At 58.1% G+C, this 57,671-nt stretch carries 41 protein-coding genes, 1 other RNA gene and 4 pseudogenes (1 of these 46 cut by a window edge); 25 read left to right on the top strand and 21 right to left on the bottom strand.

Annotated elements, in window-relative coordinates; genetic code table 11:
- Positions 1–905 carry the 3' portion of a hypothetical protein gene (locus XCSCFBP4642_RS29280; RefSeq protein WP_160170392.1) on the top strand. The gene continues 133 nt to the left of window position 1, outside the view, so the window shows 905 of its 1,038 coding nt (coding positions 134–1,038); its start codon lies off the left edge, out of view; the stop codon is at positions 903–905.
- A gap of 96 nt (positions 906–1,001) precedes the next feature.
- Here the strand turns inward: XCSCFBP4642_RS29280 and XCSCFBP4642_RS0118205 are convergent, their stop codons facing one another.
- The 6 genes and pseudogenes from XCSCFBP4642_RS0118205 to XCSCFBP4642_RS0118185 form a co-directional block, all read right to left on the bottom strand.
- Positions 1,002–1,502, bottom strand: coding sequence for a COG1361 family protein (locus tag XCSCFBP4642_RS0118205; RefSeq protein WP_029221032.1), 501 nt, complete (start codon positions 1,500–1,502; stop codon positions 1,002–1,004).
- Positions 1,503–1,547: 45 nt separating this feature from the next.
- Positions 1,548–1,796, bottom strand: a pseudogene (locus tag XCSCFBP4642_RS0118200) (integrase); the annotation flags it as partial.
- Between the two features lie 348 nt (positions 1,797–2,144).
- Complete coding sequence (locus XCSCFBP4642_RS27580; protein ID WP_084624585.1) at positions 2,145–2,879, bottom strand: NYN domain-containing protein; 735 nt, start codon at positions 2,877–2,879, stop codon at positions 2,145–2,147.
- Between the two features lie 12 nt (positions 2,880–2,891).
- On the bottom strand, positions 2,892–3,263 hold the full coding sequence (locus XCSCFBP4642_RS28855; RefSeq protein ID WP_152527298.1) for a hypothetical protein: 372 nt from the start codon (positions 3,261–3,263) through the stop codon (positions 2,892–2,894).
- Positions 3,260–3,835 (bottom strand): phospholipase D family protein, encoded by a 576-nt coding sequence (locus XCSCFBP4642_RS25970; RefSeq protein ID WP_053329594.1) that lies wholly within the window; start codon positions 3,833–3,835, stop codon positions 3,260–3,262. Before XCSCFBP4642_RS25970 ends, XCSCFBP4642_RS28855 begins: the two co-directional genes overlap by 4 nt.
- A gap of 174 nt (positions 3,836–4,009) precedes the next feature.
- A complete protein-coding gene (locus XCSCFBP4642_RS0118185; protein ID WP_033898522.1) occupies positions 4,010–7,453 on the bottom strand; it encodes a DEAD/DEAH box helicase in 3,444 nt (1,147 codons plus the stop codon).
- Positions 7,454–7,634: 181 nt separating this feature from the next.
- On the opposite strand from XCSCFBP4642_RS0118185, the gene XCSCFBP4642_RS29510 reads away from it, so the two are divergent.
- Positions 7,635–8,324 carry a hypothetical protein gene (locus XCSCFBP4642_RS29510; protein ID WP_167331395.1) on the top strand — a complete coding sequence of 230 codons (690 nt, stop codon included), beginning with the start codon at positions 7,635–7,637 and terminating at the stop codon, positions 8,322–8,324.
- Positions 8,325–8,333: 9 nt separating this feature from the next.
- Here the strand turns inward: XCSCFBP4642_RS29510 and XCSCFBP4642_RS0118175 are convergent, their stop codons facing one another.
- A complete protein-coding gene (locus tag XCSCFBP4642_RS0118175; protein ID WP_150114917.1) occupies positions 8,334–8,771 on the bottom strand; it encodes a hypothetical protein in 438 nt (145 codons plus the stop codon).
- A gap of 166 nt (positions 8,772–8,937) precedes the next feature.
- On the bottom strand, positions 8,938–10,107 hold the full coding sequence (locus XCSCFBP4642_RS0118170) for a tyrosine-type recombinase/integrase (RefSeq protein ID WP_029221027.1): 1,170 nt from the start codon (positions 10,105–10,107) through the stop codon (positions 8,938–8,940).
- Between the two features lie 732 nt (positions 10,108–10,839).
- On the opposite strand from XCSCFBP4642_RS0118170, the gene XCSCFBP4642_RS0118160 reads away from it, so the two are divergent.
- From XCSCFBP4642_RS0118160 to XCSCFBP4642_RS0118125, 4 genes are all read left to right on the top strand, one after another.
- A complete protein-coding gene (locus XCSCFBP4642_RS0118160; protein ID WP_017165084.1) occupies positions 10,840–12,021 on the top strand; it encodes a hypothetical protein in 1,182 nt (393 codons plus the stop codon).
- Positions 12,022–12,092: 71 nt separating this feature from the next.
- Positions 12,093–14,390, top strand: coding sequence for a UvrD-helicase domain-containing protein (locus XCSCFBP4642_RS28845; RefSeq protein WP_228325820.1), 2,298 nt, complete (start codon positions 12,093–12,095; stop codon positions 14,388–14,390).
- Between the two features lie 878 nt (positions 14,391–15,268).
- Positions 15,269–16,138, top strand: coding sequence for a MobA/MobL family protein (locus XCSCFBP4642_RS27570; RefSeq protein WP_084624584.1), 870 nt, complete (start codon positions 15,269–15,271; stop codon positions 16,136–16,138).
- Between the two features lie 454 nt (positions 16,139–16,592).
- A complete protein-coding gene (locus tag XCSCFBP4642_RS0118125; RefSeq protein ID WP_006448937.1) occupies positions 16,593–17,555 on the top strand; it encodes an IS1595 family transposase in 963 nt (320 codons plus the stop codon).
- Here XCSCFBP4642_RS0118125 and XCSCFBP4642_RS0118120 read toward each other — a convergent pair.
- Together XCSCFBP4642_RS0118120 and XCSCFBP4642_RS0118115 are read right to left on the bottom strand one after the other, a co-directional pair.
- On the bottom strand, positions 17,546–17,836 hold the full coding sequence (locus XCSCFBP4642_RS0118120; protein WP_029221026.1) for a hypothetical protein: 291 nt from the start codon (positions 17,834–17,836) through the stop codon (positions 17,546–17,548). The two genes, XCSCFBP4642_RS0118125 and XCSCFBP4642_RS0118120, sit on opposite strands and share 10 nt — an antisense overlap.
- Before the next feature lie 48 nt (positions 17,837–17,884).
- Positions 17,885–18,202 carry a hypothetical protein gene (locus XCSCFBP4642_RS0118115; RefSeq protein WP_006449057.1) on the bottom strand — a complete coding sequence of 106 codons (318 nt, stop codon included), beginning with the start codon at positions 18,200–18,202 and terminating at the stop codon, positions 17,885–17,887.
- A 235-nt stretch (positions 18,203–18,437) separates the two neighbouring features.
- On the opposite strand from XCSCFBP4642_RS0118115, the gene XCSCFBP4642_RS0118110 reads away from it, so the two are divergent.
- The 8 genes and pseudogenes from XCSCFBP4642_RS0118110 (at position 18,438) to XCSCFBP4642_RS27560 (ending at position 30,503) form a co-directional block, all read left to right on the top strand.
- Positions 18,438–18,779 (top strand): helix-turn-helix domain-containing protein, encoded by a 342-nt coding sequence (locus XCSCFBP4642_RS0118110; protein ID WP_029221025.1) that lies wholly within the window; start codon positions 18,438–18,440, stop codon positions 18,777–18,779.
- A gap of 165 nt (positions 18,780–18,944) precedes the next feature.
- A complete protein-coding gene (locus XCSCFBP4642_RS0118105) occupies positions 18,945–20,642 on the top strand; it encodes a type IV secretory system conjugative DNA transfer family protein (protein WP_029221024.1) in 1,698 nt (565 codons plus the stop codon).
- A gap of 266 nt (positions 20,643–20,908) precedes the next feature.
- Positions 20,909–21,226 (top strand): hypothetical protein, encoded by a 318-nt coding sequence (locus tag XCSCFBP4642_RS30555; RefSeq protein WP_029221023.1) that lies wholly within the window; start codon positions 20,909–20,911, stop codon positions 21,224–21,226.
- Entirely contained in the window at positions 21,219–25,022 is a 3,804-nt protein-coding gene (locus XCSCFBP4642_RS27565; protein WP_084624583.1) for a zeta toxin family protein, read from the top strand. Before XCSCFBP4642_RS30555 ends, XCSCFBP4642_RS27565 begins: the two co-directional genes overlap by 8 nt.
- Before the next feature lie 302 nt (positions 25,023–25,324).
- Positions 25,325–26,623: an HlyD family secretion protein gene (locus tag XCSCFBP4642_RS0118055; protein WP_029221017.1), complete on the top strand. Its 1,299-nt coding sequence runs from the start codon at positions 25,325–25,327 to the stop codon at positions 26,621–26,623.
- Positions 26,620–28,695, top strand: a pseudogene (locus XCSCFBP4642_RS25230) (peptidase domain-containing ABC transporter); the annotation flags it as partial. The gene XCSCFBP4642_RS0118055 and the pseudogene XCSCFBP4642_RS25230, both read left to right, overlap by 4 nt.
- Before the next feature lie 447 nt (positions 28,696–29,142).
- Positions 29,143–29,937: a hypothetical protein gene (locus XCSCFBP4642_RS28835; protein ID WP_150114915.1), complete on the top strand. Its 795-nt coding sequence runs from the start codon at positions 29,143–29,145 to the stop codon at positions 29,935–29,937.
- Positions 29,938–29,978: 41 nt separating this feature from the next.
- Positions 29,979–30,503: a hypothetical protein gene (locus tag XCSCFBP4642_RS27560; protein ID WP_074053159.1), complete on the top strand. Its 525-nt coding sequence runs from the start codon at positions 29,979–29,981 to the stop codon at positions 30,501–30,503.
- Between the two features lie 149 nt (positions 30,504–30,652).
- Here XCSCFBP4642_RS27560 and XCSCFBP4642_RS0118045 read toward each other — a convergent pair whose 3' ends face one another.
- From XCSCFBP4642_RS0118045 to XCSCFBP4642_RS0118035, 3 genes are all read right to left on the bottom strand, one after another.
- Complete coding sequence (locus XCSCFBP4642_RS0118045; protein ID WP_029221016.1) at positions 30,653–31,930, bottom strand: MFS transporter; 1,278 nt, start codon at positions 31,928–31,930, stop codon at positions 30,653–30,655.
- 62 nt (positions 31,931–31,992) lie between these two features.
- On the bottom strand, positions 31,993–32,424 hold the full coding sequence (locus tag XCSCFBP4642_RS0118040) for a toxin-activating lysine-acyltransferase (protein WP_029221015.1): 432 nt from the start codon (positions 32,422–32,424) through the stop codon (positions 31,993–31,995).
- Entirely contained in the window at positions 32,414–34,228 is a 1,815-nt protein-coding gene (locus XCSCFBP4642_RS0118035) for a protein adenylyltransferase SelO family protein (protein WP_029221014.1), read from the bottom strand. The genes XCSCFBP4642_RS0118040 and XCSCFBP4642_RS0118035 overlap by 11 nt, the downstream gene beginning before the upstream one ends.
- Before the next feature lie 697 nt (positions 34,229–34,925).
- On the opposite strand from XCSCFBP4642_RS0118035, the gene XCSCFBP4642_RS27555 reads away from it, so the two are divergent.
- The 3 genes from XCSCFBP4642_RS27555 (at position 34,926) to XCSCFBP4642_RS0118010 (ending at position 39,891) form a co-directional block, all read left to right on the top strand.
- Positions 34,926–36,569 (top strand): MobA/MobL family protein, encoded by a 1,644-nt coding sequence (locus XCSCFBP4642_RS27555; RefSeq protein ID WP_033898511.1) that lies wholly within the window; start codon positions 34,926–34,928, stop codon positions 36,567–36,569.
- A gap of 383 nt (positions 36,570–36,952) precedes the next feature.
- Complete coding sequence (locus XCSCFBP4642_RS0118015) at positions 36,953–38,821, top strand: ATP-dependent nuclease (protein WP_029221010.1); 1,869 nt, start codon at positions 36,953–36,955, stop codon at positions 38,819–38,821.
- 107 nt (positions 38,822–38,928) lie between these two features.
- On the top strand, positions 38,929–39,891 hold the full coding sequence (locus tag XCSCFBP4642_RS0118010) for an IS1595 family transposase (protein ID WP_006448937.1): 963 nt from the start codon (positions 38,929–38,931) through the stop codon (positions 39,889–39,891).
- Positions 39,892–39,910: 19 nt separating this feature from the next.
- On the opposite strand, the pseudogene XCSCFBP4642_RS0118005 reads toward XCSCFBP4642_RS0118010, so the two are convergent.
- Together XCSCFBP4642_RS0118005 and ssrA are read right to left on the bottom strand one after the other, a co-directional pair.
- A pseudogene (locus tag XCSCFBP4642_RS0118005) lies at positions 39,911–41,146 on the bottom strand (site-specific integrase); the annotation flags it as partial.
- A gap of 308 nt (positions 41,147–41,454) precedes the next feature.
- Positions 41,455–41,851, bottom strand: a transfer-messenger RNA (tmRNA) gene (ssrA, locus tag XCSCFBP4642_RS27550).
- 133 nt (positions 41,852–41,984) lie between these two features.
- Here ssrA and XCSCFBP4642_RS0118000 point away from each other — a divergent pair.
- Positions 41,985–44,420, top strand: a complete 2,436-nt coding sequence (locus tag XCSCFBP4642_RS0118000) for a S8 family peptidase (RefSeq protein WP_029221008.1) — start codon at positions 41,985–41,987, stop codon at positions 44,418–44,420.
- Positions 44,421–44,571: 151 nt separating this feature from the next.
- Here XCSCFBP4642_RS0118000 and smpB read toward each other — a convergent pair whose 3' ends face one another.
- On the bottom strand, positions 44,572–45,075 hold the full coding sequence (gene smpB / locus XCSCFBP4642_RS0117995) for an SsrA-binding protein SmpB (RefSeq protein WP_029221007.1): 504 nt from the start codon (positions 45,073–45,075) through the stop codon (positions 44,572–44,574).
- 60 nt (positions 45,076–45,135) lie between these two features.
- On the opposite strand from smpB, the gene XCSCFBP4642_RS0117990 reads away from it, so the two are divergent.
- Together XCSCFBP4642_RS0117990 and XCSCFBP4642_RS0117985 are read left to right on the top strand one after the other, a co-directional pair.
- Positions 45,136–45,567 carry a type II toxin-antitoxin system RatA family toxin gene (locus XCSCFBP4642_RS0117990; protein WP_029221006.1) on the top strand — a complete coding sequence of 144 codons (432 nt, stop codon included), beginning with the start codon at positions 45,136–45,138 and terminating at the stop codon, positions 45,565–45,567.
- 1 nt (position 45,568) lies between these two features.
- A complete protein-coding gene (locus tag XCSCFBP4642_RS0117985; RefSeq protein ID WP_029221005.1) occupies positions 45,569–45,850 on the top strand; it encodes an RnfH family protein in 282 nt (93 codons plus the stop codon).
- Between the two features lie 147 nt (positions 45,851–45,997).
- On the opposite strand, the gene XCSCFBP4642_RS0117980 is transcribed toward XCSCFBP4642_RS0117985, so the two are convergent.
- Entirely contained in the window at positions 45,998–46,393 is a 396-nt protein-coding gene (locus tag XCSCFBP4642_RS0117980) for an outer membrane protein assembly factor BamE (protein WP_029221004.1), read from the bottom strand.
- Between the two features lie 104 nt (positions 46,394–46,497).
- Here XCSCFBP4642_RS0117980 and fur point away from each other — a divergent pair, with 104 nt between their 5' ends.
- On the top strand, positions 46,498–46,908 hold the full coding sequence (fur, locus tag XCSCFBP4642_RS0117975; RefSeq protein ID WP_029221003.1) for a ferric iron uptake transcriptional regulator: 411 nt from the start codon (positions 46,498–46,500) through the stop codon (positions 46,906–46,908).
- Positions 46,909–47,524: 616 nt separating this feature from the next.
- Here the strand turns inward: fur and recN are convergent.
- Positions 47,525–49,189: a DNA repair protein RecN gene (gene recN, locus XCSCFBP4642_RS0117970; RefSeq protein ID WP_029221002.1), complete on the bottom strand. Its 1,665-nt coding sequence runs from the start codon at positions 49,187–49,189 to the stop codon at positions 47,525–47,527.
- 139 nt (positions 49,190–49,328) lie between these two features.
- On the opposite strand from recN, the gene hrcA reads away from it, so the two are divergent.
- The 4 genes from hrcA to dnaJ all read left to right on the top strand — a co-directional run bounded on the left by hrcA (position 49,329) and on the right by dnaJ (position 54,335).
- Positions 49,329–50,360, top strand: coding sequence for a heat-inducible transcriptional repressor HrcA (gene hrcA / locus XCSCFBP4642_RS0117965; RefSeq protein ID WP_029221001.1), 1,032 nt, complete (start codon positions 49,329–49,331; stop codon positions 50,358–50,360).
- Positions 50,361–50,461: 101 nt separating this feature from the next.
- Positions 50,462–50,980: a nucleotide exchange factor GrpE gene (gene grpE / locus XCSCFBP4642_RS0117960; protein ID WP_029221000.1), complete on the top strand. Its 519-nt coding sequence runs from the start codon at positions 50,462–50,464 to the stop codon at positions 50,978–50,980.
- Positions 50,981–51,121: 141 nt separating this feature from the next.
- On the top strand, positions 51,122–53,047 hold the full coding sequence (gene dnaK, locus XCSCFBP4642_RS0117955) for a molecular chaperone DnaK (RefSeq protein ID WP_029220999.1): 1,926 nt from the start codon (positions 51,122–51,124) through the stop codon (positions 53,045–53,047).
- A 160-nt stretch (positions 53,048–53,207) separates the two neighbouring features.
- Positions 53,208–54,335, top strand: a complete 1,128-nt coding sequence (gene dnaJ, locus XCSCFBP4642_RS0117950) for a molecular chaperone DnaJ (protein ID WP_029220998.1) — start codon at positions 53,208–53,210, stop codon at positions 54,333–54,335.
- 116 nt (positions 54,336–54,451) lie between these two features.
- On the opposite strand, the pseudogene XCSCFBP4642_RS25220 reads toward dnaJ, so the two are convergent.
- The 3 genes and pseudogenes from XCSCFBP4642_RS25220 to XCSCFBP4642_RS29275 all read right to left on the bottom strand — a co-directional run.
- Positions 54,452–55,355 (bottom strand): annotated as a pseudogene (locus tag XCSCFBP4642_RS25220) (baseplate assembly protein); the annotation flags it as partial.
- A 778-nt stretch (positions 55,356–56,133) separates the two neighbouring features.
- Positions 56,134–57,096 (bottom strand): IS1595 family transposase, encoded by a 963-nt coding sequence (locus XCSCFBP4642_RS0117940; RefSeq protein ID WP_006448937.1) that lies wholly within the window; start codon positions 57,094–57,096, stop codon positions 56,134–56,136.
- Between the two features lie 18 nt (positions 57,097–57,114).
- Positions 57,115–57,555 carry a hypothetical protein gene (locus XCSCFBP4642_RS29275; RefSeq protein ID WP_160170389.1) on the bottom strand — a complete coding sequence of 147 codons (441 nt, stop codon included), beginning with the start codon at positions 57,553–57,555 and terminating at the stop codon, positions 57,115–57,117.
- Positions 57,556–57,671: the final 116 nt, after the last annotated feature.

The raw sequence follows: 57,671 nt of genomic DNA, 5'->3' as shown, positions 1-57,671 counted from the left end.
CTGCATGGCTTGCTCACATCGATCAAAAGCCCGACTGGATAGGGATTAATTTCGATATGCTTACCTTCGTCATGGAACTAGCGCAGATGACCAAGTCTTGGCCGACAGCTGAGGCTGTGGGTGCGTTGGCCTCCGGCGTTCGACTGACCTTAAACATTGCGTTTGATCCCAGTCGTCAGCATCCCCGTTACACAAACACGACCTATGAGCTTCATGCTGCCTTTAGCGGGCTGGATGGACATGTTTGGGCACGCCCGCCGGTCGTGGTGCTGCCTGAATTTTTCAGCGGGAAGCCCGGCGATGTTTTCCGTAGAGAGAAGTTTCGGGTCGATTCTTCTTGGCAGCATCGGAGCTTCCCAGATAACGAGCTACACCAGGAGAAAGGGCAAGCATTTGGGCGCAACATCCTCACTGCGCGTTTGATAGACAATGAGTGGCAGGGAGGCCTGTTCGTCTACGACCCAGAAGATCAGAAGGACGATCGCAACGTTCGTAAGAACGCTCACGCGGCACTGTCTCGTGCAGTGCTTGCATCGGTGTTACCGGGCTTTCGTTGTCGCGTCTACCGACCCAATCAGTATGATCAACGCGCGAGACGTGTTGAGATGTTTTTGGATCCATCAATCCTCGCTCAGCTCCATGGGGTGGACCTAATTTTTAAGGTTCCACAGATCGGTGGCTGGCGGGCCCATGTCATCCATCCACATCGGTATGCCGGTTTGAACGAAGTGCCCGATGAACCAAGTGGACGCCTCCATGATGGCTTTTGGGCTTGTGATCTCTACTTCCATCCCGGGCACTCGGGCGTCGAACAAGCGTCGGATTTCGATCTCAAAATGGCCTTCTATGGCGTCATGAGAGAACGCTTGCGCGAGATGCTCGGAAATGCCGCGCATCGCTTATAGGTGACGCAGAGATCCTAGCCGCTGTGAGCTAGCTGCCACGTGCCTGCGTGTGTATCGCCTCTAAAATTCGCTCCCGCTCTGACGCTCCGCCTGCGTTCAGAGCGTTATATAGGTTGTGTTCTCGGCCTTCTTACCGTATGGGTCTTCCCATGTGAGGAGTGCGTTGTAGGCTGATGGGCTGTCAAGGTAGATAGCGGCATAGAACGAAATCGAAGAGCCAGGCTCCAAGACGGGTGCAGGAAACTTAGAGTCGTAATCTGTCCCCGCAATAGGATCGTGCTCTTCCTTCCCAGCAATGATCTTAACTTGAACATTGCGAGCCTGTGCTGAGCCTACATTAGTCACGCGGAAGCGGTAGGTCTTATTGTCACGGTAAAGATCAAGCTTCACGTGCGCAGATGCGCGACCAGCATCGCTGGATAGCAGCAGTTCTAGCTGCTTCTCATGCAAGGCGGCGGTGGCCCGATTTTGGCGAAGCTGCGCGTCCTCTAACTGATCCATTCGCTTACGCTGCGCGCTTTGCCGAATAAGTGCGAGCACGGCTGGCACGACTGCCAGCAATGCGATGAGAAGCGTGAGGACTTCAAACTTGGTCATGGAATACGCCTTTCGCGGAGCACTAGCCAGCTTGGATTGCCTCGCTCAAGGATACATCCTCGCCCCCTTCCTCAACCGCTCCTTGAACTGCCCACGCACGTAGCTCGGCAGCGTCACAGCCGGCTGATATTGGCCCAACGCCTCCACTTGGATCTTCCGGGTGTTCCCAGCCGATTTGTGCACATAGTTGTCTTGGAGCACGGGCGCCTTCTTGTTGAGGGCATGGCCGGTGATCAAGGCAATGTGCTCAACCCGCACGCCCTTGGCGTCGAGCTCTGTGGCAAGCATATGGCGCTCGCAACTGAGGCTTCTGTGAGCCCAACCTATTGCTGCCACATTTGGCTCAAAAAGGCGGCTTGGAGCTGAAAGCCGGCCCTCGGCTTTGCTCTATCTATTCGGCATCAGGCGCAGCCGCCAGACTCACAGTCCAATGGCCACCTTCCTCTCGATGGGGCTTGAGTAGGTCATAGGTCCGACGTCCCCCCAAGTTTGAGTAGCGCCTTAGTTTGGAGTCCAATTCCCTACCCCGAGGAGATTGGACGTGAAGAAGCGTTTTTCCGAAGAACAGATCATTGNCGGCGGAATGACGCCGACGGCCTATGCCCAGCACCTGGCCAACAGCGATATCATCAACCCCGGACTCTAAACCCGACTGCTACTCAGGATGGGGGGACGTCGGGTCTTCAACATGTCAACGAGTCCAGAGTGCCCGTAGGCACTTGGAGAGAAGGCTGAGTCTGCACGTTTCAAATACTGACTCAGCGCGCTCACGCTGACCCTGCCATCCGGTGTTCCCGCTGCAAGCAGAGAGACAGCTTCCACGACAAATCGCGGCCGACGTTTGATCTTTGCCGATTGGGTAGACACAGCGACAGACTTGAGTTGAGTAGGAGCCGCAGGTTTTGCTTCTGGTGTCTCCGCATCAGGCGCTTCCGCAGCTGCCTGCTCCGGACTCCATTCAAAGAATCGATCACAAGCATTACGCAGGGCATCAGGCGTTTTTGCCTCGCCCACTATGAAAACCGTTGCGCCTCGCTCTCTCAGTCTGCGACTAAGGTATGCAAAATCCGAATCACTGGTGACAAGGCAAAAGACCTCTGCACGCTTGTCGAACAGCGCTTCTTGAGCATCAAGAGCCAGAGCGATGTCAGCAGTATTCTTTTTAGACGCGTATTGGTATTGGAGGCATGGGGTGAACGCCTGCCGGACTAATGCTTGCTCCCAAGAGTTGCTGAGCGTTGCTTTGTTTCCATAACCCCGCCGAAGGATCACACGACCTGCCTGCGCTGCCATAAGGAGCGCGAAATCGATAATCGCTGGTGCTACATTGTCGCAGTCGATCATAACCGCGACCGTTCCATCCTGTTGGTGTGCCATGATCTTCCTTATCTAATTATCAATATATTCTTTGAAATCACGGAGCCGCATATAGAGGCCATGATCCCGCTGCCACTTGGCCAAATTGCCATCACGGAAATTGATCACCGCGTTTTCCCATTCTTTGAGGTTGCCAAGTTCGAACCAAGGAAGATTTCCTGGCTGGATGTATTGCATCTCACCAGGCTGGCGCCCATCGGGAGTTTGATAGATGAGTGGTTTATCGGCTTTGAATTTATGTCCTCGATACCAAGTAAAACTGATGATGGTTGCGTTTTGAGGCATCTTCGGCCATCGTGCGTAGGCATAGATTTCAATGCCCGGACTTTCATCCTGCTGTTTCTTGCGCTTCGCCTCTTGTGCCTCACTAAGCTTGCTGGTCACACAACAGTGATCCAGATTTCCTGGTCAGCGAAGAACTCAGGATGATTTTTCAAAGCATCGAGCGTCGACCCATTGGAGACCATTGGAACGGCTTGCGTCTTTCTAATCTCGTGGAGCTTTTCTAGACGATCAAGTTCGCTCGGTTCAATCATTCTGGCTTCGGTCCATAACACTTCGAACCAGGCCTTTGCCTCAGCCAATGACACTTGATCACTGGTGCGGAAGCCAAGCTCTTTCCAGTGGAGGTGTTCAAATCCAGCGACACCAAGTCCACCAGATGATGCATTCGCACTCCCGATCACCATCTCATCTGCGGCGATGTAAGCCTTGGCGTGGAGGCGATCCAGTGTCTTGACCTGGACGCCTTTGAGCGTCATCAGGGTCCTGACCTCTGTGATGTTCGTTGCTCCCTGGCTTAGCTCCAAGATGACACGAACGCTTCGACTAGGCTTGCTTAGTTGCAAAATCGTTGAAGCGTTAGTTCCCCAGAACGCTACTGCAAGATCAAGGTCAGTATCCTGCCCTTTGACCCAATCGACCAGATCTTTCTGATCTTTGATGAGAACTGCCATGTTGCAAATCCTCCATTTCTGTGTAGGCCACTTGGTGCGAACTATCCAAGTTCAGTCAGTTGTGTAAGCTGGGAATGCATAGCTCGCTTGCCTAACCGCTTTCCTTTGAAGTGCAGGTGGCGTTTCTTTTAAAAAAGGCTTAGTTCAAAACTTCGCTTAGGCAGATCGTTCTTATCAAAGCATCTGGTCAAGCATCGCGAAGTGCCCGGCTCCTGACCAAAGCGATCGATTGCCAACTACATACACTGCCTCCTTGGCACGCGTGACTGCAACATTGAGGAGGTTCGGCGTCGATCCAGCCCAGCCGCGCGCACCATGCTGGGCAGCTTGCGGAGCGCCCAGCACGAAGATCACGGCTTGGGCTTCGCGACCTTGAACAGTGTGCACAGTGCCAATGCGCTCTTTAGTCCACTCGTAAGGGCTATTCACCCAACCGGTAAGCAAGCCTGAGCGACGAACGAGCTCCCGAAGCTCGTCTTGCACGACGACAAACGGTGTGACGACATAGAGGTCAGGAGCGATGCTAGCCCTCTGCAACAACCGTAAGAGCGCGATCACCTGCTCGCCTTCCTCGGGCGAATACTTATCCCGTCCACTGCCACAAACCTCGATCCAGCGTGAAGGACCCAAGGCATCCCGGATGATCGAAACACCAGGCACTTTGGCTTGGACCATGAGGTTGTTGTAGGCCACACGGTTGGAAATCTCAAACATTGGCGAGGCGCAGCGCCTGTGCACCAACAGCGGCGCACCAACCGCGCGAGAACCTGATGTGGTTTCAAAGCGCGCGCAATGCAGGCTTCCGTCGTCAGCAAGCGTTTGGGCAGAAGCGTTAGGAGCAGCAAAGCGATCCGAATCAACCTTAAACTCGCGCATCACCGCTTGCGTAAGCACGGGCGGCAGCGGGACCACGGGCTCTACCTGCAATGGATCGCCCACAATGAGCGCGTGCTTGGTTCGAAGGAGTGCACCAACGGTCGACTGAGGCGTTGCTTGGCCAGCTTCATCGACGAGTAACCAACCTAGGCTCTCATCAGGAAGCTGGTTGAGCATACGTTCGACTGATGCAAAAGCAGTGGAAATGACTGGCACCACAAGGAACAAGCTTGCCCATAGATCTGCTGCCAATTGCTTGCGATCGGCGCCAAGCTTGAAGTTGCTGCCGACAAGCCCATTCAAGTTGCGAAGTAGTGGTAAGGCTGCCGCATCGATAAAGGCGCGGTGGACATCCATTGCCGCTTCAAACAGTTCAGAACGCTGGGTTTGAAGATCGCGATCCAGCCAAGGCAACGCCAAATTCTTGGCGCCGTGTGCAAGATCGTGGAAACTCGCATCAAGCACGCAAGCGCCGTCGCCCACTTGAACGCTTGCGCATCGAGCAAGGGCCTTGTCCAGCGCATCCTTTGCTGTGACGTGAGATGCGGCGATATCATGGGCGGCTTTTCGCGCCTGCTCAGACGCTTGGAGGGCGGCATCTTCTTTGGACTTTAATTTCCGATAGGCAACTTGTGCTTGATCATGCTCGCGAGCGAGGTGTGTATTTGCGGCCTCCCACTGCTTGACGCTGGTCGAACCAAACAGGCGTTTCAGGGCGAACAAACCAGGACGATCCCGCTCATGTTGGCTCAGCGCTTCCCGGCTGCCTCCAAGCTGGCTCCCGGCGTTGGTTGATATCGATTGTGCTGTCTGCCAAGTCTCTATAGCAATGGCAGCATTTCGCTCAGCATCGGCCCTTTGCTGTGAGGCATATTGCTCGCGTTTCCGTAGAGTAGGCAGGGCACCGAGTGCCTGTCGAAGCGACTCCAATTCCGCCAAGCGCTTGCGCACTTGCGCTGAGCAAGCTTGGAAGTGCTGTTTCGCTTGCTGCCAACGCGCCATGGCCTCAACTGGACTTGCAGGGGCTTGGCAAAGCTCAGCTAAGCCCTCGCGATCAGATTCTTGGCGCGGCGTGATGCCACTAACGCGTTCCAGGTAGGTCTTGAACGAGAGATGCGATTCTGTCCAAAACGCCTTTCGAAAGCGGGAGCGGTTGGTGCCGTTCCCCAGGACAGCTGCCGAAAGACCCCAGGCATCTTTGCCAAGCAGCTGGGTTGCCAAAGGCTCGAAGTAACGAAGCGTGCTTTCCTTGGCAATGGAGCCGAGTGCCGGGATCTCTTCGCTGATGTTCTCGACTGCTTTGTTGTTCGAGCTTGCCACGACCATTTCGAAACCACGAAGCGACAGATCAAGAGAAAATAGCTCCTGATTTTCACCTCGGATGCGTTTACTCCATGCAGATTTGAAGGCCTTTTTGGGATCATCGAAGGCGCACATGGCCTCGGCCCGACGCGTCAGCTGATCGGCCATGACATCGCGTAGTAGCGTGCTCTTGCCCGTGCCAGGAGGGCCATTGACGCCCAGCAAGGGGCTCGTCTTAGGCAACTGCGAGGCGAGGTTTACCGCCACCTGCTGTAAGAGCGCCGGACGCTGGTTAGGTGGAGTGACCCAGCGCCCAAGGGGCGCAATGGCAGGCGACAATGCCTGGTCAAGCGCTTGGCGGTCATGCAAAAGGTCATGCCGCTCCGAGGGCTTGGTCTGCCCCAAGAAGCGCGCCAGTGCTGACGGAAGCTTTTGACGCATTGCGCGATCCTTGGCTCGGGCCAGGTCGCGCAAGAAGAAGCTGTTGAGCAGGAGCGGATCCGGAACGAGGCTGCTTCGAAAGCCCATGTAGGCAGCGACGGCAAATTGCGGGCCCTGCACCAGCTCGGCAGGGAGTCTGAGGGTTTGCACCAGCCAGGAGAACGCCTTTTGAAGCGTGGCGTAAGCGATCGGCGTATCCGTCCCACTTGGATCGGGGCGGAGCTGTTTGGTGAGGCCTTCAATCAGGCGACCTTCTTCCCTCGTCCAGGAAGCCAAATCGAGCAATGAGCCTTCGAGCGCAACAGGTAGGCCCCAGCCAAAAGCCGAGAGGGTTACCGGCATGTCGCCAGCCAGAAGTCCGTCTTTGTCGACCAAGATCGATGCCAGAACGACCTCGCCCTTGATGTTGGGCGGGTTGGGGCGTGCGTCTTGAAAACGCGTGAGAAGCTTGCCGAAAGCGGGCTCAGCGGCAAGCGTTCCGAGGATGATATGAAAGTAGACCTTGAAGTTCGGCTTAGAGCGGGCGGAGCCGCCATCCCAAGGCAGCCCTGGTCCAATCGAGACGATGTTTTGCGCTATGTTGCTCGCAAGCTCTGCGCGTCGCTTGAAGGTGGTGGGCGATAGCACTTCCAGAGCTGACCAAGCATCCAGGATATCGGGAGCGCGATTGGTGTAGTTCACCGGTTCGAATTCAGGCGGGGGGATGGTGGGCCCAGCCTGCTGCTCCGCCATATCGCTCGGCTCAGGACGAGGGCGCGTTGGCTCGGTTGAGGCGTCGCGTGGCGCAAGCGGCGCCTGGTTGTGCGCGCTGTCAGCCCGGCCCTGTGCCCGGTAGCGACCCAAGGCATTGACCACCTCCGTAGCAAGCTCCTTGGCACGCGGAGTTCGGCGAAAGCCAAGTTCCTCCGCGAGTTCTGCAAGCGTGGCCTCGTCAGAAAGGGATTCAGCGTAAAGCTCTTCGAGCTGGTCAATGGATTTAGATAAGTGCGGGCGGCTCATCCGTGGGCTCAGGTCTGCGGGCTACCCATGCAGTGTAGGACAAGCTTTGGCGCTAGCAAGGCTTTGTGATCAAGAAGAAGGCCAACTGATTGATCTGGCCAGCAGAAATGCTCTCGAATCGTGCCGATGATGCGAATTGACAAGATGCTTAGAGATCTTAGTCTCGTGCTTGGAGCTATTCATGAGCCAAGCCACGCGGCGTTGTCCGACGAAATTCGAAATCCTAGAAGCTTGGAGCGAAGCTTGCGCTCATCAATCGAGGTGGATGGCGACAGGCGTCCATGATGCTGCGCCCTGGCTGGACGAGCTGCTGGGAGCGACCAGTGCTAAAGACCTCGCGTGGCTCCTTGACGAGCCCGACATGATGGATGTCGTGTTGCCCGCACTATCCATGGCATGCATGCGTTGCCACTGGATGATGGGTCGTTTGCAAGGCAATTTTCATGTCGATGATCAGCTGACCGTTGTGCTCACGCTGCTGTTCGCCCGCTCATCTTTTCGAGCAGAAATGATCCGGTTGATCATGGAGCAGTATCCTGACGGTCAGGGTTTGAGCGACTTGCAATTGGTGAAGCTTGCCGAGTGCGTCGCCTTCATTGGGGATGCATTGTGCTTAGAGCGAATGATGGCACGCGTTGAGGTAAGCGAGACTTTGTGTGATGCTTTTGATCTCGCCCAACGCGCCTCGCACGAAGCATGCATGGCCCTGCTTTGGTCCCGCTGTGGCCATGTAGCTTGCATTTATATGGATGCCAAGGAGTGTGCGAATATGGAGCTGCTTTGCATGCGCGAGGATGCCAAACGTGTTCGAAATTCCCTCTCGGTTGGCAGCCCAAATCTTAAGGTCACCTCTGCTCCCGCCCGTCTCTGACGAAAAGCTCTAGCCGTAGCTCATTGACGCCTGCACCGCCTTAATCATCTTCCGCAAGTTGGCTCGGGTCAGTTCGCCGCGCAAATAAGCGGCAAAAAGGTAAGCCAGAACAGTTGGGCGTGGATCTATGCCAAGTGCCTCCTTCCTAAGCTCGTCCCACGTGATCCAGTCAAACTGAGTGGGAAGCAGGCTGTGCAACTGCTGTGCTTCTGCTGAGGCTTTTCCGGCTGTCATAGCATCGACTAGCTGATCTTCAAGTGGCCTAAGAAGCGCCGCGTCCTGCTCGCTGAGGCTTGTTTTGCCATCACGTTGATGCGCGATCATCCAAGCGATCAATACCGCAGCTTGAAATGGCTTAAAGCCCCAAATTTCAAGTCTCAACGCAATTCTTTCCCAGTAATCGTCAAGCGCCCCCAGAATATTCCTTACAGCATCTACAAACGCCATGACTCTCATCCGTTGAGTAAGTTCGCGAAGTATAACGCGGCCACGAGCGCAGCGTTACCCACTATCCTTGATTGCCGCCTTTCGATCAATGATCTGTGATGTCCGACATCCTCTGCCTCATCCCTGACACCAATGTGCTATTGCAGTATAAGGCGGCCGTCAAGATTCATGGATAGGTCTTAGCTCCCCTTTTCAGCTTCTCTCTAAACTGCCCACGCACATAGCTCGGCAGCGTCACAGCCGGCTGATAGTGGCCGAGCGCTTCTACTTGGATCTTCCGGGTGTTCCCGGCCGATTTGTGGACATAGTTGTCCTGCAGCACGGGCGCCTTCTTGTTGAGCGCGTGACCTGTGATCAAGGCAATGTGCTCAACCCGCACTCCCTTTGCATCGAGTTCTGTTGCCAGGGTATGGCGGAAGGCGTGCGATCCGATCCCTTTGCCGAAGCCTAGGCCTTTCAAGTAGGCAGCAAACTGGTTGACGAAGCCCTGGCTGTAGCGTCCGTTTGGCTCCCCGGTCTTGCGGCAGGTGCCAGCCGACAGGTTCGGGAAGAGGCGCGGGTGACCAGACGCCTTGATGTCCGCCAGGAAGTCGAGGAAGCCTGCTTGGAGAAGACTGTCGTGGATCGGCACCTTACGGATGGCGCTCTTGCCTTTCAGGCTTTGACGGCTGCGCTTACCCGCGCTTTGCGCCAGATCCTCATCCACGGTTTTTTGTATCGAGAAGCACCACACGCCTTGATCTTGGACGATGTCAGCCACTTTGAGCTGCGCGATCTCATTGATCCGGGCGCCTGTGTAAAGCGCAATGAGCGGGCACCACCAACGGTGCGGATACTTCTTGGCCCAAGGCAGGAAGGTTTCGGGGTTGAAGATCTTCTGGATTTCTTCTGGTGAGAGAAGCCGCTCGGGCTCGTCCTGATCAGCCAGTAGCTCTTCTCTGGCCGGCTTGAACGCATCCATGGGCGAGTGCGGGATGGCACGAGCTTTGACCAGGGTGTTGAAGAAGGACGCGAGGAAGCGCCGATGCAGTTCCAGGGTGGCGTTGGCCGGTTGAGCCCGCCCTTGGCGTTGACCTTTGGCGATCAAGGCATCGACGCTCAACCCTTGGTGCTTGGGGTTGGTCATGAAGTCTTCGGGTGCCCATCGCAGCAGATCCCACATTTGGTAGATATGCGTGTGCTCGATCCGAGCAACAGAGGTGTTGCCGCTCACCCGGTGCAAGATGGCAAGAGTGCGGCGATAAGCATCAATCGTAGTGGTGCGAAGGTTCTGCCGCTCCTTGTCTTTGAGGAAGTCGTCCACCTCTTCAGAGAGGAGTCGCGCCGGAGTGGCCAAGGGCAAAGGCTCGGGATAGCGAGTTCCGGATCGGCGAAGCCGTCGCAGCTTTTCATGATGGTCATAGGTCGCTTGGACCAAATCCTGAAGGTGAAGCGCGCCGGCTCGGTCTTGAACGACCATGTCAGTGAATTCGACTTTGCCGATGCGAATGCTTCGGATAAATAACTGACCTTTGGGGTGCTGCAAATACTTGTGAAGTTGAGAGTGTTTAAAGTGCATCTACTATCCAATTTTGAGGAGGTAGACGTTTGATAAGGGGAGGGGATTTTCTGTCAATGATAAAATAGGACAGAATTTCGTGCCGATGATTGCCTAAGGTGATCTCGCTAATTGCCATTAAAACAGCCGCGTTTTCAGTTTGAATTTCATAAAAAATTTTCTCGGCAAGCTATATGGGGCAATGATTGACGCTATATAAATGGGTTTGAAACCATCAATGCGCATGTAGTGTTTAAAAGTAACAAACGGGCAAAAGTGGGAGAAATCTCACGCAAATAAAATGAACTTAAGATAAATGCGGTGGGGTTTGCCTAATCTAATTACTCTTAAGAAGACAGTTAGGCAATTCGAGTTTTGTCCTTCCAGGCCGATAGCGGTCAGTCTGGGAGTCGCAGAATTTGAGACATAATTCGGCTCATATTGTGCTGTAGTTTGCCCTGTGATGAGATCGCCCTTTCGGCACCTGCGATCTACTATGCTGCAAATCGACTACTTATGGAGCAATGAGCCGTGACCAACGACGCGGGTGATGACGGAAATTCGTTAAACGACACGTCCAAGAGGTTTGGGGTGATTGGTTCCACGTCGAAGACGCAAGTCTTGGGCAGCACTCTGCAAAACGATGCGATCAAGAGGGCACTGAGCTTCTCTGACTCCCTGTCACCCCTTGGTAAGGCAATCAAGCGCTCTCAGGGGACTGAGCTTGCCTTTTATCAGGAGCAGCTAGCCCGGACGGTTAACACAGGACCTATGCTCGGGCAGCTCCAAGAGGCCATGTTTCAGCAAGATCAAATCCTGCGGCAATTCACCGGTTTAGGTCGGCGCGAGCGGCTGCCTTGGGATTCCGATATCAATGCTTTACGCACATTTCAAAGTAGCATCGGCCCTTTGATCAAGCAGATGGATCAAACCCGCGAACTTGCGAAAAGTTGGGATAGGGATTTCAACTTTGGGCTATCGAAGATTGGCGAGAGTATCCGCGCCTTTAACGCACACCGCGAGTCAATTAACCGCTTTATTGGGCAGCTTGGCGAGCCTTTCGAATTGGCTACTCGTCTTTCACAAAGCGACCAATTCAAAGCATGGCAAGCTGCTGCTGTCGGTCATGGCATGCAAGCGCTCGTGGATCGAGCACTCGCGGACCTAGAGTCCAATGAGCTCGCATCTGTTCGATACGCGGATTTTGAGAGCGAGGAGGATCTCGGCGCTCCCGAACGGGCAGTTCTGCTTGTCGCATGGGTCACGTGGCTCACCACCGCAGTCCGCCATACGCTCTCAGATCCGAAAGAGCGCAAAGAGTTGCTTCAATTTATGTTCGGTATCTTGATGTTTGTTTACAGTGACATCAGCGGTCGTCGCGACCAAGACGAGCTGCGCTCAGAAATACATCAACTCAAAGCAACTATCACCACTGAGCAAGAAGAGCATAAAGCTGATGTAGCCCGTTTAGAAGCGCTCCTGACTGCTCAGATTGCGTTACAAGTTGTTTCTCAAAGCTTTGAAGTCTTACCCCTGCGAGCTCCGCTGCGCTCATCTCCTGCCGGGCCATTAGCGGGTGAGCTTCGGCGAGGCGACGAAGTCCAGGTATGGCAGGCTGCTGGCAAGTGGCGCTTCATCCGCACCGTCAATGATGAAGGCACAGTGGTTGAGGGATGGGTTATGAAGAAGCACTTGCGTCACGTAAATGACTAGCCAAGTTGTTGACGTGTGTCGAGTGATATCAAGATATCGCACTGTTCAAATTTACAGGACCTATGTCGGCAATGCTTTCAAAAATTTGGGACAAAGTTCGTTGGGGCTTCACAGAGATTTTAGCGTGGTGCATCGCGACGCATATCGAACGGATTCAGAAAGATGCTCATCGAAAGGGGGGGAAAGAAGGATTCGATCAGGGTAAGGCGGTGGGCCAGAGTGAGGGGTTCGCAGAGGGGCGCCTTATTTACGAAGTGGTTGAAGCAGCGCCGTTGCAAGTCAAGGCCATAGATGAGGGCTTATATGGGCCATCACGATTGGGGGATGTGTCGACCGCCAGTTTGATGAAAAGCGATGTAGAGCAAAAGGTGGCGGGGGGTCTCATTAAGGCACCAACAGATGAACAATGGGAAATGATTCTGACGGATCATCCCGCCACTTGTGTTTCTGCCGGTGCCGGATCGGGTAAATCAACGACACTGGTTCTTCGTATTGTTTATATGCTGGAATATCTGAACATTCCTGATCACGAAATCACAGTCATTTCCTTTACCAAAGATTCGTGTGTCGAGCTACGCAGAAAGCTCATCGAGGTCCTTAGTCTTTGGCGCCATGGCATTGCTCCACCGGCCTGGGAGAGCTGGGCAAAAGAAAAAGTTAGAACTTTTCATTCCGTTCTGTATCGGCAAGCGAGTTGCGCGCTACCTGGGCGGAAGTTTTTTGAGAACTTGAAAAATTCTACTGCTGACCGCTTTGTTGAAGATAGCGATAACGGAGACGTCGATAACCCAGCAAGCGTCAGCAAACTCAATGAAGCCCAGGTAGAACTTATTGCCGAAGCTTATAGAAAACTCTTTTTCACGGATGTCGTATTTCGTCAGGCAGTCACTGAAATTTTTAAAGCTGAAATTTTTTCTGGGCCCAACTCCCAATCCGATAAAGAAATCAAGAAGACGTCGATTTTTCACTCGGGTCGTCGGGATAAGCAGGTTGTAGAGCTGTGCAACAAATCGTGGGAGGCGCATGGTTGGCCATTTGATGGGGTTGTCGATGTCGACTCAGTAGAGCTGGCAATTGTGGAAGGTCAGCATAAGTTCTACGCTAATGGCGTTCATGAGCATACGCGGACGCCTATCGTCTTGGGCTTCTCGCCTAATCTCAGTGAGGCAGAAAAAGATGCCAAATTAGGCGGCAATGATGGACTTAAATTTTCAGTATGTTTAGGGCTTCGAATTCAAATTTTGACGCGATATGCAGGGCGCGATTACATCTACATAAAGAATGAAAGCGACTTGGCGAATTATAAGCGTTGGAATGACTGGATTGCTAGTTCGGCAAATGGGCAGTCAACTTCAATAGCTCCAATTTTTGATGTAAAGCTTGATGGAGAGATGAAATCGACTTTGATCTACGAGGCGCTTTTTGTCCAGGGTTCATTCATCGAAACGCTGGGTTGGGAGGTCGGTGCTTTGCTGGAAAAAATTCCCGCTCCCCAATGTGTAGATAAGACGGTCTACTTTTGCCGCGCCCTTGGCCGCTTTTGGCCGCACCTGAATAAATTCCTCGGAGAGAAGGGCGTTCATACTTACAATCGCGCATTCCTTGCACTCACCCACGCTGCTGGAAGTACAAGTTTGCTTAACCAAAGTTCTCAGTCTATGCGACATCTTTTGGTGGATGAGTTTCAAGACATTTCACCCCTTATTGTTAATTGGTTAAAAGTGGCGCAAAAGGGGCTGCTCACAGGCGATCAAACACGCGGAGTGAGTATTATGGCCATTGGTGATGACTGGCAATCGATCTATGGCTGGCGAGGCAGCGCGCCGCAATTATTCATTGATTTCGGCAGATACTTTCCTGTCCACGCGGATCTCGGTAGTGTGCGGCAGCTTTTATTCAAGAACAATTTTCGCTCGGTGGAACCGATCGTGCAAGACGCTGAACGCTTACTTTCGCGAGTGAAAAAAAAGGTGTCAAAGACTAGTGTTGCAGTTATTAAGACTCATCATGACGACCACGGGGTCAAGCTTATTACTTATGGTGATCAAAAAAAGAAGATAGACGACAATGAGTCAGTGAAGATTTTGGTTCCTTTCATTGAGAATCAATACAAATCCGCGAAGTCCAGGATAAACGCGAGCAATGAACTCGTGATTGTAATGACTAGGCGGCGGGGCATTCGAAATATTTTATCGGCAGAATTTCCAGAGAAGAATTATGCGGGACTGAGAGTTTGCACATATCATCAGGCGAAAGGGCTTGAAGCGGACGTGGCGATTCTCATCGAAGACTGTGTTCCCGGGGACTCTCATCCGCTTCGGAACATGATCTATGCGGCCAGCGGGTCGACGTCCCCCCATCCTGAGTAGCAGTCGGGTTTAGAGTCCGGGGTTGATGATATCGCTGTTGGCCAGGTGCTGGGCATAGGCCGTCGGCGTCNGAAGCCAATGATCTGTTCTTCGGAAAAACGCTTCTTCACGTCCAATCTCCTCGGGGTAGGGAATTGGACTCCAAACTAAGGCGCTACTCAAACTTGGGGGGACGTCGTCTCCTTTTAGGTCCAGCACGTGTTCTAGCCATGAACATGTGCTGGCTAAGTCGATTGACGTGTCGATCGGGACGCCTTGATACCAGTTGCGTTCAAGCTTTTCGGTTGCCACCTTGATCGAGTAGCGAACAAAGTGCCGATAGATCTTTTTGTATGCTTTTAGTGTTGGAGGTTGTAAGGTAATTTGATGGGGATAAATGGCGTGAATCAAAGTAATTAAATGATGTTGCCTTTTATAGCACCGCCAGAAAGCCTCGGCCTGTTCCAGGGTGCTTTCAGGGTGTCGCGCCAAGAAGACTCCGATTGCTAAGGAGACGTACTGTTTGTCTATCGACAAATTTCGGCAATATTTAAAATTCTTGCCGAGCTGCTTGTCTCTGAATGCGATAAATGAATTTAAATCAAACATTGGATTTTAAGAATTTATCTTGCAGTCTATATCGGTATTTTTCCATGTCAATTAAATCCGGCTAAGATGTTTTTAGTATTTCTGGTGAAATGGTAAATCGATTTCTCAGGTGGAACGCTAGGCATTGTCATTCGTGACGTTTATTCGTGAGTTTGGATCTTTGAGGTCGATAGAAATCCGCCGTGATTCCATAACAGGCAAAGTAGAACCCTCGAAAATAGCTGTCTTACGCTCTTGAGCCTTGCTAAATCTTGAGTCAGAACTGATGAACTCTGACTCAGGAAACACACATGGCCATCTATCACACCCGCATCAAAACTTACAGCCGAGCCAAAGGGCATTCGGCGCTTGCCGCAGCGGCATATCGCGGTGGTTATCTGCTCACCGATCCCACCTCAGGTGCGCGCCACGACTACCGGGGTAGGACGGGCATCATCCAGTCGCGTTGCATGGCACCACCTGGTTCGCCGGCATGGGCGGATGACCCGCAAGCACTTTGGGCCGCTGCAGAAGCGGCAGAGCGACGCTGCAACAGCACCGTCTGCCGCGACTTCGCCATCGCGCTACCACACGAACTCGATGAGCCCAAGCGCTGGACGTTGGTGCTCGATATCGCTCATCGCCTGATTGAGAGATATGGCTTTGCCCTGCAAGCGAGTTACCATCGCCCGACCAAAGATGATCCTCGCTACTTCTACGCCCATCTGCTTGCGACAACCAGGTGCATGGAAGCCGCTGGTTTGACCCAGAAGACGCGTGTGCTAGACGGGCGCATGAATGGCAAGGAGGAAGTCGAGTGGATCCGCGCCATGATCGCTGACCGGATCAATGCACACCTTGCCCAAGCTGGCATCGGCAAATCGGTTGAGCATCGGCCCTTGACGGAACGCTTGGAAGCGATGCGAGGCAACGGAATCTTTGTCCAAGGACAAGCAAGCTTCGAGCAGCTTCTGTCCCGCTACCGCCAAGAGGGACGACTGTTGAGCGTGCCGGATGGCCACACGGCGGAGCAGGCCCAGCGTGAGCACCAAGGGCCAGGCATGGAGCCTGACGACGCTCCGGAAAATTGGCAGTCCGTTGGCCGGTTCAGTTCAAGTAAGGACGGCGAAGCTCTGTCAGCAATCCAAGCAGATCGAAGCGGCCATCAAGATACGCATTGAGGGCGTCGGCCATGTGCTGGTCAACGCCAAAGCCAGCCGCATGCTGTTGGGCGATCCAGCCTTCAACATGGGCTTGGCGGAGTTGATGTTCTTGGTGGTCCAGAGGTAAGGCTTGCTGGCTGACGGAAGGAGGCATGGCGAAGAATCCAAGTGGCTGATGCACTTGATTCGTAGCACAAAGCGGCTCTTCGTCAAGCCGCCCCTAGCCGCTTGCAAAACGAGCGGTCAGAGCTTCTCGCCCTCATTGATCGCCTGATTCAAGATCTCATACCACTGGTTCATCTCGCGCTCGCTGCCGAACTTGATCGTCCAGACTGGATGGTCCACATCTCGAACGCTGACCGTGATCGTTCCTTCCCGCCTCCTGATTAGCCCTGACCATCAGCCGCCTGTCGCAGGATCTGCGCCGCGCTGGGTGGATGCTGCTGTCACCTGAAGCCAACGAGGTGGCGTGATGAGTATCAATGCCGTGCAGTTCCAAGCGGGATTGTCGATGCCTGAGTTCTTCGCGTCCTACGGCACCGAAGCCAAGTGCTATCGCGCGCTTTACAAGTGGCGCTGGCCGCAAGGCTTTCGTTGCCCTGTTTGTGCCGGACGCGTGCGCTCGCGTTTCAAGCGGGGTGCTGCGATCTACTACCAATGCAGCGCGTGCCGGCATCAGACCAGCCTGATTGCAGGCACGATGTTCGAAGGCACCAAGCTGCCGCTGCGCACCTGGATGCTGGCGTTGCACCTGCTGACCTCGACCAAAACCAACATGGCCGCGCTGGAGTTGATGCGGCATCTGGGCGTCAACTACAAGACGGCCTGGCGGATGAAACACAAGATCATGCAGGTTATGGCCGAGCGCGAATCCATGCGGAAACTGGCGGGTTTCGTGCAGATCGACGATGCCTATCTCGGCGGCGAGCGTAACGGTGGCAAGGCCGGACGCGGATCGGAGAACAAACAAGCGTTCCTGATTGCGGTGCAGACCGATGCCACCTTCACCGCGCCGCGCTTTGTGGTGATCGAGCCGGTGCGCAGCTTCGACAACACCTCGCTGCAGGACTGGATTGCCCGTCGCTTGGCGCCCGAATGCGAGGTCTACACCGATGGGCTGGCCTGCTTCCGCCGGCTAGAAGACGCCGGCCACGCGCACACCACGCTGGACACTGGCGGTGGTCGTGCCGCGACCGAAACGGCCGGTGCACGTTGGCTCAACGTGGTGCTGGGCAATCTCAAACGCGCCATCAGTGGCGTGTATCACGCCATCGCGCAAGGCAAATACGCAAGGCGTTACCTGGGAGAAGCGGCCTATCGTTTTAATCGTCGATTCCGCTTGCGCGAGATGCTGCCACGACTTGCCACGGCCATGATGCAATCCACACCATGCCCAGAGCCGGTTTTACGTGCAGCGAGCAATTTTCATGGCTGAGAGTCGGGGCTAATCAGGTCCCGCCTTGAGTTGTGCCAGTGCTTCTCCCAAGAGCGAATATCCATCAACGGGTAGATCTTCACTGTCCTGCCGACACGAATCTTCAACCGCGACCGCTCAATCGAGACCGCCAAAGCTCCTTGTCGCCCAAAATAGGAGCGATCAAACTCCCGACCAAAGACCTCCCGCTGGCTGCGCAATCGGTCAGCCCGATTGACGGCAACGGCGACCAGCACCGCTGTGCCCAGGGCAAGCAAGATGAGAAACGTGCTAACGGTCATGTGAACTCCTGAGAACAGAATGGGACCATCGTTGATTGCCAACGGTGGCTATTGGACGCGGCCGGTGATCTTCCAAGTGCCGCCCACCTTGGTGAAGGTGTAGACCCCATCCATTTGATGACCAAAGTCCCGCTCCATGGCTTCAACCTTGGCGCTTACGTCACAGGTGTAGCTGGGCGCACCTTCTGCCTTCGTGCACTGGTTACTCTCGAAGTCTTCGATGCGCGCCTCTTCGTTGCTGTTCGCTTTGACGAACTGCAAAAAAGCGTGCTCCCGCTCAGTCTCAGCAGGGCCACCGCCAGAGCAGCTGGCCAAACAGACCGACATCAGGCCAACCAGGGCCAAACAAAGCTTTGACATGTGCATCTCCAAAAGAGGAAGGGAAGAGCGCTGGGGATCCACCAGACCGACAGGTTCGGATGCCCTGATTGCCGGCACGCTCAATGACTGCAAGCCTCCGCACACCGGCAGGAATGACCGGTGTTGGTGCTTGGCAGTCGGAGTTGATTGGCTGACGGAACCATGTTACTGATAAAGTAACAGACAAGGCAAGTCGGAGACCTCATGCTCAAACACGTCATTGCATGCTTGTGGTCACATTTTGGATCTGGACGACGCTCGTCTCATCTTCGCCAACCGCCTACGTCACGCGCGCCAGAAGGCCGAGCTGACCCAGGAAGCCTTGGGTGTTGCCGCTGGACTGGCTCCTGAGGTGGCCAGGACGCGCATCAATCGCTACGAGAAGGGCGTGAACGAGTGCGATCTACGCACCGCCAAGCGCTTGGCCGACGCTCTCGGCATGCCACTGGCTGCCTTCTTCGCCGAGACCGATGAGGTCGCAGACGCCATCCAAGCGCTCGCCAAGCTTTCCGTCGAAGAGCAGCGAAAGATCGTCGCCGAATTGCAGCTCAAAGCCCAGCGCAGCGATCCGCCTAGCCCATAGTGCATCGGGCCTCGCTGCTGGTGTCCTGGTCTGCGTGCAGATCAGACAATTCCTACACAGATGCCAATGCCCATCCGATCTGAGCGGGCGGTGTGATCCTGTAATCTTGCGAGCGGACGGTCGTTTTCAAACAAGCCAGGGATCACAGATGGAAGGCAGCGCGTCATGACCGGCAAGATCAAGCTCAGTGTCGCCATCGCGCTGTTGCTCTTCGCCCTCACCGCAGGGGTCTACCTCTCCGGTCAGTTGATCCTGATGCTGTTGAAAGTGGCTGGGCCGCTCAGCTTCGACACCTACTGGTCTTACGTCAAAGCGCTCGACCTCCCGCAGTTCGCTCCCTATGCCAGCAAGATCAAGCTGGCTGGCGCCATTGGCTTCGGCGTGCCGCTCCTGGCCTGGATCGCGCTGCTGATTCCGCTGTTCAAGCCGAAGGCCGCCGCCTTGCATGGCGATGCGCGCTTTGCGTCCGGCAGTGATCTGGCCAAGAAGGATATGCTCAAACCGTCGCCAACCGGCATTGTGGTTGGCAAGCACGGTGGCAAGTTGGTGCGCCTACCTGGGCAACAGTTTGTGATCCTGGCCGCGCCCACGCGTTCCGGTAAGGGTGTGGGCATCGTCATTCCCAATCTGCTCGACTACCAAGGCTCGGTGGTGGTCCTAGACATCAAGCAGGAAAACTTCGATCTGACCTCCGGCTGGCGCAAGAGCCAAGGCCAAGAGGTCTTTTTGTTCAACCCCTTTGCCGAAGACGGGCGCACGCACCGCTGGAATCCACTGAGCTACATTTCGCCCGATCCCGCCTTTCGCGTGTCGGATCTGATGAGTATCGCGGCGATGCTCTATCCAGACGGCTCTGACGCCCAGAAGTTCTGGGTGAGCCAGGCCCGCAACGCGTTCATGGCGTTTACGCTCTATCTGTTCGATAGCTTGGACGATCAGATCAAGCGCAAGCACCCGAAAGACACCTGGATGTTCCCAACCCTTGGCTTGCTCTATCGCGTGTCGTCTGGGGATGGGAGCGACTTGAAGGGCTACCTTAAAAATCTTTCTCAGCGCGACTTCCTGGGCCGCGACGCCAAGATGGCGTTCGACAATTTGCTCTCGCAAGCCGAAGAGACGTTCGCCTCGATCATGGGCACGTTCAAGGAGCCGCTCAACCAGTTCATCAACCCAATCCTGGATGCGGCCACCAGCGGCAACGATTTCTTGCTCACCGATGTGCGCAAGAAGAAGATGAGCATCTACATTGGCATCCAGCCGAACAAGCTGGCCGAAAGCCGCTTGTTGATCAACCTGCTGTTTAGTCAGCTCATCAACCTCAACACCAAAGAGCTGCCGCAGAACAACCCGGCGCTCAAACATCAATGCTTGCTGCTGATGGACGAATTCACGTCCATCGGCCGGGTCGACATCATTGCAAGCGCGGTGAGCTACATGGCTGGCTACAACATTCGCTTGCTGCCGATCATCCAGAGCATGGCGCAGCTGGACGCGACCTATGGCAAGGATGTCTCGCGCACCATCATCACCAACCATGCCTTGCAAATTGTCTATGCCCCGCGTGAGCAGCAAGACGCCAACGACTACTCGGACATGCTCGGCTACACCACGGTGCGCAAGAAGAACAAGTCGCACACCAGTGGCAAGCAAAGCAGTGTGTCCTATTCCGAAACCGAGCAACGCCGTGCCTTGATGCTGCCGCAGGAGTTGAAGGCGATGGGCTTTGATAAGGAGGTCTTCCTCTATGAAGGCATCCCAAGCCCAGTGCTTTGCGAGAAGATCAAGTATTACGAAGATGCCTACTTCACCAAGCGCTTGTTGCCGAAGGTGAAGATTGAAGCCTTACAGATGGTCCCCGCATGAGTGATAGCACACCTTCCAATGTGCCTCAGAATCGATTGAAGGCTGGTGGCAGTCACAGTCAACAGCTTCTGCGTGACCTGGCATTAATCAATGCGCGCACTGTGCAGCAGTTAGGGCCATTGCAACCGGGGGCGTCCGTAGCAACGCCTAAGCGCAAGCCCAATCTTCCACGTCCAATGCAACGCCTCAATCAGGATGCTTTTATGACTCAGACCAACGATTCTTCCCCTGATTCGGTCGGCAAACGACCGCCAGTGCCACAAGGCTTGCGCGAAAGCTTCAAGGATTACCCCGATCACATTGCGCGGTTAGAAAACGCGCTTCAGGATGCGGTCGATAAGCCATCGCCGATCACACCACCCTTGGAGTTTGCGATCTGGGCGATCGAGGGCTGTCTCGATACTTTCGTTGACGAATCACGCGAAAAGCTACGAATCGCGGAGCAAACGGGCGACCAAGAAGCAATCGCACTGGCGAAGTCAACGCATCTTCTTATGCTTCATAGCGCCTCTAAAGGCGCATGGAAGGAGCAGAACTTGATGGACTATTTTGGGTTCCCAAGTTCGAGTCATCGTCATGGCTAATGAAAGCGATGTGCTGCCGAAAGGGATCCACGAGCAGATCCTACGCGAGCAAATACTAACCGCCCCAGATTTCATCAATTCAACAGCCGAGCAGCAGCCGAAAGCAATCATTTTGGGCGGTCAGCCTGGTGCTGGTAAAGGCGGCCTGGTAGCCCAGGCGAAGGCCGAGCTTGATCAAAATGCCGTCACAATCGATCCAGATGAGTTGCGCCGCCACCATCCGCGCGTTGCTGACTTTCGACGCGAAAATCCTTATGAATGGTCTGGTCGAACCCACAAGGACGCGAGCTCTTGGGCCGATGAGCTACGCGTAGCAGCGACTGCGGAGAAAAAGAACCTTATTTTCGACACCACATTGAGTGATGGAAAATGGGCGTCGGAGACGTTGATCAAGGGCTTGCAAGAGCAGGGCTATGAGGTCGAGGTGCGTGCTGTTGCTTCTCCCAAGTTGGAGAGTGAGCATGGTGTCGATGAGCGTTTTACGGCCAACACCGACAGGCAAGGCTATGGTCGCCATGTGCCTGAGGGCGCGCGTGATGCAATCTACGGAAAGCTCCCTGTCAGTTTGGATACCATCCATGCGAACAGCGACGTGCCGATCCGCATCTTCAATCGTGAGGGCATCGAGCTTTACGACAGTCGCATCGACACACGCATGCCTGGTCAAGCGATGGAAGAAGCGCGCAACGCGCGGCTTAAAGATCCCGCTTTCACTGAGCATCTTCGGGAAGCCTGGCAAAAACAAGTCGATTGGCACCGTGACTTGCCGGACCATGTTCAAGAGATCCCGAAATCTGATCCTGCTTTCCAAGCAAAACTGCTTGAGGAGCATGCCAAGCTCCGGGTGAGCGATGTGGTTGCTAGTCGTATGGAAGGCATTGCCACCATTGATGAACTCGTGCGGCCAGGTGCTCCGCCTGCACGCGTGCCTGTGCCTGAGCCGGAGATCCCGGGCTTGCGTCGCGCCGGGATGACAGCAGGGCTTGCGGGTTTGGGTGTTGCCGCGACTGCCTACGACGCGTCGCAAACCGGCGAGCGTGTTGGCACGCTGTTGGCACAAGACAACCTCACCGCTGCGCGCTCGGAAGCGCTGCACTTTGGTGCCCGAGGTGTGGGCGGCTGGGCGGGAGGTGCCGCCACCGCTGCCGTTGTTGGCACGACCGGTGCAGGCCCCGTCGCGCTGGTGGTGGCTGATGGTTATCTATTCAGTGCCGCTGCCGACAAGGCCGTGACGCTTTGGGACAACCGTCAGATCTATACACAAACCGACAAGCAGGGCGTGAGTTGGCAGTTCAACGGCAGCCAGTGGCTTCGCCAAGAAAAAGCCGACCTGCAAAACGATGGCACGGATACCCCACAGAAGCAGGGCATGTTCGCGCTGCCTGAAAAAGCGCGCGAGCTGAACTATCACGCCAGTAGCGAAGCGACCGAGCAGGCGTTGGGCAAGGTGCAACCCAGTAATCCCTATGTGCAGCCATCCAGTGAGGCAGATGCGGCGCATCTCTACGCACGGGATTGGCGGCATGATCCGGCAAGTGGCCAGTGGTCACGGATGATCGCCGACGAAGTTGATCGGAACGATCGACCTGTCTGGACGGTTGATCCGGCAAGCCCCGAGCGTAGTGCCGCGTTGGATCAGCAGGCAGCTCAGGTGGTGGACGCCAACATTGCCCGTGGCCCAGCTGCAATTGCGGCAACCTATCAAGCTGCCTATCAGCGCAATGGCTGGGACGACTTCGGGCCTGTGCCAGCTGCCGTGCAAACCGCCTTGAACTCGGATTCGTTGCAAGCCTCGGACGGCAAACAGTATCAGCGCGATACCCAGGGCCAGTGGCGACATGATGGTGTTGCTGCCGAAGGCAATGTCCCGTTGGAACTCAATGCAACGCGTGAGCGCTTGCAACCGGCCTTGGAGCAGCATGCGCAGGCAATGGCCCAGATGCCCGCGCGGCAAATGCCAACCGCGCAGCAACAAGACCAGGCCAATACCGAAGCGACCTATGCCGCCTATGGCGTTGCGCCCAATGCCCAGACTGCAGGTGCTATCCAGCTCGCGGTGCAACGGACACGTGAGGCAAACGGGATTGATGCAGCGACCAGCTCTTTGGCATTGGAGCGTGATTCAACCGGCCAATATTCGGTGGACAGCCCCATCCAGCATTTAAGCCGTGACGCCGATGGTGTAGTGCGTGTTGCAGCAACCACCAGCACTGATGAGATCCATCAGGCGCTTGGCGAAGTGCAATCGCTTCGGCAGGAGCAACCTTCTTCGACGGGTGCACCCGAGCTGCGCATTGACGCGCAATCGCCCCAAGAGCGCGATGCCTACGATCAAGCATTGCGCGAAGCCAATCGGCAGGGCGTTTCCACGCAAGAGGCCCAACAGGTCGCAAGCTTCGCAGCAACGACCGTTACCGCCCCGCATGTGGATGAAACCCAAGCGCCTCAGGCAGCCATTGATGCGCGCGATCAAGGCATTGCGCGCGCCGCTGAGCAGCCTACTGTTGCTGAGGTCGGCACGCCTGCTCCGGTGGCGACTCCTACATCCGTCAACGCCCAAACGCAGGAAGAGCCGTCCCAGGTTGCCAAGCCCGCCGAACCAAAGCCCGAACCTGTCCCACAACGCGAACCCCAAGAAACCCGAACACCTGAGGTTGCCGCACCTCCGACAGCCGGCGCAGTCCAGCCGAAGGCGGAGGCAGTCGCCCCACCCTCGGCAAGCGCATCTGCGCCGAGCGCTGGATCGGCATCATCAGCTCTCACGTCTCTTGAGGAAACCCCAACCCAGGCAAACGTTCCAACGCCGTCGGCATCAGGTGAGGTGGAAGGGTTGCGCCTGGGTGATCGGGGACAAGAGGTCGAGTTCTTGCAGTATCGCTTGCAGCAAGTGGATGCCCGTGGTCCCAATGGTCAGGCCGTGCCGCAAGACGGGCACTACGGTCCAGAGACCGAACATGCCGTGAGGCAGTTCCAGCAAGACCAGGGTTTGCCTGCAACGGGCGTTGCCGGCCAGGACTTGGATGCAGCGCTGTCTCAGGCACAACACACGCGCCGGGAAGCTTTGAAACCCACAGCACCGGCATCGGCAAATGGCCAAGTGGAGAAGGGCAGCGAGCAGCAAGCGCAAGGAGTCACGCCACGGAACGAAGCGCCATCGGCTGTTCCATTGCAGGCAACGCAGCCAGAGGTTGCGCAAGCGACATTGCCGGCAACGCCAACGCAGAGCGAAATGCCGGCACAGATCGTCTTGCCTGAGCGCACGACCTCCTATGTGTCATTGCCGAGCTTCGGTGGGACTGGCGGGCGTCCAAACCCAGGTATGGACGATGAGGATCGCGTTGAGCAAGCAAGGCCCTTCCAAGATGTCGCTCAGCAGGCGTTTCCCACCAATCATCGGGATTACGCGCTGTTCTCTGCCATCCAGGCACAACTTCCGAAAGGCACTTCCGATGAGAAAACGGCCGAAGTGCTGCATGCCGTCAAAGAGTCAGGCATCGAGCGGGCGGATGAACTTCGGAAAGTCACCATCCAAGATGATGTCGCCTTTGTGTTTGGCAAAACGCCTGGGTTCCACTCGGAAACTGCGCTCAACACGCCATCGCCTGGCATCAATCAGACCTTGCAGAAGACGGAGGCATTGGATCAACAGCGGGCGCAGGAGATGGTGCAATTTCAGCGCGAGCGCGAAGAAATCGACAAGAACCCAACTGGCCCAGTAATGACGCTTGCTGGCCACTCTCAACAGCAGGCGATGTCAGACGCGTCCAGTGGTGGTGCTGATGGGGGCGGTGGCTGACGTGATAGAAGCCTAGGATCGGCGTGATAACGATTGGGAGCAGCACGTGCTAAGTGATGTTGACGCGTTTTGTGCGCTATCCGCCGTGGTCCGACTCCGCAATGCGTGGCTGCGCTTTGCGCAACGCACCTTCGCTTGACGCAAACCTTGGTTGCTGAAAAAGCAATAGCGTGGGGCTTGCAACCTTAGGTTTTGGCGCAAATGCCAACGCCAGATCAACAAAATGCAAATGTAATTTTAATGTCTGCGCGGGTAGCCTCAACTCACGCAAGTTGTGCAGTAGATCTCGAAGTGTAGGTGCTATGGATAGCGAGTCAGGTCAGACGGATGACGCAGAACAACCGCTCTTTCGCAAGCGAAAGGGGCCGGAGACAACTTCCACACTCGGCGACCTAAAAGATGCGTTTCCCTCGTCCATCCGGATCTGGATCGGCTGTGGCTGTGTGCTTTTCCTCTTGCTGGCCACGTTTGTTCTGACCGCGTCCTACTCCAAGCGGGAGCACGTGTCGGGCCAGATCATTTCGACGCATGGGCGAGTGGACATCCGAAGTGGAACGCCTGGCCTCATCCTGTCAACGACGTTAAAGCCCAACGCCTTGGTCAAAAAGGGCCAAGTGCTCGCGGAGCTGTCAGCCGACACCACCGACGAAGCGGGCCGCTCTCTATCCGATGAGACGATCAAGCGTGCGCTCACCCGATCAGAAGAGCTGACCAAGGAGCAATTGCAGACGCATGAATTTTCCGGCCAGCGCGAACGGGAACTGACGCGCCAAGTCGAAGAAACGAGCGGTGCGCTGCAGGAAGTCGCTCGCAAGATCTCAATCTTGGAAAAGAAATACGCCAAGAACAAAGAACTGTTGAAGACCATTGAGCCGCTGCTTGCTGAGAAGTATGTGTCCAAATATACCTACCTCACCTACGAAAATGCCCTCTTGGATGCAGAGGCGCAGATCCAGGATGCCCGCGCGCAGCAGTCCACACTTCGCAATCAACGTGCCGCATTGCTGGGTGAGATCACCGAGATAAAGACAACGGCCAGCAGGCAAGCAAGTGAAATCGAGCGCGAGAAATCCACGATCGAAGATCAAGTGGCCAGAGCCAAGTCCGACCGGCTGCAGACCATCACCTCACCCTTGAGCGGCACGGTCGCAGCGATCTATGCATCACAAGGTCAGCGTATCGGCACCGACTCGATCATTGCATCCATCACCCCAAGCGAGTCGGTGTTCGAGGCTGAAATCCTCATTCCTTCAAGAGCCATCGGACATGTGACGGTCGGCACCGAGGTGCTGCTTAACATCGCCGCATTCCCGAAAGCAAAGTATGGCGCCATCCAGGGGCGCATCGCATCGCTGTCGACGCAAACGAGTCCGCTCGGTGAGTTGGAGCGCCGCTATGGTCGCCAGTCGCCCACTGAGCCGGTTTACACCGCCAAGGTGGCCTTGCCTTATCAGACCATCGGAGTCGCCCAAGAAGCGAAGTCCTTCCTGCCGGGGATGGAAGTGGATGCGGAACTGATCTTGGAGGGGCGCAAGATTTGGGAGTGGATGTTTGACCCCTTCCAAACGATGGGATCGCGCTTGACGGATGAAAAGCGATGAAGGACGTCTTGACACCATCCGCCAATGGCGATGCCGAGCCGGATCGCTCTGCTGGACCAAGCCTGGTGTTCTCCTCGAAGCGTCGTGTGCCGCATATCCGTCAGACGGAGTCGAGTGAGTGCGGCCTGGCCTGCATTGCGATGCTGCTCTCCTACTACGGCCATGAGACGAGCCTCGGGGAGCTTCGCAACCGCTTTACGGTGTCAACCAGTGGGGCAACGCTCGCGTCTCTGATTGAAATCGCTGATGCCAACGGGCTCACAACGCGTCCGCTTCGCTTGGAGCTTTACGAACTGCCCAAGCTATCGCTCCCTTGCATGGTCCACCTGCACCACGGGCACTTTGTCGTGCTGACGGCTGTGCGGGGCGGGCATGTGCACATCAGCGATCCTGCAACCGGCGTCAAGAAGATCAAGCTCGATGAGTTCGATGAACTCTTTAGCGGCATTGCGTTAGAGGCGCATCCCGGCCCGGCCTTCAAGAAGATCAAGAGTGTGCCATCGGTATCGCTTCGCGATCTGGCAGGCTCGCTTCGGTCCCTGGTGCCCGCGTTCTGGGTTGTTGGCATCTTGGCGCTCTTCTTGGAAGGTTGTGCGCTGATTGCGCCGCAGTATCTGCGACTGACCATGGATCAGGTGCTCAGCGTCAAGGACGATGGCCTGGTCACCACATTGGCGATCGGCTTTTCGATCGTGCTCTTGGTCCAACTCGTCTTGACCGTTGCCAGGAAATGGACCTTGCTGTGGATCTCTTCCACCACCGGCTTGCGGTGGAGTAGCAACTTGTTCCGTCACCTAGTGTCGCTACCCCAGTCGTATTTCGTGAAGCGGCACACCGGGGATATTTCGAGTCGCTTTCAGTCGATCTACTCCATCCAGCAGTCACTCACCACGAAAATGCTGGAAGCGGTCATCGATGGGGTGATGTCTTTCCTCATGTTGTTGCTCTTGATAAGCTATGACGCGCCGCTTTCCTTCGCCTTGTTGGCTTTCACCATTGCCTATGTGGGTTCGCGCTACGCCTACTACGCCAAACTCAAAGAGGCCAATCTCGATCAGATCAACATCGATGCACGCCGGCAAAGCTTGCTCTACGAAACGGTCCGAAGTATCCAGCCCATCAAGCTATTCAACAAGTCAGCACTTTGGGCGTCGCGCTTTACGAACTACAGCGCGAAAGCGACCAACGCGACCATCGGGGCCGAGCGGATCCGCATTGGGTTCGATTCTATCCAGCTTCTCATCCAGGGCCTGTGCCGCATCTTTGTAATTTGGGAAGGCACCCGGTTGGTGCTCAGTGGGGATATGACGATTGGGGTGCTGACGGTTTTTCTGATCTATGCGACCCAGTTCAGCCAGCGCAGCATCAACCTGGCTGACTACTTGATGCAGCTGCGGCTGCTTCGCTTGCACACCGAGCGGATTTCAGACATCACCCACAGCGAGCCTGAGTCGTTTTTGCATGGCAACGGCGCGCTGGAAGATGCCGCGCCTACCATTGCCATTGTCAATGGCTACTTCCGCTACTCGTCCACGGACAAGTGGATCATGAGCGCTTTGCAGCTCAGGGCCCCGGCAGGCCAAGTGATTGCGATCGTCGGGAACTCAGGCGTGGGCAAGACCACACTCATCCGCGTTCTGGCGGGGCTTGAAGATCTTCAAGTCGGAGACTTCTTGGTCAATGGAGAGGATCTACGGAAGGTCGGTAAGTCGAGCTACCGAAGCAAGGTCAGCATCGTGATGCAGGGTGACAATTTGTTGTCCGGAACACTGGCGGAAAACATCTCTATGTTTGATGAGCACATTGACCAAGAACGTCTCGCGCAGGCTGCGAAATTGGCGTGCATCCACGACGATATACAGCGCATGCCAATGGGCTTCAACACCAGAGTCGGCGATTTGGGAAACACGCTGTCAGGTGGTCAGAAACAACGGATCTTCTTGGCCAGAGCCTTCTACAGGCGCACTAAGTTGTTGTTGATGGATGAGCCAACGACTGGGGTTGATGAGCAGATGGGCATACAGCTGATGAAGAACATCAAGAGCATCGGCGCAACCACAGTCATTGTGACGCGCCGACGTCCCCCCAAGTTTGAGTAGCGCCTTAGTTTGGAGTCCAATTCCCTACCCCGAGGAGATTGGACGTGAAGAAGCGTTTTTCCGAAGNAAGCAATCGGCGGAATGACGCCGACGGCCTATGCCCAGCACCTGGCCAACAGCGATATCATCAACCCCGGACTCTAAACCCGACTGCTACTCAGGATGGGGGGACGTCGGCACGACAAGAACATCTCTCGGATGTGCGACATGCACTATCTCTTCGTGGGCGGAACTCTAAGGCCCTTGATCAAAGAGCAGCCAAGAGCATCTGAAAAGAGCGATGCAGCGGAAACTACTGAAAAGTCCAAGCAACAATGAGCAATCAGTGCTTATGAATTAATTCAAAGGGAGGGGTGTTATTGAGAAGTCGATAGTGGGAATGACTAGGACAAAATTAAACACATAGTATGGAGTGCTGTAATGAGAGAGCTGAAAAATGAAGAGCTATTCTTAGTGGCAGGTGCCGCCGCCGCTGCGGATGTCGATCCAAGCGAGCCGCCCACGCTGCCGCCAGTGGTTGTTAACCCGCCGCCTTCGGGGCCACCGTCGCTTCCACCCTCTCCGCCGATTGAGTTCCCGACACCACCGCCCAGTGGTGGAGGCGGGGGTGGACTGCCGAATCCAACGGACAAAAATACGACGACTGATCTCGGAGCAGAGGTGGATATCCTCGTCAATAAGTCAGCAACCTTGGAAGGGCTGGTTCAGCTGGCGCAAGCGAAGGGTTTCAATATAGTGGCCACTGATGGTTATTCTCATACGGATCCTCTTGCTACTGGCGGTGGAACAGTTTACGTAAAAATGTATTCTAACCCCAGCGATACAGCATCCCAACTAACACATGAATTAGGGCATACGCTTTTCGATGGGGAGTGGAACACGGTTACAGATCGAGCATCAGCCATTAATATGGGTCTAGCAACTGAAGGTGAAGCAACAATCTACTCAATCGCGGTCCAGAGAGAGCTTACCGCACAGGGTGTCGCTTTCAACATTGCCGCAGATCCCGCCAATGTGGCTTCTTATAATGCGACATATGACGCATATCAGGCCGGTCAGATAAACTGGGACGCTGCTTCAGCGCAAATCGGCGAGTCTTTCAGGAATGGCGAGCATATTGATGTGAATGGAACTCCTGATAATAAGGCTGATGATATTAGCTATGAGCAATACTACGGGAACTATTGGGACAGTAGGAAACCCGCTGGGGGCTGATGGCATGGTGTATGGATATTAAATTTCAGAAGGTGGCTGGTATGTTTTTTTCAAAAAAAATGGCGTTTCTGGTAATCCTTAATTTTTCTGCGGCGATGAGTGCGCATGCTGAAAATAAGGACTCTCAATTGAATTTGGATGAGATCGTTAGTAAGTTTTATGATTCTGCTAAGCCGGTCAACTATGAAACTTTCCGTGATATCGGCCTCAGTGAATTTCGGCAAGTAAGTTCAAGCCGGTCATTGAACATTGCTTTTCGTTCAGCCGCGTTGAAGACAAAGGATCAATATGGAGTCTCCTTCGTTGAGTTCAGGGTTCCACCTGAGCTCGACAAAGGAGTGAGCTTTGCGTATATGGAATTGACGCCCGGACGCTGTTATGAGGTGTCTAAGATCAAGCAAAAATTTGCGCTCACTCCATACGTCTTGCCACCCAATCCCCATGCGCCACTCACCGACGTTAGTAAGGATGTCTTCTATAAAACCAATCTTGGTGAAACGTCGGTATATGTAAAGGCGAGCTCGAAGGGCGAGTGCTTGCTTGGTCTCACAAGAAGTCGAAACTAATAGGTTTTGCTGGCGCTAGCCAATTAGGCATCTATCTAATTGGCTAGCGCTGAGATGAGCAACCAACATGTTTAGTGTGAAACGATGAGTTTAAGCACTACATAGTCATAAGCAGCCGCTGTGGCATGGGAGGCGATAGCGTGATGGCACTACGGCTCGGGCCGCTCTCTCAGGGTGTTGCGAATGATGCGCGAGTAGACGAGGAGGGCAGGCACGCACATCAGGCAGATGCCGATGAAGAAAGTGCCATAGCCCTGGCTTTGTCCATGGAGCGTGGTGAGATAAGCCACTGCAAGGCCTGAGAAGCCGGCAAGCACCCTGCCGAAGATCGAGTAGAAGCTTGTTAGCCAAGCGTAGTGCTCTCCTGCCCGTCCGAGTGTGACTAGCTTTGACATGTAAGCAACCAACGCGATGCCGGTATAGCTACTGGCAAGGTTTTGAAGAATAACGCTAGCCCAAAGCAGCTCAACAGACCGCTCGTTGGACGAAAGCAAGGCAAGACCGAGGAGGGCAAGGGCTTGGAGAGCTGCGCCAACAAGAATGGTCGTGCCCAGAGACATGCGTCTCAAGCTGGTGCCTGCGGCCAAAATTCCGAGGAAGGCAGCAGGGATGGCTAGCCAGATGTGCAATGATCCGACCGCACTCTTCCCGATGCCAAGGGCATAGAAAAAAGGATTGATCATGGGACCCAAAAGAATGTCCGGTAGGCGATAGCAGCCGATGAAGACGATCACCGCGATCCACCCTTGCATCGTGGAGGGTCGAAGCGACACCAACGGAGCCCTCTGCTTCTCCGCACTCGTGGCATCTGGGGTGCGGTCGCTATCGGGATGGGATTGCAGAAAGAGCGTTCCGCAGATGGGCACCAACATCAGTGGCAGCAGAAGGGCATAAGCAACCTGCCAAGACAGCCGCGCTGCGAGCAAGAATACCAGACCGTCGCTTAGCAGAAGAGCAATGCGGTAGCCAAACTGATAGGCAGTGAGGAGCTTGGCTGGCTGCTGGTGCACTGCCTCCTGTTCGATGCGAAATGCATCGACTGAGGCATCCAGGGTCGCACCGCCAAAGGCGGCTGCGATGGAGCTCAATGCAATGAGCGGCAGACTACCGGTGACGACGCTCAGGACAAGGCCCAGGAGAGAGAGGGCGACCATGACCGAAGACAAGACAATCCAGCCCTGACGGTGCGCCATGGTGCCTCCAACGACCGGTGCACGGCGTTGGTCGAGATGGCGGGCCCATAGGAATTTGAGGGAGTAGGGAAGTGCGGTCCAAGCCAAGGCACCGATGACTGCGATCGAAAGCGACTTTTCGCTGAGCCAATAGCCTAAGGTGCTGCCGATCAGCGGATAAGGCAAACCAGAACCGAAGCCCAGGAACAAAAATCCAGTCCAGGCCTTAGTCGGCCTTGATGTCACTTCATGCATGGGCTGCAACTGCCTTGTCGCTTCGGTTCGTCCATTCGTATCAAGGAAGCAACGTGTCTTCCTCAGCCATCTTTGCGAAGGGTGTAAGTCTTGGTTCCCAGGATAGCGCCCGTCTTATCTCGCACCAAGCGATGCGCTTGCTTGAAGTGAGAACGCAAGCAGTGTCGGAGTGCTCTCGCCAGGCGTCGGTGATGCCCTGGCATAGCCACGAAATCCAGGATCCAGAGTTGATCACCTTCGTTCCAGTCGCTAATCGGCAAGAACGGAGGATCTTGCCGAACCAAATGACTGGCGGTTTCAGGCGTTAGATATGCCCATAAGGCGTAGCCGGTCCATACCCCATCGTCGTCTTCGATCGTGACGAACTGGCCTAGGCGAATCGCAGGCCATAGCCACACATAAGCCGCTGCTATACTGAACTTCTTGCGGTCAGTCTTGAACAGGAGTTGCATCGCCAGGCCAAGCGCCTGCGCATCAACGGCATTAGGTTGCATGGGTGTTGGTTGAGCTGAATTTTTGCGCGGCAACGGCAGCGTCCGGGAAGGTGAGCAGTGCGGCAGGAATTGTTGCACGCCCGTTCAAGCCTAGACCTACGAGGTAGCTGGTGGGTTCGCAGTCGACAAGCACGACGGTTCGATGGCCAGAATTGGTGATGCCGAGTTTCTCATCTGCGACTTGGGCACCGAAGAGCAGTGTTCCCCCATGCACGCGTGGTCCCGACAGCTGGGCTGCATAAGCCATGCGGTGCGTATCAAAGAAATACAGCGCGGTGGACACGTGATCGCTTGCGTAGCCTAGGACAAGCCAGTGTGGTGGTAAGCCTCTCCAAACCCGTCGCGAGACCGCGACCTCGGTTGCGATAAAGACCGAGACCCGCTCGGGTCCCGACGACCGATCGGCGAGGATCGACCGCACCAGCTTGATCGCGCGGCGCTTAGAGACGCGATAGGAAAGGCGTGGTCGTGGTCTCAGCCAGCGGTTGGCCGCACAAAGATGAAGATCTGCGTTCGGAAGTGCGCGCACGAACGCTGCGATCTCCTCGCCAATCTGAGACCCCCGGGTTGCTTTGCCTCTGAGGTGGTCAGAGAGCCAATCGTGGCGCTCGCCGTGCTTTGTGGGCTGATCGAACGCATAGTCAATGCGCTGTTGCTCGCGGTAGTAGCGCGCAATGAGCGCTTTGAAATGCAACGCCTCTGGGCTTGACTCAGGCAAGGCACACGCTTCTGCACAGTGATGGAGAAAAGCAGCTTCCATGTGATGCTCGATCTGGATAAGCAGCTGATCGATGTTGGCGATTGCCTTGTCAAAGCGGGAATACTTCTTGAAGAAATAGGCAAGCGATGGAAGCGAGTGGCGAACATCGCGCATCTCATCGCCGAAGAAGTGACGATGCCCATCTGTGCCATGCTTCCAGCTGGGAACTGCGCGGAAGCCGCCGAAATCCAGGAACTGCGCGTTCAATGTGATGTTGTCGCTTGTCGGGCGTCCGGTCCAGAGGCGATGCGCGCGACTTGCGGCAATCTGCTCGGCAAGGCGGAGGTAGAGCTCAGACAAGTCAACGCCTAGGCAATTGGGATTGCCGGCATCGAGCTGCGCGTGCTCGTCGGCAAAGTGGATGGCGTCTCTGACCCGCAGGCTATCTTGAAATTGATCGCTGTTTGCGCTGCCTGATGTTCCGAAATACAGGCTGCGCTCGAAGTGCGCTAAGCGCAGGAAAGCGGGCCTGATCAGGATGGCGCAACGTTCCGGTTCGTCTGCATCGGTGCGTGCCAGAGAGAAGCCGGCATCAATGATGGCAACGATGGGGACTGCCCCGTGGGGGAGTTCTGCGTTGAGGATCTCGCTAGCAACTGCCTCGCGAATGGCATCGTAAAGATAGAGACACCCATGCGAGTGTGACCAATCATGGGCCTCGGAGACCAATGGCGTGGGGCCGGTTCCTTTGGCGATGAGCATGCCATCGGAGCCACAGCGGCCACTCCCTCCGTGGATTGCCCCACCGCTCCCTCCATAGCGATCAGCGCCCAGTGTCTGTTCGCCAAAGCTGCCGGCAACGCAGTGAGCTTCGATAGATGTCACGGCAAAGCGCTCAAGCAAGGACGCTGAAATGCTGGTCCGAGTGGGCGTGTCGTGGATGGCCATGCCTAAGTCATGAAACCAGCGCTCATTGAGCCAAAGCACGGAAGCATCTGGCAGTTTTCCCACTGGAAAGGGCACGAGCATCGAAGTGCTCACGCTGGCGAGGTTCAACAGGTTGGGGTCGTTCTTGTCATCCATGTCCCAGTAGTCATTGGGCATTTCGCTTCCTTGTTTCCGCAGCTGTTGCGAATTCGCGTTCGATCGGCTTTGGTGATGCTATCAACCTGATGGCAATCCGTCCTGCTGCTGCTTGGATTTCCGAAAACCACGGGACATCACGACTGCATGGACAGGTAGCTTAAAGGTGGCACAGGGCATGGCAAAAGTCAGATCTGTACAGGTCTTATTCATTGTCTAATATAACTATTAATCATACGTAGAGGGGCGCAATTGCTGACCCAGCCGTAGCGCGAAAATTCTAATAAAGAATCAAACAGCAAGAGCGCACTTATGGTTTCTGCTTTGCAGAAACCGTGCGCCAACGCTGCGCGTTGGTGCGGTGGCTTTCGCCACCTCGTTGCTATGCTTCGCTAGGCAACACAGCCCCTTAAGGAAACTCTGAACAACTCCCCCTGATCCTGCGACAATCGCACAGAGGCACCAGGACGATGACGATGCAACTGACCTTCGGCGACGCGGAGTACAACNCCCCGAAAACATGCCGAAAACGGCAAAAAACCGGGGGGTTGAGCGCCCTCAGCGCGGCGGATGTGGCGTGTTTCGTTTTCCGGCTGCGTTGATCAGACCATCCTTAAAAACCCCGAGATTCATGTCTCCCTGTTGTCGAGTTCGCTTATCTCTCGACACGGGATGTTATGCCGCTTCTTTGTGTGCTCCACAAACAGGAGTTTCACAAATGGCGATTTATCACGCAACAATGAAGTCTTTTAGCCGAGGCAACGGCGACTCGTCGGTCGCAGCAGCGGCTTACCGAGCAGGGTTTGATCTGCTCGATATGAGCACGGGGCTTGGTCACAATTATTCCCACCGAGGCGGTGTGGATTTCCATCAGATGCTCGCACCGAAGGGAGCGCCGTCTTGGTGCTTCGATGCGCAGTATTTTTGGAACGCGAACGAAGCGGCCGAGACACGCAAAAACGCACGTGTTTGTCGTGAAGTCGAGGTGTCGCTTCCGCACAGCCTTGATGCACACCAAAGAAGAGTGCTCGCTTTGGCGCTGGGTCAATTGCTCGTCGAGCGCTTCCACGTCGCTGTGCTGGTGGCGGTCCACACGCCAAGCAAGCTTGGCGATCAGCGCAATCATCATGTGCATTTGCTGATGTCAGCCCGACAGGTCGGCCCAGGAGGATTGGGAGAGCGCGCCTGTGCTGAGTTTGATGCACGCCAAGGCGGTGGCACAAGAGCACTGCGGCAAATCCGCAAAGACATCGCAACGGTCATCAATGCGCACTTGAAAAATGCCGGCAACGCGGCTCGTGTCGATCATCGCAGTCTCCGAGCACAAGCCCAGGAAGCTGCGCGCAATGGAGAGTTTGAACGTGCCCGCGAACTCACGCGCCGGCCTGGTAAGCACTTGGGCAAAGCCAAAGTTGCGGTGATGCGCAAAACGAAGTTCACCGCAGAGGTAAAGGGTGCAGGGGGGCAAGCTGCGGCATTAGCGCTTTCAAAGGTTGTTGCGGACCACATGAAAAAAAGCGGGAGCTTTGTGCACGAGGTGCCACCGTCTCACAGTCATGCGGCTGCGCTTCGGGATCGTGTCAATGCAAAAGAGTCTGGATTGAAAGGGCGCACAGCAGGTGGGCAGGGTCGGTTGTCAGGCGCAGAGCGGATGCGGCAGATCAAAGAGCGCTTGGCGCGGGCACCAGCGCCAAGTTCAGGACTCTACACACCTTACAGCGGTCAGACCCGACATCTTGGTCGCGTGACGCGTCTGGCTCGGTCCTCTGGCCGACAAGACGCGGAGGTGCTCAATGCGGAGGCTCAGCTCATCGAAGACTGGCTCGAAGCGCAACGGGAGGTCGCGCAGCAGTCTCTCGAAGTATTGCGGCAGATCCCAGGGATCCAGATTGAGCAGGAATTTCAGCAAGCGTATGGGACGCTGGTCTGCCGGCGAGTCGACAGCTATGCCACAAAGCCGTTCTTGTTTGAGGACACCGAGATGCTTGCTCGCTCAATCAGTAAGTATGCCCATACGTTGGTGCGACCCTATAAAGCGCGCATGGCCGTGCTGGATGCGCAGGCCAAGCTTTCTGAGCAGGAGGACAACCGTGACACGCAAGCGGCAGCAAGGGCTCGCCAAAAATTGGCTCGCGCCAAGGTGCATGTCTCTCCTCGCATCCAGGCCATCCAGCAATGGCGCATCAAGCGGGCTCGAAAGGCGATGGTGGAAGCGGCTGAGGCCTTGGAGAAGAATTTTGCCCCACAGCCGATCGAGGTGCTGACGCCTGAGGCATCTGGCGATGATGCGCTTCCACCACAGGCCGAAGGTGATGCCGGGCATTGGGAGTTGAAGTTTCGGCCACCGAAGCCGAGTCTATGACGGCTCAGATATTTCTGACCATTGACCGCGCAGCAAACTGATGGTGCGCCTAGGCATCTGGCTGGAAGCTAGGGTTGTCGCAAAAGGTTCTCGCCAAACGATCGGAACAACGCCGCCCGCCATTGGCACCCGGCGCCGAGACTGAGGCTTCAACGTCAGCGACAAAAGAGCCCCGCGTGCGGGGCTCTTTTTCGACTCAGTCAAAAGTCGTGTAAGACATTGAGTCCATTCTGCCTTTGCATCAGGTGCTTACCCGGTCGGAAACAGGGTTGACTGGTGCAGCGAAGCGAAAACTACTCGTTACTGGCATCAACTTGCGCTGTTCTAGCTTAGCGATATGCTACGCCTAAGGCTCACGGGACGGGCCTTCCAGGGGAGAGGGAATGTATCTAGAAAAGCTGTTGATGCGCAATTACCGTTCATTCAATGAAATCGAGATCCCACTTTGCGAGGGTCTGACGGTCTTTGTTGGTGAGAATAACGGCGGCAAAAGCAACGCGATTGACGGCATCCGCCTGCTTACACCACCGCTGAGTGGTCGTCGTGAGATCTACTGTGAGCCGTCAGATGTGCGCTTTGGTAGTGCGGAGCGATGCTTTGACATCGAAGGCCGTTTTACCGGACTCAGCCCGGGACAGAAGGGACGCCTGATCACCGCCGCGACTGACCCACACATTTCGGGTTGTTCCTTTGGGTTGCGGTATGAGGAAAGGGGCGATCGCATTCCAGGTCGCGCTCAGTTCTGGGCGGGGCAGCATCGTGGTGTAGCGGAGCAGGGGGCTCACGAGATGGTGAGGCATGTTTACCTGCCTCCGCTGCGGGATGCAAAGCGCGCCTTGGCGTCCGGCAACTCCACGCGCATTTATAGCCTGCTCAAGCACTTCCTTGGTGAGATGAGCCCCGACCAGTTGGCGACGACGCTCCAAAGGAAGACCAATGCCGATGTGCTCGACAGGGTTGGTGCAGCAGTTGGGGTCAGCCTGGGAGCTCTGACAGGTGGGGTCCGCCAGCAAGGTGCTTCGCTAGGTTTTGCTAGTGATGAAAAGCTCCTCGACATTGCTCGTGACCTAAGATTCAGAATGGCCGATCACGATATCGAGCCGGAGGATCTCCGCTATTCGGGCCATGGATATGCCAACTTGCTCTACATGGCAACCATCGCCATTGAGCTCGAGAAAGTGAGCGAGGCAGATCTCACGATATTCCTCGTTGAGGAGCCAGAGGCACATTTGCATCCTCAGTTGCAGGCCGCAGTTCTAAGCTTTCTCGATGATCAGACGCAGAAGTCGCGAGAGCGTGCTCTGCTTGCTGGAACCGCTTGTGCCGGAGAGCTGCAAGTTGTGGTGGCAACGCACTCCCCTAATCTTTCCGCGTGGGTTGATAGCGCCAAGCTTGTATTTTTCCGCTCGGCCAGCCCTAAGGGTCGAGTCAGCGGCAAACAAGAGATTGATGTTGATGAGCCTGAGGCTTCGCTTGCGGGCGTTCCCGCAGAGGTTCTAAGTGACATTGAGCCCAGCCCGGTTCTCCCCGCATCGCGCCCCCGTCGCCATAGTCAGGTCATACCATTGGCGAGCATCTCGCTTGACGCAGTTGAGCGCCGCAAGGTGGATCGTTACCTTGACGTGACAAAGTCCGCCATGCTCTTTGGTGGGCGCGTGCTTTTGGTTGAAGGCATTGCAGAAGCGCTCCTTCTGCCAGTGATTGCCAAGAAGTTTGTGCTGAAAGATCAGCCTGACAAGCTCAGGCTGTTTCGCTCAGCTGTTTTTGTCCCAATTGACGGCGTAGATTTTCAGCCCTACGTCAAGCTTCTGCTCTCGCGATACGCAGGTGCTTGCATAGCTGATCGGGTCGTTGTCATCACGGATGGCGATAGAGGTGAGGCTCAAGGCCAATCTTTGACGCCTGGCCAAGCACGTAGAGACGAGCTCTACAAGACTGCTGCGTTCCTTAAAAGTAGAGATCTTCTTGATGTAGAGATCAATGACTATTCCTTTGAACCTGCGTTGCTTGAAGCAGAAAACGGCGAGCTGATGGCAAAAATATATTGCCAACTTCACCCGCGCTCTGCGGAGAAGTGGGATGCCGCTATGAAACTGGTTGGCGCTGAACGATCATTGGCTATCCAGGCTATCTTCAAGGACGTTCGAAAGGGCGAATATGCCCATGCACTTGCTGAGGCGCTGCGCAAAGATGGACAGGTGTTCAATGTCCCTAAATACCTGGCAAGCGCGATCACGCAGCTGACCTCATGAGAAACGCTTTAAAGTTCCTGATTAGCCCTGACCATCAGCCGCCTGTCGCAGGATCTGCGCCGCGCTGGGTGGATGCTGCTGTCACCTGAAGCCAACGAGGTGGCGTGATGAGTATCAATGCCGTGCAGTTCCAAGCGGGATTGTCGATGCCTGAGTTCTTCGCGTCCTACGGCACCGAAGCCAAGTGCTATCGCGCGCTTTACAAGTGGCGCTGGCCGCAAGGCTTTCGTTGCCCTGTTTGTGCCGGACGCGTGCGCTCGCGTTTCAAGCGGGGTGCTGCGATCTACTACCAATGCAGCGCGTGCCGGCATCAGACCAGCCTGATTGCAGGCACGATGTTCGAAGGCACCAAGCTGCCGCTGCGCACCTGGATGCTGGCGTTGCACCTGCTGACCTCGACCAAAACCAACATGGCCGCGCTGGAGTTGATGCGGCATCTGGGCGTCAACTACAAGACGGCCTGGCGGATGAAACACAAGATCATGCAGGTTATGGCCGAGCGCGAATCCATGCGGAAACTGGCGGGTTTCGTGCAGATCGACGATGCCTATCTCGGCGGCGAGCGTAACGGTGGCAAGGCCGGACGCGGATCGGAGAACAAACAAGCGTTCCTGATTGCGGTGCAGACCGATGCCACCTTCACCGCGCCGCGCTTTGTGGTGATCGAGCCGGTGCGCAGCTTCGACAACACCTCGCTGCAGGACTGGATTGCCCGTCGCTTGGCGCCCGAATGCGAGGTCTACACCGATGGGCTGGCCTGCTTCCGCCGGCTAGAAGACGCCGGCCACGCGCACACCACGCTGGACACTGGCGGTGGTCGTGCCGCGACCGAAACGGCCGGTGCACGTTGGCTCAACGTGGTGCTGGGCAATCTCAAACGCGCCATCAGTGGCGTGTATCACGCCATCGCGCAAGGCAAATACGCAAGGCGTTACCTGGGAGAAGCGGCCTATCGTTTTAATCGTCGATTCCGCTTGCGCGAGATGCTGCCACGACTTGCCACGGCCATGATGCAATCCACACCATGCCCAGAGCCGGTTTTACGTGCAGCGAGCAATTTTCATGGCTGAGAGTCGGGGCTAATCAGGACGCGCGATCAAATTGCCCTGGCGTGTAAGCGGGTAGGGAAAGTGGAGGGCCAAACTGCTCTATAGCTGAAAAGCGAGCGGGGACAGAGGGCGGATCAACGTAGTGCTTCAAGCCTGGCGGAAGCGTCAGCTCGTGGCCGGTGATTTGTTGGGAAATCGGAAGCGAGATGCCGTGCTCATTGACCAGCGAGTTGGACAAGGTGTGCCGGAAGCAATGAAAGCTTTTGAGCCGTTGGGTTAACCCTCGCTTGATCGCATAGGCCCGGAACTGATCACCCAGCGCGTCGCCGTAGCCATTTTCGGCGTTGTAGGGCAAATGCGGGAACAGCCGATCAAAGCCTGCGCGCTTGACCTCATCCACATAGACCAAAAATCCTGCATCGATCAGAGATGTGGGCAGGGGCACAAAGCGGGAAGAGTGGGGGTTCTTCAAGCGCTGGTCGGGCTTGGCTGCTCTGAAATGCACGCCCCAAAAGTTGCCGACCTTGCCGATGTCCTCAACATAGAGCTGAGCGACCTCATTGACCCGAGCACCGGTCGCAAATCCCAACAGCGTGCCAAACCATCGGTGCGGATACTTTTTGGCCCAAGACGTGAATGCATTCAGCTCAAGCAGCGCTTCGAGCTCAACCTGGCTAAACGGATCACGACTCGGCTCATCGGTGAGCGACTTGGCACGATTGAGGATGGCTTTGTGAGGCGCCTTGCTGATCAGATCTTCGTTAGCCAAGGCGTTGAAGAAGGAGGCAATACGATCCCGATGCTTTTCCTTGGTGCGCATGCTCAGCAGTTCATGACCACCTTGCCGCGCCTTGCTCAGGATTTCGACAGGGGTGAGGTCGGCGAAAACTGCCTTCTTGGTGGCATTGCTGGGGTAGTGCTCAAGCGCATCCAGGAACTTTCGGACATCATCGGTCTTGTAGTCCTCGACCGGTTTGTCGCCGACAAGCGCCACAAAAAGACCCAGGCTGTGCTCGGTATCAAGCACGTTTTTCGCGCTTCGCCCCACGCGCCGCATTTCACTGATGTGGATGGTGGCGCGCTCTGACAGCAGCGGTCCGGCGCTCTTCACAGAAGCCAGTTGCTGGAGAGGGAGGTGTTTCAGTGCGTCCAGCAGCCGAGCATGATCCTCAGCGCCGTTGGCAGAGAGCTCCACGCCACCGACCTTGATGGTGTAGGGGCGGGCTTCGTTCCCTTGCAACGCGGCCAGCGCCTGGCTCAGCAAATCGTCCCGCATGCCCGCTCCCTGCCGCATCTGACCGAATGCTTCCGAGAGTGCCACAGCAGTTCGTGCCACGGCCAGACGGGCAGCATCACCAAGGGACAAGCGAACGGGACGGACAAGGTAGCGCGAGCCAATGAGGGCTTGCAGGTCCGTCGGGACGAAGAAGCGCACATAGAGCCCAGCGGGGCGGCGCAAAAAATAAGGCTTCGGCACGGGGTTTGATACCTCGTTTGATACCTAACGCAGGCTCAAACTGAACATCAAACCCCGGACCGAACCTTCGCGAAATCAAGCACTTACTGCTCTTTTCCGCAATCAGATGGTGGAGGTGGGCGGAATCGAACCGCCGTCCGGAAGCACTCCATCCCCGGCACTACATGCTTATCCCTCCGTTAGATCTCGTCCCCAGGCAGCACGGCGGGCAAAGCGCACCTGAGAACCAGCCTGCTTGATCTAACCGGCAGCTGACAGGCAGCCACTACCGGCGGTTCCGTGATAATGACCCTACATCTACGAGCACGGGCACAAGTAGTTTCGGGGGTTCGCCTTAGGCGGCTGTAGAACTACAACTAAAGCCAATTAAGCGGCGATAGCGAAGTCCGAACCGTAGTTGTCGTCGTTGGCAACTAAAAGTTTGCTGCTGGATTAACGAGGAAAGCTGCCCCCTCGGCATGCGCCAAGCGACTTCGCGACCCCCGTCGAAACCAGTGCACCCCCGGGGAAAGCATGAAACGCTGACCTGGTCAGTGTAGGGATCGGCGCGCCCTGTCACAAGTGGTGCGATCTTCAGCGCTTACAGTGGCTTCAGTCCGGACCAGACGGAAAAGTCTGTAAGCGAAGGAGCGAAGCGATGGCGACAGGCAAGCCCCCACGTTCACGGCCCGCGCGTGCGACACCGGGCAAGACCAGCAAGCCCGTCTCCCGGCAGCGTGCCAAGGCAGCGCAGGCGGATGCGGAGGAGGCCACCACCACCCGCGTGCAGGGCAAGGCGCGCACGGTGATCTACATCCACGGCATCGGCAACAAGCCGCCGGCCGACGTGCTGCGTTGCCAGTGGGACAAGGCCTTGTTCGGGCGGCCAATGGGCGAGCGCACGCGGATGGCCTACTGGGTCAACCGCGAACGCTATCCGGTGCCCGAGCCAGGCAGTTGCGACAGCCGCGATGTCGGGCCGGCGCTGAACCAGAGCGTGCAACGGGCGTTGAGCACCCTGGGTCTGGTGCCGGGCGCGCAAGACCTGCATCTGCTGGCCGACGCGTTGGCCAAGAACGCACAGCAACGCGCGGATCTGCATCGCCTGCTGGACGAATTGGAGGGCGCCAGCGCGCCGGGCAGCGTGCTGGCCAAGGGGCCGATCGATGCCATCAACCGGGTGTTGCTGCGGCTGATCTCCGCCGCGCTGCTGCAGGATGTGCATGACCTGTTCTTCGTGCCCGAACGCGCGGCGCTGATGCGCGAGAGCCTGTCCCAGCGGTTGCGTGCCGGTGGCGGACCGTTCGTGGTGGTCGCGCACAGCCAGGGGTCGATGATCGCATACGACGTGCTGCGGCAACTGCAGGCAGCGGAGTGCGAGGTGACGCTATTTTTGAGCGTGGGGTCGCCGCTGGGGTTGCCGCAGGTGCGCAGCATGTTCAAGCGCTGGACCGGCGCCCGCAAGTTGCCGTTTCCCGATTGCGTGCAGCGCTGGGTCAATGTGGCCGACACCCGCGACCCGATCGCGTTGAACCCCGACCTTCCCGACGACATCAGCAATGCCAAGGGGCGCTTCGAAAATCTGGCCGCCGCGCGCCTGAATCCGGATTGGCAGGACAACCCGCATTCGGGCTCGGGGTACCTGTCGGTTCCGCAGGTGCGCGCAGCGGTGCGTCAGGCGGTCGGCGTCGGTTTCGATCAGCCGGTGTCCAACGCGGTGCTGATCAAGGATCTCAGCGAGCAGCTCGAGGCGCATGGTGCGGAGTATCGGCATGAAGTGTTGATCGAGCTGGATCGGCGAGTGCTGGGCATGGACCCGGACGGCGTGCGCGCCCAGTTGCTGAGCCAGTTGCGGCAGGTCGCCGCGCACAGCACCGGATTGAAGGGCGAGGCGCTGGACGAGGCGATCGAGCTGGAGGATGGTTTGCAGCGTTTCCTCTCCGCACGGCTGACGCGCTACGAGATCGAGTCGCTGCAGAGCCGTTACCGCGCACTGGGCTTTCGCCGGGTCTGGCGCGATGCCGGCAAGCGTGCGCTGATCCATGTCTCCGGCAATGTGCTGCACGCCGATGCGGCGCGCACCGCGTACCGCGCACGCGGGCAACGGATCGGTTGGGCAGTGCTGGACACCGGCATCGCGGCCAGCCATCCGCATTTCTACGTCAAGGGCCAGCGCGACAACGTGGTGGCGCAGTGGGATTGCACGCGGCGCGGCGCGCCCCGACAGCTCACGCGTGCGGATGGACAGGCGTTTGCCAGGCTCGATCGGCATGGGCACGGCACCCACATCGCCGGCATCATCGCCGGCCACTGCCACGCCTCGATTCCCGACGCGCAAGGCAATTCCGGCAGCCCGTTGGAATTTGTCGGCATGGCGCCGGACACCCGTCTGTACGGCTTCAAGGTGCTCGACGATGCCGGAAACGGCCGCGATTCGTGGATGATCAAGGCGGTGCAGCATGTGGCCGCGATCAACGAACGCGCCGGCGACCTGGTGATTCACGGGGTCAACCTGAGCCTGGGCGGCTGCTTCGACCCGGAGAGCTACGGCTGCGGCTTCACGCCGCTGTGCAACGAGTTACGCCGGCTCTGGCGGCAGGGAGTGCTTGTGGTGGTGGCGGCCGGCAACGAGGGGCTGACCTGGCTGATGCAGAACGACGGCGGTGCGTATCCGGCCAATATGGATCTGTCGATCAGCGACCCGGGCAATCTCGAAGAAGCGATCGTGGTCGGCTCGGTGCACAAGAGCAGCCCGCACAACTACGGGGTGTCGTATTTTTCGTCGCGCGGGCCGACCGCCGATGGTCGCGGCAAGCCCGACGTGGTGGCGCCGGGCGAAAAGATCGTCTCGGCCTACTACGACTTCGACCCGAAGGATCCTGCCAGCCTGATGGTGGAAATGAGCGGCACCAGCATGGCCGCGCCGCACGTCTCCGGCGTACTGGCCGGCTTTCTGTCGGCACGCCACGAGTTCATCGGTTTCCCTGACCGGGTCAAGCAACTGATGCTCGACACCTGCACCGATCTGCAACGCGACCGCTATGTGCAGGGCAGGGGAGTGCCGAATTTGATGCGCATGCTTGGAGCGACGTGATTCGGGAGTCGGGAGTCGGGAGTCGGGATTCGCGAAAGCAGCGAGGCCGTGCCTTGCATTGGTACGCAAGCGGATCGCAAGCCAGCCATGTGCCAGTTCATGCACAACCGCTGTAACGAATCCCCAATCCCAAAGCCCGAATCCCCGCCCCTCACGCATCGCGGTTATGCCGCCGCATCACGCGCTGCTTGTCGCGCTGCCAGTCGCGGTCCTTGGCGGCGTCGCGCTTGTCGTGGTTCTGCTTGCCCTTGGCCAGGGCGATTTCCAGCTTGACCTTGTTGCTGCTCCAGTACAGTGCGGTGGGCACCAGGGTGTAGCCCTCGCGCTCGACCCGGGTGAGCACCTTGTCGATCTCGTTCCGGTGCAGCAGCAGCTTGCGGTCGCGGCGTTCCACCGGCACGGTGTGGGTGGAGGCCTGGATCAGCGGGGTGATCTGCGCGCCGATCAGGTAGATCTCGCCGGAGCGGACATACGCGTAGCCGTCGACGATGTTGGCGCGGCCGGCGCGGATCGCCTTGACCTCCCAGCCCTGCAGCGCCAGACCGGCCTCGTAGCGTTCTTCCAGGTGGTATTCGTGGCGCGCACGCTTGTTCAGCGCGATGGTTTTCGTGGCCTTCGCGCCGTTTGCTTTATCCTTGGATGGTTTCTTGCTCATGACGCCATTGTCGCCGATTCGGCGTCGTCAAACGATCTTCCGTCTTTCACAAGTTAGCGAATGCCTACCATCCGTCGCAGCGCCTTGGTCGAACACAGCGCCTCCCGCATGTTCGATCTGGTCAATGATGTCGCCGCCTATCCGCGCCGCTTCGGCTGGTGCGATGCCGCCCATGTGCTCGAGCAGGATCAGGCGCACATCGTGGCGCGGCTGGATCTGGGGCTGGGCACATTCCGCACCTGGTTCACCACCGAGAACATCCTCGAACGCCCCGAACGCATTGCAATGCACCTGCGCGACGGCCCATTCAAGCGTCTGGAAGGCCTGTGGGAATTCCAGGCGCTGGGCGAAAACGCCTGCAAGGTGAGCCTCACCCTGGACGTGGAGACCAGTTCCCGCCTGCTGGGGCCGGCCCTGGCGCTTGGTTTCCAGGGCCTGGCCGAGCGCATGGTCAACGATTTCGTGCGGGTCGCCGATCGCGGCGAGGTGTGAAGTGACGGTACGGGTCGAGGTGGTGCTGGCCTGGCCGGACCGCTACAGCGCGGTGCAGCTGACCCTGCCCGAGGGCGCAACGGTGGCCGATGCGGTGGAGGCGTCTGGTCTTGCTCGGGAACAAGCGCTCGCTGCGCTGGCCATCCACGGGCAGGTAACGCCGCCGGAGCGGGCCTTGCGCGACGGCGACCGGGTGGAATTGCTCAGGCCGCTGCTGTTGGATCCAAAGGAAGCGCGCCGCCGGCGGGCCGGACCGGGCAAGAAGGGCGACCGTAGCGCCTGAGAGCGCTCGGCGCCGTGGCGTGGCTTGCAACGGCGGACAACCGCCCGATTGGTCAGGCTATGCCTACCGATCGCGCCCCGCAAAGGCGCTGAGATCGTTCATCCAATTCGAATCGTTGCGGTCAGGGGCGTGCCCCGACTGGGCGGCTCAACGGCCGCGCTGCTTCTTCTTGTCGCGCGCCAGATTGCGGCCGAACTGCTTGGGTGCCGACTTGGCCAACTGCTCGTCCTGGGACGGGAAATAATCGCCTTCCCACCGTGCCACCTGGTCGTTCTCGAAGAACACGGTGAAATTCTTGATCTCGGTCCGCGCCAGACGGTCCACGCGTTGGGTGGAGGTGTAGTCCCAGCGCTGGGCATGGAACGGGTCGGGGATCGACGGGGTACCCAGCAATGCACTGACCTGCTGCTTGCTCTGGCCTACCTGCAGTTGCTCCACGGCGTTCTGCTTGATCAGATTGCCCTGGTAGATCGGCTGCTTGTAGATGATGCCGCAGCCAGCGGTGGACAGAGCAACGGCGGCGACCAGCAGGAGATTGCGCATCGGGGAGTAAGTGCTGAGGAAATCACGCCGATGATACACTCCCACCGGTCGCCGCGACCCGTTTGAAGGCAGCTGGCGCTAAATCGCCAATGAACGGAGAACGTATGGAAACCCACGACCTGCGCAAAGTCGGGCTAAAGGTGACCCATCCGCGGATGCGGATCCTGGAACTGCTGGAACAAAAGAGCAACCAGCATCACCTCAGCGCAGAAGACATCTATCGCCAGCTGCTCGATCACGGCGACGAGATCGGGCTGGCCACGGTGTACCGCGTGCTGACCCAGTTCGAGGCTGCCGGCCTGGTGCTCAAGCACAATTTCGAAGGCGGCCAGGCTGTGTACGAGCTGGACCGCGGCGGTCACCACGACCATATGGTCGATGTGGACACCGGCCACGTCATCGAGTTCGAAAGCGAAGAGATCGAAGCATTGCAGCGCCAGATCGCCGCCAAGCACGGCTACGAGCTGGAAGAGCATTCGCTGGTGCTCTACGTGCGCAAGAAGCGCCAGCGCTGAGCGCGCTGCGCGACTGCCGTGAATGAATGACGAGGCGGCTTCGGCCGCCTTGTGCATTTCGAGGCATGTTGTCCGGCTTGATGCCGGGCACTGCTGGCCCCCATCCGCCCTTCGGGCACCTTCCCCCGCAGGCGGGGGAAGGGAGCGGTGGGTGGTCAGTTGCAGGGTAATCGAGAGATCACGTGCCGCCAGGCATCGCTTCCCCCGCAGGCGGGGGAAGGGAGCGGTGGGTGGTCAGTTGCAGGGTAATCGAGAGATCACGCGCAGCCAGGCATCGCTTCCCCCGCAGGCGGGGGAAGGGAGCGGTGGGTGGTCAGTTGCAGGGTAATCGAGAGATCACGTGCAGCCAGGCACCGCTTCCCCCGGCTGGCGGGGGAAGGGAGCGGTGGGTGGTCAGTTGCAGGGTAATCGAGAGATCACGTGCAGCCAGGCATCGCTTCCCCCGCAGGCGGGGGAAGGGAGCAGTGGGTGGTCAGTTGCAGGGTAATCGAGAGATCACGCGCAGCCAGGCATCGCTTCTCCCGCTGGCGGGGGAAAGGAGCCTTGTCAGCCGGGAAGGGAGCTTCGTCGGCGGGGAGGGAACGGAGCTTCTGAATCTGCGAGCTGCTCGCTGCAGTCAGGCGCTCTGCAGCAGCTTGCGCGCCGCCGCGCGGGCTTCCTTGCTGACTTCCACGCCGCCCAGCATGCGTGCCAGCTCTTCCTGACGGGCCTGCGGGCCGAGCAGTTCGACCGCGCTCTGGGTCATGCCGTCCACCGGCGCCTTGCTGACCCGGTAGTGCGCGTGGCCCTTGGCCGCGACCTGCGGCAGGTGGGTCACGCACAGCACCTGGCGTTCCTCGCCCAGCGCGCGCAGTTTCTGCCCGACGATATCGGCCACCGCGCCGCCGATGCCCGAATCCACTTCGTCGAAGACCATGGTCGGCACGCTGTCCAGGCCGAGCGCGGCCACTTCGATCGCCAGCGAAATGCGCGACAACTCGCCACCCGAGGCGACCCTGCGCAGCGCGCGCGGCGGTTGGCCGGCATTGGCGGCGACCAGGAATTCCACCCGCTCGGCGCCGTTCGGGTCCGGACGCAGGGTGTCCTGGGGTTGCAGCTGGATCAGGAATTGGCCGCCGCCCATGCCCAGCTCGCCGATCAGCGTGGTGGTGGCGTCCGACAAGGCCTGCGCCGCGCTCTGGCGGCTGGCACTGAGCACGCCGGCCGCGGCCTGCCAGACACCGGTGGCGGTGTCGATATGCTTGTCCAGCTGCTGCAGGCGCTCGTCGGCGCCACGCAGGCTCTCGACCTCGGCGCTCAGCTGGTCGCGGTGGGCCGCCAGCTCGTCCGGGGCCACGCGGTGCTTGCGGGCCAGGTCGTGCAGGCGGCCGAGACGGCGCTCCATCGCTTCGAACTGGGTGGGGTCGGCATCCAGGTCGTCGCGCACGCGGTCGAGCAGGGCCAGCGCTTCCTCGATCTGGATCACGGCGCTGTCCAGCAGCGCGTCCACCTCGCCCAGGCGCGGTTCGTGCTCGGCCACGCGGGACAGGTCGTGGCGGCTGTCCTGCAACAACCCCAGTGCCGACGCACCGTCATCGCCGTTGAGCTGCTGGGCCACGCTGTCGCAGGCGCCGATCAGCGCGGTGGCATGGGCCTGGCGACGGTGGTTGATGTCCAGCGCGGCAATCGCGGCCGGGTCCAGGTCTTCGCGTTCCAGCTCGGCCAGCTGGTGTTCCAGAAAGCCGATCCGGTCGGAGACATCGCCCTGCGCCGACAGCGCATCGCGCTCGTCCAGCAGCGCCTGCCAGCGCTGGCTGGCCTGGCGCACCTGCTCGCGCTGGGCGCTGTTGCGGGCATAGGCGTCGAGCAGGGCGAGCTGGCTGTGGCGGGCCATCAGCGCCTGGTGTTCGTGCTGGCCGTGAATTTCCACCAGCCGCGCCGCGAGCTCGGCCAGTTGCGAGGAGGTGACCGGGCGGCCGTTGATCCAGGCGCGCGAGCCGCCATCGGCGCGGATGATCCGGCGCAGCTGGCATTGGGCGTCGTCGTCGAGCTCGTTGTCGGCTAGCCAGGCCAGGCCGGGGTGCTCGGCCGGCAACTGGAATTCGGCCGACAGCTCGGCGCGGTCGGCGCCATGGCGCACCACGCCGCTGTCGGCACGCAGGCCGGACAGGAAGCCCAGCGCGTCCACCATCAGCGACTTGCCGGCGCCGGTTTCGCCCGACACCACGGTCATGCCCGGCCCGAATTCCAGTTCGGTGGCGCGGACGACGGCGAAATCCTTGATCGAGAGGTGTCTGAGCATGAGGGTCGAGAGTGAATGCGTTGGGGAAGCTTAGGGCCTGATGGTGCGGGCAGGGAGTCGGACGCTTGCCATCCCCGGGGCCAGACATTATCTATGCCCAGTCTCACCGGATGATCCCATGCGCGCGTCCCAGTCCCCAATGCTCGACCCCCGCGCCCGCCACTTGCTGCGCACGCTGATTGCGCGCTACATCCGCGACGGCGAGCCGGTCGGGTCCAGGACCCTGGCCCAGCATGCCGGACTGGACGTGAGCCCGGCCACCATCCGGAATATTTTGGCCGATCTGGAAGACGTGGGGCTGCTCAGCTCCCCGCACACCTCGGCCGGGCGGGTGCCCACCGCGCATGGCTACCGGGTGTTCGTCGACAGCCTGGTGCAGATGCAGCCACCCGGCGAGGAAGAAGTGCGCCGGCTGCGCGCGGAGCTGGCCAGCGGCAACGGCACCCAGTCGCTGCTGGGCAGCGCCTCGCAGATGCTGTCGGCGATGAGCCATTTCGTCGGGGTGGTCAGCGCCCCGCGGCGCGAGCAGTTCGCGTTCCGGCATATCGACTTCGTGTCCCTGGACGCGCGGCGGGTGCTGGCGATCCTGGTGTTTGCCGACAACGAGGTGCAGAACCGGGTGATCGAGCCGCGCCGCGCCTACGAGCCGGCCGAGCTGGAGCGGGTGGCCAATTACCTCAATGCGCAGTTCGCCGGGCGCGCGCTGGCGGACATCCGCGCCAGCCTGCTGCGCGAGTTGCGCATGGCCAAGAACGAGATGGAGCAGCTGCTGGCGCACAGCGTGGACCTGGCCAGCGAGGCGCTGGTGCCGGCGGAGACCGACGACATGGTGATGGCCGGGCAGACCCGGCTGATGGGGGTGCAGGACCTGTCGGACCTGGACCGCTTGCGCGAGCTGTTCGAGGCCTTCGCCAGCAAGCGCGAGATCCTGCAGCTGCTCGAACGCACCATCCAGGCCCCGGGCGTACGCATCTTCATCGGCGAGGAGACCGGCATGGTGTCGCTGGAAGACGTCTCGCTGGTCACCGCATCGTATACCGCCAACGGCCAAGTGCTGGGGGTGCTGGGGGTGATCGGGCCCAAACGCATGGCCTACGACCGGGTGATTCCGCTGGTGCAGACCGCCGCCCAGGTGCTGGGTGCGGCCATGGAGCCGCCCGGGGCGCGATAACCGCGCTCGATCACGGCGATGGGTTTTCGCTTGAAACGCGCGCGGGCGCCCATATACGGGGTGACGTTGGGGCGGGCGTTCCGCTTGCCCGGGAACTGCAAATGACTCAAGACCACCCCGAATTCGACTCCGAAGACCTGTCCCAGAACCCACCCGAGACCGATCCGCTCAAGGCCGAGATCGAGTCGCTGCGCAGCGAGATCGCCCTGGTAAAGGCCGACGCCCTGCGTGAGCGCGCCGACCTGGAAAACCAGCGCAAGCGGATCGCGCGCGACGTGGAAAACGCCCGCAAGTTCGCCAACGAGAAGCTGCTGGGCGAGTTGCTGCCGGTGTTCGACAGCCTGGATGCCGGGCTGACCGCGGCCGGCAGCCAACCCAGCCCGCTGCGCGATGGCCTGGACATGACCTACAAGCAATTGCTCAAGGTCGCCGCCGACAACGGCCTGACCCTGCTCGACCCGGTCGGCCAGCCCTTCAATCCGGACCAGCACCAAGCGATCAGCCAGGGCGAGGCCGAAGGCATCGCGCCCGGCCACGTGGTGCAGGTGTTCCAGAAGGGCTACCTGCTCAACGAGCGTCTGCTGCGCCCGGCCCTGGTGGTCGTGGCCAAGCACGACTGACCGATCGCGCCGGCTGAACTGCCAGGCGCACGGATGAAACACAGATGCGCACGGGTGGCTTGAACACCTGCGCGCCACCCCCACATCTCAGCCAGACCCGGCGTCGCCGGACACAGCTAAAGACTCATCAGGAGCGTATCCATGGGCAAGATCATTGGTATTGACCTCGGCACCACGAATTCGTGCGTGGCGATCATGGACGGCGGCAAGGCCCGCGTCATCGAAAATTCCGAGGGCGACCGCACCACGCCTTCCATCGTCGCCTACACCAAGGACGGCGAAGTGCTGGTCGGTGCCTCGGCCAAGCGCCAGGCGGTGACCAACCCGAAGAACACCTTTTATGCGGTGAAGCGCCTGATCGGCCGCAAGTTCACCGACGGCGAAGTGCAGAAGGACATTTCGCACGTGCCGTACGGCATCCTGGCGCACGACAACGGCGATGCCTGGGTGCAGACCAGCGATTCCAAGCGCATGGCGCCGCAGGAAATCTCCGCGCGCGTGCTGGAAAAGATGAAGAAGACCGCCGAAGACTTCCTCGGCGAGAAGGTCACCGAAGCGGTGATCACGGTGCCGGCGTACTTCAACGACAGCCAGCGCCAGGCCACCAAGGACGCCGGCCGCATCGCCGGTCTGGACGTCAAGCGCATCATCAACGAGCCGACCGCCGCAGCCCTGGCCTATGGCCTGGACAAGAACGGCGGCGACCGCAAGATCGCCGTGTACGACCTGGGCGGCGGCACCTTCGACGTGTCGATCATCGAGATCGCCGAAGTCGATGGCGAGAAGCAGTTCGAAGTGCTGGCCACCAACGGCGACACCTTCCTGGGCGGCGAAGACTTCGACAACCGCGTCATCGAGTATCTGGTCGATGAGTTCAACAAGGACCAGGGCATCGACCTGCGCAAGGATCCGCTCGCGCTGCAGCGCCTGAAGGACGCCGCCGAACGCGCCAAGATCGAGCTGTCGTCCACCCAGCAGACCGAAGTGAACCTGCCGTACGTCACTGCCGATGCCTCGGGCCCGAAGCACCTCAACATCAAATTGACCCGTGCCAAGCTCGAAGCGCTGGTGGAAGACCTGGTCAAGAAGTCGATCGAGCCGTGCCGCACCGCATTGAACGATGCAGGCCTGCGTGCCAGCGACATCAACGAGGTGATCCTGGTCGGCGGTCAGACCCGCATGCCGAAGGTGCAGCAGGCGGTTGCCGATTTCTTCGGCAAGGAACCGCGCAAGGACGTCAACCCGGACGAGGCGGTGGCCGTTGGCGCTGCGATCCAGGGCGGCGTGCTGGCCGGCGACGTCAAGGACGTGCTGCTGCTGGACGTGACCCCGCTGTCGCTGGGTATCGAAACCATGGGCGGCGTGTTCACCAAGATCATCGAAAAGAACACCACCATTCCGACCAAGGCCTCGCAGACCTTCTCCACCGCCGAAGACAATCAGTCGGCTGTGACCGTGCACGTGTTGCAAGGTGAGCGCGAGCAGGCCCGCTTCAACAAGTCGCTGGCCAAGTTCGACCTGTCCGGCATCGAGCCGGCGCCGCGCGGCATGCCGCAGGTGGAAGTGTCCTTCGACATCGACGCCAACGGCATCCTGCATGTGTCGGCCAAGGACAAGAAGACCAACAAGGAACAGAAGGTTGAGATCAAGGCCGGTTCGGGTCTGTCGGATGAAGAGATCCAGCGCATGGTCGCCGACGCGGAAGCCAACCGCGAGGAAGACAAGAAGTTCCAGGAACTGGTGCAGACCCGCAACCAGGCCGATGGCCTGATCCACGCCACCCGCACCGCGATCACCGAGCATGGCAGCAAGGTCGGTGGCGATGTGATCGGCAAGGTGGAAGCGGCGCTGGCCGACCTGGAAACCGCCATGAAGGGCGACGACAAAGCGCAGATCGAAGCACGCAGCAAGACCCTGGAAGACGCCGGCCAGTCGCTGTATGCCGCGGCCGCCGCGGCAGAGCAGGGCGGCAACGCCGATGCGGCCAGCGGCAACGCACAGGCCTCCAAGGCTGCCGACGACGTGGTGGACGCCGAGTTCACCGAGGTCAAGGACGACAAGAAGTAAGTCGTGATTTGGGATTCGGGATTGGGGATTGGCGAGCTCTAAAGCTTGTGGATCTCCATCCCGGTATCCTTTACGCGTCGCGTCGCCAGGGCGGACCAGCACACGCTGTCCGCTTTTGCGTTTCAACGAATCTCAAATCACGAATTCCGAATCCCCGCTTATGAGCAAACGCGATTATTACGAAGTGCTGGGCGTTGCCCGCGGCGCCAGCGACGAGGAGCTGAAGAAGGCGTATCGGCGCTGTGCGATGAAGCACCACCCGGATCGCAATCCGGGCGACGCGGCCGCCGAAGCGGCCTTCAAGGAATGCAAGGAAGCCTATGAAGTGCTGTCCGACGGCAACAAGCGGCGCGCCTACGACGCGCACGGCCATGCGGCGTTCGAGCACGGCATGGGCGGTGGCGGTGGGTCGGGCGGCCCGGACATGGGCGATATCTTTGGCGATATCTTCGGCAACATTTTTGGCGGCGGCGCCGCAGGTCCGCGCGCTGCGCGACGTGGTGCCGACGTCGGTTACGTACTGGAACTGGATCTGGAAGAAGCCGTTGCCGGCATCGAGCGACGCATCGCGATTCCGACCCTGATCGAATGCGCGCCCTGCCACGGCAGCGGCTCGGAAGACGGAAAGGTCGAGACCTGCGGCACCTGTCAGGGGCGCGGCCAGGTGCGCATCCAGCGCGGTATCTTCGCCATGCAGCAGAGCTGCCCGCATTGCGACGGCCGCGGCACGCTGATCCAGAACCCGTGCAAGACCTGCCACGGCGCCGGTCGCGTGGAAGAAGACAAGGTGCTGTCGATCAAGGTGCCGGCCGGCGTGGATACTGGCGACCGGATTCGTCTGGCAGGTGAAGGCGAGGCCGGCCCGGCCGGCACCCCGCCGGGCGACCTGTATGTGGAAGTGCGCGTGCGCGAGCATGCGATCTTTCAGCGCGACGGCGACGATCTGCATTGCGAAGTGCCGATCCGCATTTCGCAGGCGGCGCTCGGCGATACCGTGCGTGTTGCGACACTGGGCGGCGAGGCGGAAATCCGCATCCCGGCCGAAACCCAGACCGGCAAGCTGTTCCGTCTGCGCGGCAAGGGTGTGCGCTCGGTGCGCAGCCGCAGCGAAGGCGACCTGTATTGCCGCGTGGTGGTGGAAACCCCGGTCAATCTCACCGCCGATCAGCGCGAGCTGCTGCAGCAGTTCGAGGCGACGTTCACTGGTGAGGATGCGCGCAAGCATTCGCCCAAGTCGGCCACCTTCATCGATGGCGTCAAGGGGTTCTGGGATCGGATGACGTCCTGATCCAGCGTGCTGATGCAACGATGGCCTGGCCTGCGATTTGCTGCGCGTCGGGCCACTTTTTGCCCGTTGCTGTGGATGCCGACAAAGTTGGAGAAGTCGGCGGGCATCACGGTCGTGCCTCGCTGCGTCAGTGGCAGGTTGGAAATGGTCCGGGCATGTGTCCTCTTAGCCTGCCTGGCGATGTCAGCAGGCAGCGAGTCCAGTTCCACGCGCTGCACGCCATCGATGAACAACTTGGCCTTGAGGGCGGACTCGGGGATGGCGCCGCCGACACGGTGTGCCTCGGCGAGGTAGGCCAGCAGGCTGCGCAGCGCTTCGCGCATGATCACTGCCGAATCGGAGCCACGAATCGGAGCCGGCGTAGGTGTAGACGCGTCCACGAGTGGCATACGGGACGATCTGGGCGCTCTGGACCGTAACATTGTCGGTCAACGGGCGCACGTCACCGCTGGTGAGGATCGCCGCGACCTGGTCCACCAATGCCTGGGGAGCCGTGCCGTCGCCGGTGCGCGATCGGACGGTGACCAGTACTTGCCCGGGTGCGGGGCTGGTGGCACTGGCGTCCATGACATCGGCCGCCGCGCTGAGCGCGTGATAGATGTAGATGTAGGCGCCTCCGGGGCCGGCCACGCTGAAGCGCTCTGGCGCCAGCTGGATCCGGCGGCGGAAGTCCACGTCCGACTCGTAGGTCGGTGCAAGGCCGGTTTCTATTTGTCCCGGATCCAGCACCAGACGCGCTACGCCGAACAGTGCGCCCAACTGGTCAAGATTGGTGCCGATGGCAAAAGCCAGCATGGTTTGCTGCGCCTTGTCATTTGCGCGGTGGCGAATCAGCAGCTCGCGAGCCGCAAACAGCTGCAGGATCTTGTAGACAGGATCGGCTTCTGTGAGCGCCGAAAATTCCGGCATCAGGCGACGAAACTGGACAAGCGCCTCGGCGAAGATCGTCTCGAAGTCCAGCGCCTCAATCAGGTCTGGAGCCTTGAGCTTAGATAAGTCAACAGCGGTAAAGGAGGCCATCAGCTATGCGCTCGGAGTAGCGCTCAAGGATCCTCCTACAGTTCTAGCTAAAGTGTTCGCATTCCGCGTAAAAAAGATTTTTATAAAAATCTGAGAATAGGCACCCGCTTGTGCCGTACTAAACTGCAAAAAAAGCCGCACTTTTAGAGTGCGGCTCAATGAGTTTGGAAGCTCCGATCAGCGTGGGGTTTGAAAGGCTTTACGGCTCGTGCGTGGGTGGTCCAACAATCACGACACCGCCACCGGGTGGCGTAGGGGGGGGGCTGGGCTTGTGCCGCCATTATTTCCACCCCTACCGCCTCTAATTAATGTTCCGTCATCCGGTTTTTGCGTGCCGGGCACTGGGATAACGCAAACGGTTGAGCCCACGCATGCAACCGTCGCATTTTCACTGGATCCGTCAGAATAAATCACAGTGAAAGTTGAGCCTCGGGGCAAAGCCGTAGATCCGTGCACTGTCCTGTAAGCACCCCAAGGCCCGAACATCGCCGCTATCCGAAGTTCCGACATGTCCAAGACGGTGACACCTTGAGCCGCTGGGACATTGTTATATGGGGCATCGCCTGCGCGAATGGTAACCGCTCCAGCCGCAAGCGGTAGAATTAAAATCATTAATGCAATAAATGATCGGCAGCTTTTAAAAAATTCTTTCTCTGCATTTCCATATAAATTCCTTTTATTTTTCTGCATTAATCAATGATCGGATTCTTTCAGTCTCTTTATCAAGCGCTTTCAATTGCCCGGGTGGGACAAGGTTCTTCCTGATTAGCCCCGACTCTCAGCCATGAAAATTGCTCGCTGCACGTAAAACCGGCTCTGGGCATGGTGTGGATTGCATCATGGCCGTGGCAAGTCGTGGCAGCATCTCGCGCAAGCGGAATCGACGATTAAAACGATAGGCCGCTTCTCCCAGGTAACGCCTTGCGTATTTGCCTTGCGCGATGGCGTGATACACGCCACTGATGGCGCGTTTGAGATTGCCCAGCACCACGTTGAGCCAACGTGCACCGGCCGTTTCGGTCGCGGCACGACCACCGCCAGTGTCCAGCGTGGTGTGCGCGTGGCCGGCGTCTTCTAGCCGGCGGAAGCAGGCCAGCCCATCGGTGTAGACCTCGCATTCGGGCGCCAAGCGACGGGCAATCCAGTCCTGCAGCGAGGTGTTGTCGAAGCTGCGCACCGGCTCGATCACCACAAAGCGCGGCGCGGTGAAGGTGGCATCGGTCTGCACCGCAATCAGGAACGCTTGTTTGTTCTCCGATCCGCGTCCGGCCTTGCCACCGTTACGCTCGCCGCCGAGATAGGCATCGTCGATCTGCACGAAACCCGCCAGTTTCCGCATGGATTCGCGCTCGGCCATAACCTGCATGATCTTGTGTTTCATCCGCCAGGCCGTCTTGTAGTTGACGCCCAGATGCCGCATCAACTCCAGCGCGGCCATGTTGGTTTTGGTCGAGGTCAGCAGGTGCAACGCCAGCATCCAGGTGCGCAGCGGCAGCTTGGTGCCTTCGAACATCGTGCCTGCAATCAGGCTGGTCTGATGCCGGCACGCGCTGCATTGGTAGTAGATCGCAGCACCCCGCTTGAAACGCGAGCGCACGCGTCCGGCACAAACAGGGCAACGAAAGCCTTGCGGCCAGCGCCACTTGTAAAGCGCGCGATAGCACTTGGCTTCGGTGCCGTAGGACGCGAAGAACTCAGGCATCGACAATCCCGCTTGGAACTGCACGGCATTGATACTCATCACGCCACCTCGTTGGCTTCAGGTGACAGCAGCATCCACCCAGCGCGGCGCAGATCCTGCGACAGGCGGCTGATGGTCAGGGCTAATCAGGAGGTTCTTTCTTACAAGATCCTCGTAAGAGGATGAGTTGCAAACACCATAACTTATGCATGCCATATCTAGCCGATAAGACCCCGGTCCACAATCGGCACCCATTCGACAGCCCGCCAAAGCCCAAGCGTATTCTGAGTAGTTGCCGGAACCTGTGGGGGCATATGAACCAAGCTCTATCGAAGCAGAGGGGTTGGATAAAACGTCATCGACCGAGAAAATTGCCTCGGGATCCTTGCTTCTTATTGCTTTGGCAATCAAGAATCGATATTCATCTGAAGTACTTGACGTTTGAGAGGCAACCTTTAGTTGCGCAATCAAGTCTCCACGATTCGCAGCCTCAGCATACCAAAGCTTAATTGCATCCAAGGGTATTGCTTCTCCGACGTCCCCCCATCCTGAGTAGCAGTCGGGTTTAGAGTCCGGGGTTGATGATATCGCTGTTGGCCAGGTGCTGGGCATAGGCCGTCGGCGTCATTCCGCCG

Source organism: Xanthomonas cassavae CFBP 4642, assembly GCF_000454545.1.
Taxonomy (GTDB): Bacteria; Pseudomonadota; Gammaproteobacteria; order Xanthomonadales; family Xanthomonadaceae; genus Xanthomonas; species Xanthomonas cassavae.
This window is presented reverse-complemented; position numbering and strand designations above follow the sequence as displayed.

What these genes read in the sequence shown, in the direction of transcription:
- XCSCFBP4642_RS0118015 (WP_029221010.1), top strand. Translation starts at nt 36,953, where the DNA reads ATGTATCTAGAAAAGCTGTTGATGCGCAATTACCGTTCATTCAATGAA.
- XCSCFBP4642_RS27555 (WP_033898511.1), top strand. Translation starts at nt 34,926, where the DNA reads ATGGCGATTTATCACGCAACAATGAAGTCTTTTAGCCGAGGCAACGGC.
- XCSCFBP4642_RS27565 (WP_084624583.1), top strand. Translation starts at nt 21,219, where the DNA reads ATGGCTAATGAAAGCGATGTGCTGCCGAAAGGGATCCACGAGCAGATC.
- XCSCFBP4642_RS0118185 (WP_033898522.1), bottom strand. Translation starts at nt 7,453, where the DNA reads ATGAGCCGCCCGCACTTATCTAAATCCATTGACCAGCTCGAAGAGCTT.
- hrcA (WP_029221001.1), top strand. Translation starts at nt 49,329, where the DNA reads ATGCTCGACCCCCGCGCCCGCCACTTGCTGCGCACGCTGATTGCGCGC.
- smpB (WP_029221007.1), bottom strand. Translation starts at nt 45,075, where the DNA reads ATGAGCAAGAAACCATCCAAGGATAAAGCAAACGGCGCGAAGGCCACG.
- XCSCFBP4642_RS0118205 (WP_029221032.1), bottom strand. Translation starts at nt 1,502, where the DNA reads ATGACCAAGTTTGAAGTCCTCACGCTTCTCATCGCATTGCTGGCAGTC.
- XCSCFBP4642_RS25970 (WP_053329594.1), bottom strand. Translation starts at nt 3,835, where the DNA reads ATGGCAGTTCTCATCAAAGATCAGAAAGATCTGGTCGATTGGGTCAAA.
- XCSCFBP4642_RS0118105 (WP_029221024.1), top strand. Translation starts at nt 18,945, where the DNA reads ATGACCGGCAAGATCAAGCTCAGTGTCGCCATCGCGCTGTTGCTCTTC.
- XCSCFBP4642_RS0118115 (WP_006449057.1), bottom strand. Translation starts at nt 18,202, where the DNA reads ATGCACATGTCAAAGCTTTGTTTGGCCCTGGTTGGCCTGATGTCGGTC.
- XCSCFBP4642_RS0117980 (WP_029221004.1), bottom strand. Translation starts at nt 46,393, where the DNA reads ATGCGCAATCTCCTGCTGGTCGCCGCCGTTGCTCTGTCCACCGCTGGC.
- XCSCFBP4642_RS0118035 (WP_029221014.1), bottom strand. Translation starts at nt 34,228, where the DNA reads ATGCCCAATGACTACTGGGACATGGATGACAAGAACGACCCCAACCTG.
- fur (WP_029221003.1), top strand. Translation starts at nt 46,498, where the DNA reads ATGGAAACCCACGACCTGCGCAAAGTCGGGCTAAAGGTGACCCATCCG.
- XCSCFBP4642_RS27560 (WP_074053159.1), top strand. Translation starts at nt 29,979, where the DNA reads ATGTTTTTTTCAAAAAAAATGGCGTTTCTGGTAATCCTTAATTTTTCT.
- XCSCFBP4642_RS0118010 (WP_006448937.1), top strand. Translation starts at nt 38,929, where the DNA reads ATGAGTATCAATGCCGTGCAGTTCCAAGCGGGATTGTCGATGCCTGAG.
- XCSCFBP4642_RS0117940 (WP_006448937.1), bottom strand. Translation starts at nt 57,096, where the DNA reads ATGAGTATCAATGCCGTGCAGTTCCAAGCGGGATTGTCGATGCCTGAG.
- dnaK (WP_029220999.1), top strand. Translation starts at nt 51,122, where the DNA reads ATGGGCAAGATCATTGGTATTGACCTCGGCACCACGAATTCGTGCGTG.
- XCSCFBP4642_RS27580 (WP_084624585.1), bottom strand. Translation starts at nt 2,879, where the DNA reads ATGGCACACCAACAGGATGGAACGGTCGCGGTTATGATCGACTGCGAC.
- XCSCFBP4642_RS27570 (WP_084624584.1), top strand. Translation starts at nt 15,269, where the DNA reads ATGGCCATCTATCACACCCGCATCAAAACTTACAGCCGAGCCAAAGGG.
- XCSCFBP4642_RS0118040 (WP_029221015.1), bottom strand. Translation starts at nt 32,424, where the DNA reads ATGCAACCTAATGCCGTTGATGCGCAGGCGCTTGGCCTGGCGATGCAA.
- XCSCFBP4642_RS0118000 (WP_029221008.1), top strand. Translation starts at nt 41,985, where the DNA reads ATGGCGACAGGCAAGCCCCCACGTTCACGGCCCGCGCGTGCGACACCG.
- XCSCFBP4642_RS28835 (WP_150114915.1), top strand. Translation starts at nt 29,143, where the DNA reads ATGAGAGAGCTGAAAAATGAAGAGCTATTCTTAGTGGCAGGTGCCGCC.
- XCSCFBP4642_RS0118045 (WP_029221016.1), bottom strand. Translation starts at nt 31,930, where the DNA reads ATGCATGAAGTGACATCAAGGCCGACTAAGGCCTGGACTGGATTTTTG.
- XCSCFBP4642_RS0118055 (WP_029221017.1), top strand. Translation starts at nt 25,325, where the DNA reads ATGGATAGCGAGTCAGGTCAGACGGATGACGCAGAACAACCGCTCTTT.
- XCSCFBP4642_RS0118125 (WP_006448937.1), top strand. Translation starts at nt 16,593, where the DNA reads ATGAGTATCAATGCCGTGCAGTTCCAAGCGGGATTGTCGATGCCTGAG.
- XCSCFBP4642_RS0118175 (WP_150114917.1), bottom strand. Translation starts at nt 8,771, where the DNA reads ATGGCGTTTGTAGATGCTGTAAGGAATATTCTGGGGGCGCTTGACGAT.
- XCSCFBP4642_RS29510 (WP_167331395.1), top strand. Translation starts at nt 7,635, where the DNA reads ATGAGCCAAGCCACGCGGCGTTGTCCGACGAAATTCGAAATCCTAGAA.
- XCSCFBP4642_RS28845 (WP_228325820.1), top strand. Translation starts at nt 12,093, where the DNA reads ATGCTTTCAAAAATTTGGGACAAAGTTCGTTGGGGCTTCACAGAGATT.
- grpE (WP_029221000.1), top strand. Translation starts at nt 50,462, where the DNA reads ATGACTCAAGACCACCCCGAATTCGACTCCGAAGACCTGTCCCAGAAC.
- recN (WP_029221002.1), bottom strand. Translation starts at nt 49,189, where the DNA reads ATGCTCAGACACCTCTCGATCAAGGATTTCGCCGTCGTCCGCGCCACC.
- XCSCFBP4642_RS0117990 (WP_029221006.1), top strand. Translation starts at nt 45,136, where the DNA reads ATGCCTACCATCCGTCGCAGCGCCTTGGTCGAACACAGCGCCTCCCGC.
- XCSCFBP4642_RS0118120 (WP_029221026.1), bottom strand. Translation starts at nt 17,836, where the DNA reads ATGACCGTTAGCACGTTTCTCATCTTGCTTGCCCTGGGCACAGCGGTG.
- dnaJ (WP_029220998.1), top strand. Translation starts at nt 53,208, where the DNA reads ATGAGCAAACGCGATTATTACGAAGTGCTGGGCGTTGCCCGCGGCGCC.